44 protein-coding genes and 2 pseudogenes (1 of these 46 only partly in view) are annotated in these 57,671 nt (G+C 67.1%); 29 read left to right on the top strand and 17 right to left on the bottom strand.

The genetic code is table 11. The annotated features are described in order from the left end of the window. Positions 1–10: 10 nt before the first annotated feature. A complete protein-coding gene (locus tag ACWPN8_RS26490; protein ID WP_492242922.1) occupies positions 11–1,024 on the bottom strand; it encodes a beta-ribofuranosylaminobenzene 5'-phosphate synthase family protein in 1,014 nt (337 codons plus the stop codon). A gap of 367 nt (positions 1,025–1,391) precedes the next feature. On the opposite strand from ACWPN8_RS26490, the gene ACWPN8_RS26495 reads away from it, so the two are divergent. From ACWPN8_RS26495 to ACWPN8_RS26550, 12 genes are all read left to right on the top strand, one after another. After that, positions 1,392–2,588, top strand: coding sequence for a formylmethanofuran dehydrogenase (locus ACWPN8_RS26495; protein WP_492242923.1), 1,197 nt, complete (start codon positions 1,392–1,394; stop codon positions 2,586–2,588). Further along, positions 2,581–4,269, top strand: a complete 1,689-nt coding sequence (locus ACWPN8_RS26500) for a formylmethanofuran dehydrogenase subunit A (RefSeq protein WP_492242924.1) — start codon at positions 2,581–2,583, stop codon at positions 4,267–4,269. Before ACWPN8_RS26495 ends, ACWPN8_RS26500 begins: the two co-directional genes overlap by 8 nt. Then, complete coding sequence (gene fhcD / locus ACWPN8_RS26505; RefSeq protein WP_109096745.1) at positions 4,260–5,165, top strand: formylmethanofuran--tetrahydromethanopterin N-formyltransferase; 906 nt, start codon at positions 4,260–4,262, stop codon at positions 5,163–5,165. Before ACWPN8_RS26500 ends, fhcD begins: the two co-directional genes overlap by 10 nt. Further along, the gene (locus ACWPN8_RS26510; protein ID WP_492242925.1) at positions 5,162–5,971 is read left to right on the top strand and encodes a formylmethanofuran dehydrogenase subunit C; all 810 of its coding nucleotides are present in this window, start codon (positions 5,162–5,164) and stop codon (positions 5,969–5,971) included. The genes fhcD and ACWPN8_RS26510 overlap by 4 nt, the downstream gene beginning before the upstream one ends. A 440-nt stretch (positions 5,972–6,411) precedes the next feature. Next, positions 6,412–7,368 carry a GlxA family transcriptional regulator gene (locus tag ACWPN8_RS26515; protein WP_247872867.1) on the top strand — a complete coding sequence of 319 codons (957 nt, stop codon included), beginning with the start codon at positions 6,412–6,414 and terminating at the stop codon, positions 7,366–7,368. A 191-nt stretch (positions 7,369–7,559) separates the two neighbouring features. Beyond that, positions 7,560–8,057: a dihydroneopterin aldolase gene (locus tag ACWPN8_RS26520; protein WP_492242926.1), complete on the top strand. Its 498-nt coding sequence runs from the start codon at positions 7,560–7,562 to the stop codon at positions 8,055–8,057. A 4-nt stretch (positions 8,058–8,061) separates the two neighbouring features. Then, complete coding sequence (locus ACWPN8_RS26525) at positions 8,062–8,763, top strand: amino acid kinase family protein (RefSeq protein WP_492242927.1); 702 nt, start codon at positions 8,062–8,064, stop codon at positions 8,761–8,763. Further along, positions 8,760–9,329, top strand: coding sequence for a flavoprotein (locus ACWPN8_RS26530; RefSeq protein ID WP_492242928.1), 570 nt, complete (start codon positions 8,760–8,762; stop codon positions 9,327–9,329). The genes ACWPN8_RS26525 and ACWPN8_RS26530 overlap by 4 nt, the downstream gene beginning before the upstream one ends. Then, entirely contained in the window at positions 9,305–10,729 is a 1,425-nt protein-coding gene (locus ACWPN8_RS26535; RefSeq protein ID WP_492242929.1) for a DUF6513 domain-containing protein, read from the top strand. The genes ACWPN8_RS26530 and ACWPN8_RS26535 overlap by 25 nt, the downstream gene beginning before the upstream one ends. Continuing rightward, positions 10,726–11,352, top strand: coding sequence for a DUF447 domain-containing protein (locus tag ACWPN8_RS26540; RefSeq protein ID WP_492242930.1), 627 nt, complete (start codon positions 10,726–10,728; stop codon positions 11,350–11,352). Before ACWPN8_RS26535 ends, ACWPN8_RS26540 begins: the two co-directional genes overlap by 4 nt. Continuing rightward, positions 11,349–12,050 carry a (5-formylfuran-3-yl)methyl phosphate synthase gene (locus ACWPN8_RS26545; protein WP_492242931.1) on the top strand — a complete coding sequence of 234 codons (702 nt, stop codon included), beginning with the start codon at positions 11,349–11,351 and terminating at the stop codon, positions 12,048–12,050. The genes ACWPN8_RS26540 and ACWPN8_RS26545 overlap by 4 nt, the downstream gene beginning before the upstream one ends. A 152-nt stretch (positions 12,051–12,202) precedes the next feature. Further along, on the top strand, positions 12,203–13,486 hold the full coding sequence (locus ACWPN8_RS26550) for a CynX/NimT family MFS transporter (RefSeq protein WP_492242932.1): 1,284 nt from the start codon (positions 12,203–12,205) through the stop codon (positions 13,484–13,486). A gap of 13 nt (positions 13,487–13,499) precedes the next feature. On the opposite strand, the gene hydA is transcribed toward ACWPN8_RS26550, so the two are convergent. The 7 genes and pseudogenes from hydA to ACWPN8_RS26585 form a co-directional block, all read right to left on the bottom strand. Beyond that, positions 13,500–14,936: a dihydropyrimidinase gene (gene hydA, locus ACWPN8_RS26555; protein WP_492242933.1), complete on the bottom strand. Its 1,437-nt coding sequence runs from the start codon at positions 14,934–14,936 to the stop codon at positions 13,500–13,502. 33 nt (positions 14,937–14,969) lie between these two features. Further along, entirely contained in the window at positions 14,970–15,923 is a 954-nt protein-coding gene (locus ACWPN8_RS26560; protein WP_492243190.1) for an aminotransferase class V-fold PLP-dependent enzyme, read from the bottom strand. 82 nt (positions 15,924–16,005) lie between these two features. Then, positions 16,006–16,167: pseudogene (locus ACWPN8_RS26565) on the bottom strand (cysteine desulfurase-like protein); the annotation flags it as partial. A gap of 98 nt (positions 16,168–16,265) precedes the next feature. After that, positions 16,266–16,793, bottom strand: coding sequence for an ureidoglycolate lyase (locus ACWPN8_RS26570; protein WP_492242934.1), 528 nt, complete (start codon positions 16,791–16,793; stop codon positions 16,266–16,268). Further along, the gene (locus ACWPN8_RS26575) at positions 16,790–17,569 is read right to left on the bottom strand and encodes an amino acid ABC transporter ATP-binding protein (RefSeq protein ID WP_109452509.1); all 780 of its coding nucleotides are present in this window, start codon (positions 17,567–17,569) and stop codon (positions 16,790–16,792) included. Before ACWPN8_RS26575 ends, ACWPN8_RS26570 begins: the two co-directional genes overlap by 4 nt. Before the next feature lie 16 nt (positions 17,570–17,585). Next, positions 17,586–18,257, bottom strand: coding sequence for an amino acid ABC transporter permease (locus ACWPN8_RS26580; protein WP_109096756.1), 672 nt, complete (start codon positions 18,255–18,257; stop codon positions 17,586–17,588). Between the two features lie 104 nt (positions 18,258–18,361). Next, positions 18,362–19,303 carry a transporter substrate-binding domain-containing protein gene (locus ACWPN8_RS26585; RefSeq protein WP_492242935.1) on the bottom strand — a complete coding sequence of 314 codons (942 nt, stop codon included), beginning with the start codon at positions 19,301–19,303 and terminating at the stop codon, positions 18,362–18,364. Between ACWPN8_RS26585 and ACWPN8_RS26590 the strand changes: the two genes are divergently transcribed. Continuing rightward, on the top strand, positions 19,271–20,074 hold the full coding sequence (locus ACWPN8_RS26590) for a FadR/GntR family transcriptional regulator (protein ID WP_492242936.1): 804 nt from the start codon (positions 19,271–19,273) through the stop codon (positions 20,072–20,074). The two genes, ACWPN8_RS26585 and ACWPN8_RS26590, sit on opposite strands and share 33 nt — an antisense overlap. 9 nt (positions 20,075–20,083) lie before the next feature. Here ACWPN8_RS26590 and ACWPN8_RS26595 read toward each other — a convergent pair whose 3' ends face one another. The 5 genes from ACWPN8_RS26595 to ACWPN8_RS26615 form a co-directional block, all read right to left on the bottom strand. Next, positions 20,084–21,364: a TRAP transporter large permease subunit gene (locus ACWPN8_RS26595; RefSeq protein ID WP_109096759.1), complete on the bottom strand. Its 1,281-nt coding sequence runs from the start codon at positions 21,362–21,364 to the stop codon at positions 20,084–20,086. Positions 21,365–21,399: 35 nt separating this feature from the next. After that, the gene (locus tag ACWPN8_RS26600) at positions 21,400–21,945 is read right to left on the bottom strand and encodes a TRAP transporter small permease (protein WP_492242937.1); all 546 of its coding nucleotides are present in this window, start codon (positions 21,943–21,945) and stop codon (positions 21,400–21,402) included. Positions 21,946–21,988: 43 nt separating this feature from the next. After that, positions 21,989–22,927 (bottom strand): dihydrodipicolinate synthase family protein, encoded by a 939-nt coding sequence (locus ACWPN8_RS26605; RefSeq protein ID WP_492242938.1) that lies wholly within the window; start codon positions 22,925–22,927, stop codon positions 21,989–21,991. Positions 22,928–22,998: 71 nt separating this feature from the next. Further along, positions 22,999–23,910, bottom strand: coding sequence for a ribokinase (locus ACWPN8_RS26610; protein WP_492242939.1), 912 nt, complete (start codon positions 23,908–23,910; stop codon positions 22,999–23,001). Positions 23,911–23,938: 28 nt separating this feature from the next. Beyond that, the gene (locus tag ACWPN8_RS26615; RefSeq protein ID WP_492242940.1) at positions 23,939–24,961 is read right to left on the bottom strand and encodes a TRAP transporter substrate-binding protein; all 1,023 of its coding nucleotides are present in this window, start codon (positions 24,959–24,961) and stop codon (positions 23,939–23,941) included. 221 nt (positions 24,962–25,182) lie between these two features. On the opposite strand from ACWPN8_RS26615, the gene ACWPN8_RS26620 reads away from it, so the two are divergent. Beyond that, on the top strand, positions 25,183–26,226 hold the full coding sequence (locus ACWPN8_RS26620; protein WP_492242941.1) for a LacI family DNA-binding transcriptional regulator: 1,044 nt from the start codon (positions 25,183–25,185) through the stop codon (positions 26,224–26,226). Here the strand turns inward: ACWPN8_RS26620 and ACWPN8_RS26625 are convergent. Then, the gene (locus ACWPN8_RS26625; RefSeq protein WP_109096764.1) at positions 26,223–27,170 is read right to left on the bottom strand and encodes a LysR substrate-binding domain-containing protein; all 948 of its coding nucleotides are present in this window, start codon (positions 27,168–27,170) and stop codon (positions 26,223–26,225) included. The two genes, ACWPN8_RS26620 and ACWPN8_RS26625, sit on opposite strands and share 4 nt — an antisense overlap. 221 nt (positions 27,171–27,391) lie before the next feature. On the opposite strand from ACWPN8_RS26625, the gene ACWPN8_RS26630 reads away from it, so the two are divergent. The 11 genes from ACWPN8_RS26630 (at position 27,392) to ACWPN8_RS26680 (ending at position 42,507) form a co-directional block, all read left to right on the top strand. Continuing rightward, on the top strand, positions 27,392–28,141 hold the full coding sequence (locus ACWPN8_RS26630; protein ID WP_492242942.1) for an SDR family NAD(P)-dependent oxidoreductase: 750 nt from the start codon (positions 27,392–27,394) through the stop codon (positions 28,139–28,141). A 25-nt stretch (positions 28,142–28,166) separates the two neighbouring features. Continuing rightward, positions 28,167–29,024 (top strand): transketolase, encoded by an 858-nt coding sequence (locus tag ACWPN8_RS26635; RefSeq protein ID WP_492242943.1) that lies wholly within the window; start codon positions 28,167–28,169, stop codon positions 29,022–29,024. Further along, positions 29,021–30,037: a transketolase family protein gene (locus ACWPN8_RS26640; protein ID WP_492242944.1), complete on the top strand. Its 1,017-nt coding sequence runs from the start codon at positions 29,021–29,023 to the stop codon at positions 30,035–30,037. The genes ACWPN8_RS26635 and ACWPN8_RS26640 overlap by 4 nt, the downstream gene beginning before the upstream one ends. Positions 30,038–30,161: 124 nt before the next feature. Further along, entirely contained in the window at positions 30,162–31,202 is a 1,041-nt protein-coding gene (locus tag ACWPN8_RS26645; RefSeq protein ID WP_492242945.1) for a TRAP transporter substrate-binding protein, read from the top strand. A gap of 163 nt (positions 31,203–31,365) precedes the next feature. After that, positions 31,366–33,273, top strand: a complete 1,908-nt coding sequence (locus tag ACWPN8_RS26650) for a TRAP transporter large permease (RefSeq protein ID WP_492242946.1) — start codon at positions 31,366–31,368, stop codon at positions 33,271–33,273. Between the two features lie 59 nt (positions 33,274–33,332). Continuing rightward, positions 33,333–34,250 (top strand): NAD(P)-dependent oxidoreductase, encoded by a 918-nt coding sequence (locus ACWPN8_RS26655; protein ID WP_492242947.1) that lies wholly within the window; start codon positions 33,333–33,335, stop codon positions 34,248–34,250. Between the two features lie 50 nt (positions 34,251–34,300). Further along, positions 34,301–35,050, top strand: a complete 750-nt coding sequence (locus ACWPN8_RS26660) for a response regulator (RefSeq protein WP_109096770.1) — start codon at positions 34,301–34,303, stop codon at positions 35,048–35,050. Between the two features lie 154 nt (positions 35,051–35,204). Continuing rightward, the gene (locus ACWPN8_RS26665) at positions 35,205–36,254 is read left to right on the top strand and encodes an ABC transporter substrate-binding protein (protein ID WP_247872870.1); all 1,050 of its coding nucleotides are present in this window, start codon (positions 35,205–35,207) and stop codon (positions 36,252–36,254) included. A 136-nt stretch (positions 36,255–36,390) separates the two neighbouring features. Next, a complete protein-coding gene (locus ACWPN8_RS26670; protein ID WP_492242948.1) occupies positions 36,391–38,580 on the top strand; it encodes an ABC transporter permease in 2,190 nt (729 codons plus the stop codon). Beyond that, entirely contained in the window at positions 38,577–39,665 is a 1,089-nt protein-coding gene (locus tag ACWPN8_RS26675; protein ID WP_492242949.1) for an ABC transporter ATP-binding protein, read from the top strand. The genes ACWPN8_RS26670 and ACWPN8_RS26675 overlap by 4 nt, the downstream gene beginning before the upstream one ends. Positions 39,666–39,771: 106 nt before the next feature. After that, on the top strand, positions 39,772–42,507 hold the full coding sequence (locus ACWPN8_RS26680; protein WP_492242950.1) for a PAS-domain containing protein: 2,736 nt from the start codon (positions 39,772–39,774) through the stop codon (positions 42,505–42,507). An 81-nt stretch (positions 42,508–42,588) separates the two neighbouring features. On the opposite strand, the gene ACWPN8_RS26685 is transcribed toward ACWPN8_RS26680, so the two are convergent. Then, positions 42,589–43,626 (bottom strand): ABC transporter substrate-binding protein, encoded by a 1,038-nt coding sequence (locus ACWPN8_RS26685; protein ID WP_247872871.1) that lies wholly within the window; start codon positions 43,624–43,626, stop codon positions 42,589–42,591. A 279-nt stretch (positions 43,627–43,905) separates the two neighbouring features. Between ACWPN8_RS26685 and ACWPN8_RS26690 the strand changes: the two genes are divergently transcribed. Beyond that, positions 43,906–44,535, top strand: coding sequence for an LbetaH domain-containing protein (locus ACWPN8_RS26690; RefSeq protein WP_492242951.1), 630 nt, complete (start codon positions 43,906–43,908; stop codon positions 44,533–44,535). Between the two features lie 46 nt (positions 44,536–44,581). Here ACWPN8_RS26690 and ACWPN8_RS26695 read toward each other — a convergent pair whose 3' ends face one another. Continuing rightward, positions 44,582–45,568, bottom strand: coding sequence for a hypothetical protein (locus ACWPN8_RS26695; RefSeq protein WP_492242952.1), 987 nt, complete (start codon positions 45,566–45,568; stop codon positions 44,582–44,584). Between the two features lie 43 nt (positions 45,569–45,611). Then, on the bottom strand, positions 45,612–46,535 hold the full coding sequence (locus ACWPN8_RS26700; protein ID WP_492242953.1) for a glycosyltransferase family 10 fucosyltransferase: 924 nt from the start codon (positions 46,533–46,535) through the stop codon (positions 45,612–45,614). A gap of 346 nt (positions 46,536–46,881) precedes the next feature. Between ACWPN8_RS26700 and ACWPN8_RS26705 the strand changes: the two are divergent. From ACWPN8_RS26705 to ACWPN8_RS26715, 3 genes and pseudogenes are all read left to right on the top strand, one after another. Next, positions 46,882–49,140: pseudogene (locus ACWPN8_RS26705) on the top strand (glycosyltransferase); the annotation flags it as partial. 253 nt (positions 49,141–49,393) lie between these two features. Beyond that, positions 49,394–50,377, top strand: coding sequence for a glycosyltransferase family A protein (locus ACWPN8_RS26710; RefSeq protein ID WP_109096778.1), 984 nt, complete (start codon positions 49,394–49,396; stop codon positions 50,375–50,377). Between the two features lie 469 nt (positions 50,378–50,846). Next, positions 50,847–57,671, top strand: partial view of a beta strand repeat-containing protein gene (locus tag ACWPN8_RS26715; protein ID WP_492242954.1) — the 5' portion only. 1,905 nt of this gene lie beyond the right edge of the window; only the first 6,825 of its 8,730 coding nucleotides appear in the window; it begins with the start codon at positions 50,847–50,849; the stop codon falls past the right edge of the window.

The raw sequence follows: 57,671 nt of genomic DNA on the forward strand, positions 1-57,671 counted from the left end.
CCTCACGGGTTCAAGCTGTCTTTTTTGCGACTGTTTTATATCCGGCAGCGACTACTTTCTGACCGGAGAAGGTCTCCACCACCGCCCCGTGATTCCGCCCCCGGCAGACGACGAAACGCAGGTTGGGCCGCGTCCGCCAGCGCGCCTGCGCGCCCTCCGCCGCCCGCTCCGCCGATGCCGCATCGCCGAAGACGGCAAAGCCGGTCGGCCCCCAGGAACTCTGCCCGACTCCCGCGGCGCCGGCCACTGGGAGCCACCGCAGAACCTCAGCCACATCCAGGCTGCTGAAGCGCCCGCCCTGGGCCGGGGCGAAATGGTCGCCGACCACGCTCTGGAGTTCGGTCACGGCGGCGCCGAACCGCATGGCATCCCCTTCCGCCAGCGCCGGCAGCCCGACCATCAACGCCAGCCGGCACAGATAGGCCGCCTTGTCCGCCGGAAAGGGGGGCAGATCGCGGAAGGCGACCGTCTCAGCCGTGCCGGACAGGCCGCGGTTGGCATCGTCGAACACCAGCAGCATGCGCCACGCCTCCGGCAGAGCCATGCGGCTGATGACGGGAGGCGGCTCGTCGAGCGCACCCTTGCCGCCGTCCAGAATGACGCCGCCCTGTTCGAACGCACCGACGCCGATGCCCGACCGCGCCCCCCGGTCCAGCAGGCTGGCGACCCGGCGCGGCGGCAGCGGCCGGCCGGTCATCGCCGACAGGGCCGCCCCGACGGCCAGCGCCAGCTGGGTGCCCGACCCCAGCCCGGAATGGGACGGGATGGTCCGACCCAACCGCAGGGAAAAGCGGTTTTCCACGCCCAGCGCCCCGCACAGCCGGTCGAGATACCCCGCCGCCCGGCAGTCCGGACCGACAGGAACATCGCTTCCGGATTTCCCGCGCATCAACATCAGGTCCGTTCCCAGCCCGTCGAGCGTCAGGCCCAGGCTGCCGAAGCGCCGGCCCAAGCCGCCCTCCATGTCGAGAAACCCAAGATGCAGCCGGGCGGGCACCTCCACCCGCACCGTGTCGACTGTCATGCGCTGTTCGCCGCAAATCATGGCCTACCTGTCGCAAAAGCCAAGGCGACCAGCCGCCTTTCGCACATAATAAAATTGGCGGCGGCAAAATCAATGAGAACAACAACAGAAAACAGATTATATTCTGAAAATCTTTAAATATCGGATCCGATTTATTCATTTCCGTAAAGAATATGAACTGAAATTTCATGCCTAATATTATTTAATATAACCTTCTACACTCGACATCATGCGCGGAGTTTGGGATATGGACTATGGACTCGGCGGGAATGACCTCCCACCGCCCATGAGCGATGTCGTTTGCCCATTCTGCGCAATGGCCTGCGATGACCTTGCAATCGCACGCGATGGCACAGGACAGCTCAGGGTGACCGACAACGGCTGCGCACGGGCGCGCACCCTGTTCGCCCTTCCGACATTGCCGGCCCACTGCTTTATCAAAGGCCGCGCCGTTCCACTCGACGAAGCGCTGGACGCCGCGGCGGCCTTGCTGCGCGATGCGGCCTCGCCGGCCGTCGGGGGGCTCGCCGCCGACACCGAGGGAGTCTCCGCGGCCCTGGCGCTGGCGGAGCGGCTGGGTGCGGTGGTGGACCACGCCGCGTCCGACAGCCTGTTCCACGGCCTGCGCGCGCTCCAGGTGACCGGCGCCATGACCGCCACCTTCGGCGAAATTCGCAACCGTGCCGACCTGTTCGTCCTGTTCGGAACCGAGTTCGAGCGCCATGTCCCCCGCCTGTTCGACCGCATCGTCCGTCCGCCGACAGCCCTGTTCCGCGATGCCGGCGCGGCGCGCGGCTTCCTGATCGGTCCCAACGACGGACCGGTACCGGACGGGTTCGAGCGGCTTAGCGCCGACCTGACGCACGCCTCTGCCATCGCCGCCGCCCTGTCTCAGCTGGTGGCCGGCGAAACACCCCGCGGCGGCCGGGTGGGCTCCATCGCTATGGAGGATCTCGCCCGCGTCGCCGTGGCGCTGCGGGAGGCGCGCTTCGGCGTCGTCGGCTGGGTCGCCGCCACGCTGGACCCGGCGGCAGGCGATGTCGCCATCGAGGCCTTCAACCGATTGGTGGTGACCGCCAACGCCTCCACCCGCTGCGCCGGCTTGCCCCTGGGCGGCAAGGGCAACGCGCTGGGCGCCAACTACGTGTGCGCTTGGCAATATGGCGTGCCGCTGCGCTCCCGCCTGGGGGCCGGCCCGCCGGAACACGATCCGCTGCGCTATCGGCTGAAAAGCCTGCTGGCCGGGGGCGAGGTCGATGCGCTGGTCTGGCTTTCGGCCCTGAACGGCGCGGAACTGCCGGACACCCGCACGCCGATGATCGTGCTGGCCCGCCCCGGACAGCCGTTGCCCCGCGACCCGGAGGTGCTGATCCCGGTCGCCATCCCCGGCCTCGACCATTCCGGCAGCATCCACCGCGGCGACGGCGTCGCCGCCCTGCCGCTGCGCCGCTTGCGAACGACCGCCATGACGCTTCCATCGGCCGCGTCGGTGCTGAGCGCCCTGCTCGACCGCCTCCCCTCCTCCCATCTCCCCATTCGGTTTCGGGAGACAGCGCATGTCTGACGCCTACACCCTGCTGCGCGGCGGTCGCGTCTGCGATCCGACCGAGAGCACCGACGGTGGCAGGTTGCGTGACCTGTACCTGAAGGACGGCCGCATCGCTGCGACGCCTCCGCAGGAAGCCCGCATCGGCGAGGTGATCGATCTGGAAGGTCGCATCGTCATGGCCGGGGCTATCGACATCCACAGCCACATCGGCGGCGGCAAGGTGAACCTCGCCCGCCTGCTTCTCCCGGAGGAGCATCGCGAGCATGCCAGCGGCCCCGACGGGCTGCGCCGCTCCGGCAGCGGCCTGTTCACCCCATCCAGCTTCGTCACCGGCTACCGCTATGCCGAGATGGGCTACACCGCAGCCTTCGAGCCTGCGATGCTGCCCTCCAACGCGCGCCACACCCATCTGGAACTGGCCGACATTCCGATCATCGACAAGGGCTGCTACGCCGTCCTCGGCAACGACGATTTCCTGCTGGAGCGGCTGGCCGCCGGGGCGACGCAGTCGGAGGTCAACGACTATGTCGCCTGGATTCTCCACGCCACCCAGGCGGTCGGCGTCAAGGTGGTGAATCCCGGCGGCATCAGCGCCTTCAAGTTCAACCAGCGCCGCCTGGATCTGGACGAGGCGCATCCCCATTACGGCATCACGCCACGCCGCATCCTGACCACGCTGGCCACATCGCTGTCCGACCTCGGAGTGCCTCATCCGCTGCACATCCACTGCAACAATCTGGGCATCCCCGGCAATGAAGCGGTGACGCGCGAGACCATCGCCGCACTGGACGGGTTGCCCGCCCACCTGACCCACCTGCAATTCCACAGTTACGGGACGGAAGGCGACCGCCGCTTCTCCTCGGCCGCCGCCGAGATTGCTGAGGCGGTGAACCGCAGCCCGAACATCTCTGTCGATGTCGGCCAGATCATCTTCGGTCAGACCATCACTGCCTCGGCCGACATCATGTCGCAGTTCCGCAACAGCGGCCTCGCCAGCCCGCGCAAATGGGTGTGCACCGATATCGAATGCGACGGTGGCTGCGGGCTGGTGCCGTTCCGCTACCGCGACAAGGCATTCGTCAACGCCTTGCAATGGGCGATCGGGCTGGAGCTGTTCCTGCTGATCGAGGACCCCTGGCGGGTCTATCTGACCACCGACCATCCGAACGGCGGCCCCTTCACCAGCTATCCGCATTTGATCCGGTTGCTGATGGACCGCAGCTTCCGCAACGAGCAGTTGGCGCGGATCAATCCCGATGTCGCCGCGCACAGCCGGCTCGGTTCCATCGAGCGCGAATACACGCTCGACGAGATCGCCATCATGACCCGCTCCGGCCCAGCCCGCGTGCTGGGGCTGCGCGACCGCGGCCACCTGCGCCCCGGCGCCGTCGCCGACGTGGTGGTCTATGACGATTTGCCCGACCGCGAGGCTATGTTCGCGGCCCCCGCCTGGGTGTTCAAGAACGGTCGGCCGGTGGCACGGAACGGGGAGCTGACTGCGACCGGCTGGGGCGACACCATCGTTGTCCGGCCGGACTTCGACCCCGCCATCGAACGGCGGCTGAAACCATGGTTCGAAGATCACCAGACCGTGCGGCTCGGCAACTTCCGCATCGCGGACGGCGAGATCCTCGACCATGGCCGCGGCGGCCTGTCCATCGTTCCGATCCTGACGGCGTCCGACCCATGCTTCTGAACGGCATCCACATCGAAAACAGCTATGCCGAGGCCTTCGACATGAAGGCGACCCGGCTGATCGTGACCGCCGACACACCGGCCTGGGCGCGCCATGCCGGCATGGCTGCCACCGGTTTCGCCACCTCGGTCATCGCCTGCGGCTGCGAGGCCGGGATCGAGCGGGAACTGGCGCCGGAGGAAACCCCCGACGGGCGCCCCGGCGTCGCCCTGCTGTTCTTCGCCACCGGGCGCAGCGTGCTGGGAAAGCAGGTGGAGACCCGCGTCGGCCAATGCATCCTGACCTGCCCCGGCACCGCCTGCTTCGCCGGCGTGCCGCGCGGGGTGAAGGAGGATTTGATCCCGCTGGGCCGGAAGCTACGCTATTTCGGCGACGGCCAGCAGATGTCGAAACTGCTCGGCGGCCGGCGCTACTGGCGCATCCCGGTGATGGACGGCGAGTTCCTGTGCGAGGAATCGAGCTGGAGCGTGCCCGCAGTCGGCGGCGGCAACCTGCTGATCCTCGCCGATGCACGGATGGCCGCGCTGGAGGCAGCGGAAGCGGCGGCGGATGCCATGCGCGCCGTGCCCAATGTGGTGCTGCCCTTCCCCGGCGGGGTCGTCCGCTCCGGCTCCAAGATCGGGGCGAAGTACAAGGGGATGCCGGCCTCCACCAACGATGCCTATTGCCCGACGCTGCGCGGCCTGCCGCGCTCACTCCTGCCGGCCGAGGTCGAATCGGTGCTGGAGATCGTCATCGACGGGCTGACCGCCGCCGACGTCGCCGCCGCCACCACGGCCGGGCTGAAATGCCTGATCGAACGCGGCCGCGGCTCAGGCGTCTGGGGCGTCACCGCCGGCAATTACGGCGGCAAGCTGGGCCGCCATCATTTCCATCTTCACGAGCTGCTGCCATGAGCGTGCTGAGCTTCCGTCTGAAAGGCCCGCTGACCGGCCGCATCGACGCCTCCCCCCTGCTGCCGCACCGGCTGGCGGAGCTGAGTTTGGCGGAGATCGCCGCGCTGCCGTTGCGTCTCGGCCGGGGCCATGTCGCGGTGGGCGATGTGTTCGACCTGTCGGGCAGCCCCGGTGACACCGTCGAACTGGAGGGCGACGGGCGGCTCGATTTCGTCGGGGCGGGGCTGGCCGGCGGCACCATCCGGGTCGCCGGACCGGTCGGCCACCGCGCCGGCACCGGCATGAGCGGCGGCTCCCTGCTGGTTGAGGCGTCGGCAGGGCTGGCAGCGGGTGCCTCCATGCGCGGCGGCGAGTTGATCGTCCGGGGCGACGCCGGCAGCGAGCTGGGCGGCGCCCTCCCCGGCGAGCGGGCGGGAATGACCGGCGGGCGGATCCTGGTCCATGGCGCGTGCGGCGACCGCGCCGGCGCGCGCATGCGTCGCGGGCTGATCGCCGTCGGCGGCGATGCCGGCGCCTACGCCGCCCTGCACATGACTGCCGGCAGCCTGGTGATCGGCGGCAGGCCGGGTACCTTCACCGGCCATGGCATGCGAAACGGCACCATCCTGTTCCGCGGCGAGATCGATCCGCTGCCGGGGTTTGCCGATTGCGGCCTCAACCGGCTGCCTTTCCTGTCGCTTCTGGACAATCACCTGTCAGGGCTTAACGAAGCGCCGCCCACCTGCCGGGGCCTGACCGGACAGGTACGTCGCTGGCTCGGCGACCGTGGATTCGGTGGGCGCGGCGAGATTCTGGCCTGCCTGTGAAGGCTCGCTCGTCGACGGTCGGCAAGCGGCGGCAGTCCACGCCAAGAGGGGCTACCTCATAGAGAGTGAGTGGTTGCTCCGCCGGACGGTGCTATTGTTCTTATCACCGGATTATTTGCATGAAAAACAATCCCAACTCGGTCAACGTCGCGCTCCTTCAAGGATTATGTCCGCTTTGTTCAATGTCGCAGGGCCCCGACCTGCGTAGGCTGCTTGTCATAAAAACTTGATGGTGCGCAAAGGGATCGATCCCCGCCCATCCGAACGCGGCCGCCACTGCAAACAAGGCCGCGGGTAAACAGCGTGTTCGCCGACCATTCGCGACCCACGATACGAACAGGAAAGCGGAAGAGGGGCACGGGACAATGAAGTGCAGCGAGCAGCAATCCGGCGTTTCCCAGGCCGACACGGTCGGTTTTCTCCTGGTTCCCGATTTTTCCATGATCGCGTTCACCGCGGCGGTTGAGCCTCTCCGCCTCGCCAATCACATCAGCGGAAAGGAGTTGTATCGCTGGGTGCTGCTCTCGCCGACCGGCGGCGTTCAGCGGGCCAGCAACGGCATCGGCATCTGCGTCGACCATGCCATCGCAGACGCCATCGCCGACTGCCCGCCGTTGTCCACGGTGATGGTGTGCAGCGGCATCGGCGGCCACTGGTACGAGGATCGGGCGATGTTCTCATGGATGCGGCGTTCGGCCGCCCAGGGAATCGCCTTCGGCGCCCTCTGTACCGCCAGCCACATCCTGGCCCGCGCCGGCCTGCTGAACGGCTACCGCTGCACCATCCATTGGGAGAACATGGCCGGCTTCGCCGAAACCTTCCCGGAGATCGAAGCGACGGGCGAGCTGTTCACCATCGACCGCAACCGCTTCACCTGCGCGGGCGGCACCGCCGCCACCGACATGATGCTGCACCTGATCGCCGCCCGCCATGGCGAGAAGCTGGCAATGGACATCGCCGAGCAGCTTCTGCACACCAAGATCCGCGCGGGCAGTATCCGCCAGCAGGAAGAACTGCAAGCCAATCCGGTGCTTGACCACGAGGATCTCCACGCCGCGGTGGCGGTGATGCAGGCCAACATCGAGGAACCGCTCGATCTGCTGACGCTTGCCGCGGAACTCGGCCAATCCCGCCGTAATCTGGAACGGCTGTTCCGCAAATACATGAACTGCTCGCCGGCCAAATACTATCTCGGCCTCCGGATGAAGCGGGCGCGGCAGCTGCTGTGCCAGACCCGCATGTCGGTGATGGAGGTGTCGATTAGCTGCGGCTTCATCTCCGCCACCCATTTCAGCAAATGCTACCGCGACCATTTCGGCATCGCACCGCGCAGCGACCGGCAGAGCCAGCGGCACAGCCCGCTCGCCGCCGCGCATGAGTTCGCCGGACTGAGCTGACACCGCAGCGGGGGCGGACGGTCAAGCGGGACCGGATCGGGGGGAACGGGCATGGGGCGGCGGAAATCGCCAGATTGCTGTCGCTTTCGAGCAGATGCAGCCCTCCGGATGTCGGTAAGGTACAAATGCGGCCCGCCCGACACCAGATCCACGCTCGGCCCCGCCGGACAACAGCCAGGAGGACGGCACCGATGCTAGACGCGATTCTTTCCGCCCAATGCGCGCGTGGCCTGACCGCCGCCGGCTCCGGCCCGTCCACCATCCCCGCCGGCCTCTACGAGCTGTTCCTGGAAAACGTGGTCCTGCCTTGCCGGATCGGCGTCTTCGATTATGAGCGCGACGCGCCACAGCGGGTGCGCATCGACCTTCTGCTGCAGGTGCGCCAGGACGGCGCCCAGTTCTCCGACGACATCGGCGACGTGCTCTCCTACGACGATCTGCTGTCCGGGCTGAAGCGGATCCTGATGGACGAGCACACCAACCTTGTAGAGATGCTGGCGGAAAAGATCGCCCGCATGTGCCTTGCCCACGGACAGGTGCAGTCGGCCCGTGTGTCGGTGGCGAAACTGGACATCTATGACGGCGTCGCGGTGCCGGGCATCCGGCTGGAGCGGACGCGTGACCAGATGCCGGGCCAACCCCTGCCGGCGTCGCGCCGCCCGCTGGCGATGGCGGACCGGCGGATCTGACCCGATGACGGCCAACGCATCGCCAGAGGACGGATCCCCACCCCCCGCGGCGCGGCCCTGGGTGATCAAGATCGGCGGCAGCCTGTCCGACTGGCACCGGCTGGGAACCTGGCTGGACCTGATCGCCCGGCCCGGCCATCTCCATCCCGTGGTCATCGTGCCGGGTGGCGGTCCCTTCGCCGACGCCGTGCGCGATGCCCAGGACAATTGGCGCTTCGACGACCGTCTCGCCCACCGCATGGCCCTGCTGGCGATGGAGCAGTTCGGGCTGATGCTGCACGGCATATGCCCGACCCTGCACACTGCGGCGACGCGCGAGCGTTTGCGCTCGCTGATCCGGGCGCGGATGCCGGCGGTGTGGCTGCCGTCCGCCATGGCGCTCGACCAGCCCGAGATTGCCGAAAGCTGGGAGGTCACCTCCGACAGCCTCGCGGCATGGCTGGCGGTGGAACTGGACGCGGCGGCGCTGGTGCTGGTCAAGTCGGGGCCCTGCCCCTGTGCGGCGACCGATGCGGCGTCGCTCGCCCGCGACGGGCTGGTCGATGCCGCTTTCCCGCTCTGGCGCGCCCGCTTCGCCGGCGAGAGCTGGTGCATCCATCGCGACAACCACCTCCTGATGGAGGAGGCGCTGGCGGGTCGCGCCGCTCCCGGCTGCGCCCTGCTGCGCTGCCCGGAGGTCGAACCCCTGCCAAGCGTGCGGGTATGAACAGCATCGCTCCTCCGCCGGCGCCGCCGCGGCTGGCCTGGGCGCTGACCGGGTCGGGCCATTACATCAAGGAGACGCTGGACCTGATGGCGCGGCTGGCGCCGCTCGACGTCTTCCTCAGCAAGGCGGCCGAGGAGGTCATGCGGATGTACCGCCGCCGCGACGGCAACTTTCCTCCCGGCACCCGCCTGTTCCGCGACCGGGCTGCCAGCGCCCCGCAGATCGGACGGTTCTATTTCGGCGAATACCACACGCTGGTGGTGGGGCCGGCGACCTCCAACACAGTCGCCAAATGCGTGCAGGGGATTTCCGACACGCTGCCGACCAACGCCTTCGCCCAGGCCGGCAAATGCCGGGTGCCCTGCATCGTCTTCGCCTGCGACACCGCGCCGGAAATGATGACCGAGGCGCCGCACGGCATGGTGCCGGTCTATCCCCGGCGCATCGACCTGGAGAATGTCGAACGGCTGCGCGGATTCGAGGCGACCACCGTCGTCGAAACCGTTCCCGACCTCGAATCCGCGCTGAAGGCGCGCCTTGAATGTCTGACCACCTCGTCTTCGTGACCGGAAAGCTGGCGGAGCCGCGCCTGCGGGCGATGCTCGACGGGATGGCGCCCGCCCCCTTCCGCTTCGACGTGGTGCAGATCGGCGTCAGCGTCGCCGCCCTGATGACCGAGGAGCTGATCAGGCGCCGCCTGCCGCCCCCGCCCCCCGGCGCGCGCGTGCTCCTGCCCGGCCGGACGCGCTGCGATCTGGCGGCATTGTCCGCTCATTTCGGCGTCGCCTTCGAACGCGGGCCGGAGGAGCTGCGCGACATTCCCGCCTATCTCGGCGGGAGGGCGGCGCAGGCCGACCTGAGCGCCCATGCGGTGACGATCTTCGCCGAGATCGTCGACGCTCCCCGCCGTTCCGTCGACACTCTGCTGGAGACCGCCGCAAGGCTGCGCCGCGACGGCGCCGACGTCATCGATCTGGGCTGCCAGCCGGGTGAACGGTTCGAGGGGCTGGAGACCGCCGTTTCCGCCCTGGTCGCCGCCGGCCACAGCGTCAGCGTCGACAGCGCCGACCCCGACGAGCTGCTGCGCGGGGCGGCGGCCGGCGCCTCGTACCTGCTCAGCCTCAGCGAGGACACGCTGTGGGTGCTGGACCGGACGGACGCCACCCCGATCCTGGTCCCGGCCAAGCCGCGCGACCTGGAGTCGCTGTGCCGCGCCGTCGACCGCCTGCGGGCCGCCGGCCGGCGTTTCCTGGCCGACCCGGTGCTCGACCCCATCCATTACGGCTTCACGGAGTCGGTGGTGCGCTATCACGAGCTGCGCCGGCGCTACCCCGACATCGGGATGCTGATGGGCATCGGCAACCTGACCGAACTGACCGACGCCGACACCACCGGCACGACGGCGCTGCTGATGGGCATGGTGTCGGAACTGTCGATAAACGCCGTCCTCACCCTTCAGGTCAGCCCGCATGCCCGCACCGCGGTGCGCGAGGCCGACCGGGCGCGGCGGATCATGCATGCTGCATCGGAAAGCGGCAGCCTGCCGAAGGGCATCGACGACGGGCTGATGGCCCTGCGCGACCGCCGCCCCTTCGCCGTCACGCCGGCGGAGATCGCGGAGACCGCCCGCAACATTCGCGACCCCTCCTTCCGGGTCGAGGTGGCGGAGGACGGGGTCCATGTCTACAACCGCGACGGCCACCATGTGGCGACCGACCCTTACCAGCTCTATCCCCTGCTCGGGCTGGCGGACGACGGCGGACATGCCTTCTACATGGGGGTGGAGTTGCAGAAGGCCTTCCTCGCCTGGCAGCTCGGCAAGCGCTACGTCCAGGATGAGGATCTCGCCTGGGGCTGCACGGTGGAGGCAATGCCGGAGGCGGAGGCGGGCAGCGACCCCCACGGCTTCAAGGCGGCGGGCACCACCTTGCAGGAGCGGCGGCGGGCCTGTGGAAAGGCATCATGATACTCGAGACCATCGTCACCACGCTGGGCGCCGACGGGACCCCGCACATCGCCCCCTTCGGGGTAACGCGGACCGCTGACGATCTGGTGATCGCGCCCTTCCGCCCGTCCGTCACGCTCAACGCGCTGGAAGCCACCGGCCGGGCCGTGATCAATTTCACCGACGATGCGCGTCTGTTCGCAGGCTGCCTGACCGGACGGCGGAACTGGCCGCTGGTGCCGGCAACCGCCATCGCCGGCGTGCGTCTGGCCGACAGCCTCGCCCACTGGGAGGTGGAGGTGGTCCGGGTCGAGCCCGACCCTGTGCGCCCGCGCTTCCATTGCCGGACCGTCCTTCGGGAGGCGCATCGCCCCTTCGAGGGCCACAACCGTGCCGCCGCCGCCGTGATCGAGGCGGCGATCCTGTGCAGCCGGTTGCACATGCTTCCCTGGGAGAAGGTGGAGCGGGAGATGGCCTACCTTGCCATCGCCGTCGAGAAGACCGCCGGAGCCCGCGAGCGGGAGGCCTGGGGCTGGCTGTCCGACCGCGTGGCGGCCTTCAGGTCCGAAAGTCTCGCCGCGGCGGAGCCGCCCGCCGCCGGCCCCGCTGCGGACCATATGGCCAAACCACAGGTGCTCTCATGATCCGCATGCTCGCCAGCGTGACCAATCCCGTGGAAGCCGGTATCGCCGTGACGGCCGGCGCCGACCTGATCGATCTGAAGAACCCGGACGACGGCGCGCTGGGTGCGCTGCCAGTCGGCATCATCGAGGCCTGCCTGCGAACGGTCGATGGACGCAGGCCGGTCAGCGCCACCATCGGCGATTTGGCCATGGACCCGGCAACCATAACGGCGGCGGTTTCCCGGACGGCGGCCACCGGTGTCGACATCGTGAAGATGGGCATCGGCGCCGGGGGCGATCCGCTTGCCTGCATCGCCGCGGCAGCACGGGCGCGCGGCGCCGCCGCGCTGGTCGGCGTCATCCTGGCCGACCTGACCGCCCCCACCCCCGATCTGGTCCGTGCCATGGCCGATGCCGGCTTCATCGGGGTGATGCTGGACACCGGCCTGAAGGATGGCCGCACCCTGCGCGATCATCTGTCGGCCGACGCGCTGGCCGCCTTCATCGGACAGGCGCGCGGGGCCGGAGTACTGGCCGGGCTGGCGGGGTCGCTCAGGCTTGCCGACATCGGCCCTCTGGCAGCGCTCCGCCCGTCGATCCTGGGATTCCGCGGCGCGCTTTGCCAGGGCGGCGCGCGGCGCGACGCCATCGACCCGGACAGGATCGCCGAGGTCGTCGGAAGCGTGCGCAATGCGGTTGCACCGAGCGAGTGCCTCTGACCCCAAAACGTCTGCTCCGGATTTGCCGTTTTCTTGCCGCCCGTGACGGGTCCCAACGGTCGCTGGGGTGGGTTGCAGCGTGGGCGGGTTGACCCTGCGGGCAACCAATGGTCGATTGCTTGGCCCCGCCAACAAAGCCGTTCAGGTTGTTCATGACCATCGAAAGCGCCGCCGGCCGATCCGCCGATACTCCCAGCGGCGGCCCGGCGGCCACCCGGCCCGAATCCCATTCGACGGAGAATGCCCGGACTCAACAAGCCCAGGCGGAGACTCCGGCGCTGCATCATCCGCTGCTGATCGCCGTCACCCTCGTGCTGGTGGCGCTGAACCTGCGGCCGGCGCTGTCGAGCCTTGCACCGGTGATGGGCGATGTGGTGCGCGATGCCGGCCTGAGTTCCGGGCAGGCCGGGCTGCTGACGACGTCGCCCGTGCTGTGCCTCGGCCTGTTCGGGGTGATCGCCCCGCGTCTGGCCCAGCGCTTCGGCACGGAGCGGACGATTTTCTTCACCCTGCTGATCCTGGGCTTTGGCGTCGCGCTGCGCGGGGTCGGCAATTTCGCGGCACTGTTCGCCGGGGCGACGCTGGCGGGTGCGGGGATCGGCATCATCGGCGTGCTTCTGCCGGCCGTGGTGAAGCGCGACTTCCCCAGCAAGATCAGCCTGATGATGGGGGTCTACACCATGGCGCTCTGCGCCGGGGCGGCGATTGCCGCAGGGGCGACGGTGCCGCTGGAGCGGGCGCTCGGGCAATGGACCGGCGCCCTGGCCTTCTGGGCAGTCCCGGCGGTGGTGGCGGCGGTGGCTTGGCTGCCGCTGACCCGTGGACGCCAGAGCGCGGCCGGCCCTGCCCGCGCATCGGTGCGCGGCCTGTGGAGCAACCGCCTGGCCTGGCAGATCACCCTGTTCATGGGGCTGCAATCGGCTTTGGCCTACATCGTGCTCGGCTGGATGGCGCCGATGCTGCGCGACCGCGGGTTCGACCCGACGACGGCGGGGCTGATCGTTTCCGGCTCGGTCATGGTCCAGGTGGTGGCGGCGCTGGTCGCCCCCATGCTGGCGACCCGCACCCCGAGCCAGAGCCTCGCCGCCGTCTCCATGCTCGGTTGCAGCCTCGTCGGCATGGTCGGCTGCCTCTACGCTCCGCTCTGGACCATCGCGCTGTGGGCGGCGATCCTCGGCATCGGCCAGGGTGGGGCCTTCGCCGTGGCACTGACCCTGATCGTGCTGCGCTCGCCCGACAGCCGCATCGCATCGCACCTGTCGGGCATGTCGCAGAGCGTCGGCTATACCCTGGCGTCCAGCGGCCCCTTCCTGGTCGGGCTGCTGCATGGCTGGAGCGGCGACTGGCACGCCTCCGCCCTGCTCTTCGTCGCGATCGCGCTGGCGGCGGGGGTCTTCGGTTACCTCGCCGGCCGGCCCCGCCAACTGCGCCTCTGATTACGCGCTCCGCTCAGTCATACTGCGTCGGGCGGCGGCCGCGCGGTGCCGCGAAGGGCGAGATCGACCGGTGCAGGAACCGGCCATCGCCAGACTTGCCGGTCTGGACGCCCTTGTCGATGATGACGGTGCCGCGCAGCAGGACGGTTTCGGGCCAGCCCGTCACCTCCATGCCTTCATAAGGCGTGTAGTCGGCCCCGTGATGCATCAGCTCCTGGGTGATCGTCACCTTGCGGTCGGGATCCCACAGGACGAGGTCAGCATCCGCCCCGATGGCGATGCTGCCCTTGCGGGGGGCAAGGCCGTACATCCGGGCATGGTTGGTGGATGTCAGGGCGACGAACTCCTGCAAGGAAATCCGTCCCTTCCCCACCCCTTCGGAGAACAGGATCGGCAGCCGCACCTCGACGCCGGGGATGCCGTTGGGAACCCATTTGAAGGCCGTCCGCTCGCCCTGCTTCTTCTTGCCGGCGGGGCTGTCGAAGCGGAACGGGCAATGGTCGGAGGAGAAGACCGAGAACAGCCCCGATTGCAGGCCGGTCCAGCAGGCGTCCTGGCTTTCCTTGTCGCGCGGCGGCGGGCTGCAAACGTATTTGGCGCCCTCCATGTTCAGCCCCTTCAGGTCTTCGGCCGTCAGGGTCAGATATTGGGTGCAGGTTTCGGCATAGACCTTCAGGCCGCGGCTCTGCGCCCAGCGGATCTGTTCGATGGCGTCGGCGGACGAGACGTGGACGATCATGATCGGCACGTCGACGATCTCGGCGAAGGAGATGGCACGGTGGGTCGCCTCGCGCTCCACCGGGATCGGACGGGATTCGGCGTGGTAGTAGGGATCGGTGCGGCCGGCCCGCTCCAGCCGCTCGGTCAGGAACTTGATGGCGTCGTAGCCTTCGGCATGGACCATCACCAGCGCCTTCTCGCGCCGGGCGACGTCGAACACCTCCAGCAGCTCGCGGTCGTTCAACTTCAAATCGTCATAGGTCATGAAGACCTTGAACGAGGTGTAGCCGTCCTGCACCAGTGCCGGCAGTTCCTGGCCCAACACCTGCTCGGTGGGGTCGGAGATGATGAGGTGGAAGGAATAGTCGGTCAGGCACTGGCCTTCCGCTCGCGCATGGTAGTTCTGGACAGCAGCGCGCAGCGACTTGCCCTTGGGCTGGAGCGCGAAGGGAATGACCGTCGTGTTGCCGCCGAAGGCCGCGGAGAGCGTGCCGCTGCGGAAATCGTCGGCCATGATCGTGCCGTCGTCGCCGTCCTGCGCGATGTGGACGTGACTGTCGATGCCGCCCGGCATCACCAGCCTGCCGGAGGCGTCGAGGACCTGTCCGGACGTGTCGAGCCGTTCGGCCAGCGCCACGATGCGGCCGTCCTTGATGCCAATGTCGCAGCGGCTGACATCGGCGGCCGTGACCACCGTGCCGTTGCGCACCACCAGATCGAACTCAGCCATGTGCCTGATCCTGTTCCAGATGTGATCGGTCGGTCATCCTTCGGTCGGCCCTAGGCTCACCGCCGCTGCGGCATGGCATTGCCGAGGGCGTCGATGAGGCGGTCGACCTCGTCCAGCGTGTTGTAATGGACCAGCGACACACGGATCACGCCGTTGACCGCGGTCAGCCCCAATGTTCTCGATCAGGCGCTTGGCATAGAAATCGCCGAAGCGGATGCCGATCATCGCCGCATCGACCGCGCCCACCACCTCGTCCGACCGGTATCCGTCCACCACGAAGCTGATGGTCGGCACCCGCAGGGAGCGGTCGGCGGCGGCATGGCCGATGACCCTCACATCGTTGCGTCCGCGCAGATAGGCGAGCAGCCGTTCGGCAAGCGCCTCCTCATGGGCGGCGATGGCGTCGAAGGCTGCCACGATTTTGGCCCGGCGCGGCCCGGCGGCACCGCAGCGCTCGCCGAGCTCGGCAAGGTAATCGACGATGCCGGTGCAGCCGACGGCGAGTTCGTAATTCACGTTGCCGGGCTGGAGCTTGTAGGGGATCACCGAGCGGTCGATGAAATAATGGTTCAGGCTGGGCAGCGCGGCCAAAAGCTCGTGCTTGCCGTAGAGAACGGCGAAATGGGGTCCATAGACCTTGTAGAAGCTGAAGACGTAGTAATCGACGTCCCAGCCGGCGACATCCACCGCGCGGTGCGGGGCGTAGGCGACAGCGTCGACCAGCAGCTTCGCGCCGTGCCGGTGCACCAGCCGGGCGATGTCGGCTACCGGGTTGATGGTGCCGAGGATGTTCGAGGCATGGGTGACGCAGACGAGCCGCGTGCGCCCGTTCAGCAGCGGTTCGAGATCGTCCAGCGCCAGTTCCAGGCTGTCGGGGCGGACGGCCCAGGTCCGGATCACGGCGCCCTTCTCCTCCAGCTTGCGCCAGGGGCCGATGTTGGCCTCGTGATCGGAGTTGGTGACGACGATCTCGTCGCCGGGCCGGATTCTGTTCGGCCATCGCCGCCGACAGGGTGTAGAGCAGGGCCGTGGTGCTTCCGCCCATGACCACCTCGTCCGGCCGCTTGGCGCCGATCAGCTCGGCGATGTCGGCATGGGCGTCGGCGACCCGCGCGCCGGACTGCCGCGACACGGCGTAGCTGGCGCCCAGCTGCACGTTGCTGGTCAGCAGATAATCCCGGATGCGGTCGGCGACACGCGCCAGCGTCTGGGAACCCCCGGCATTGTCCATGAAGATCCAGTCACCGGCGAGCGCCGGGAACTGGGCGCGGACAAAGGACAGATCGAGCGGGGAGGTCGTCACGTTCGACACGGGTTCAATTCCTTCGGTCAGATCGCGGCGGCGTGGTCGGCGACCAGCAGCGGCACGGACAGGGAGACGACGCGGCAGTCGGCGTCGGGATCGGGGGCGCGCCACATCATCATGGCGAAGTCGGCGGTCTCGTCGAGAGCCACAAGCGGACAGTGCCAGACGCCACCGGCATAGGTAATCGCCTGATCGGGACCGGCGACGAAGGCACGGGCGGTCTCCGGATCCGGGTCGCCCCCGTCGTCGGCGAGGGCGGCCACCACCAGGAAGCGCCCGCCGGTCATCGGAACGAATGTCTGGCTGCTGAGCGGGTGCTGTTCCATCGCCGTCACGGCGAAGGGCAGCCGTGACGGGGTGATGCGGTAGAGCGCCAGCACCGGCGGCAGCGGCTCACCGGCAAAGCCCAGCCCATGCTCGGCGTCATAGCGGATGCCGCGCCCGTCATTGACCAGGGACGACCGGCCCATTCCGGCGGAAAGCACCGTGCCGAACGGGGCGAAGGTGTCGCCGGTCAGCGGCACCGCCGGGATGATCCTCGCGGCGCTCAATGGTTCAGGACCGCTTGCAGGAAGGCACGGGCGCGCTCTTCCTTGGGTGCGGAGAAGAAGGCTTCCGGCTTCGCCTCCTCGACGATCTGGCCGCGCTCCATGAAGATGACGCGGTCGGCCACGCGGCGGGCGAAGCCCATCTCATGGGTGACGACCACCATCGTGACGCCGGTGCGGGCCAGCGACTGCATGACGTCCAGCACCTCGCCGACCATCTCCGGATCGAGTGCCGAGGTCGGCTCGTCGAACAACAGGATTTTGGGTTCCATCGCCAGCGCGCGGGCGATGGCGACGCGCTGCTGCTGGCCGCCCGACAGCTGGCCGGGGAACTTGCCGGCCTGTTCGGCGATGCCGACGCGGGTCAGCAGCTCCATGGCCCGTTCCTCGGCGGCCTTCGGCGCCAGCTTGCGCACCCGGATCGGCGCCAGCGCGACATTGCGCAGCACGGTCATGTGGGGGAACAGGTTGAAGCTCTGGAACACCATCCCGACCTCGCTGCGGACGGCAGCCAGATTGGGACCGGGCCGGACGGCGACGTCGTCCACCGTCACCGTTCCGGAATCGTAGGTCTCCAGCAGGTTGATGCAGCGGATCAGGGTCGATTTCCCCGACCCCGACGGGCCGAGCAGAACGACCACCTCGCCTTCCGCGACATCGAGGTTGATGCCGGAAAGGGCGCAGAAGCTGCCATACATCTTGCGCAGGTCGCGGATGGCGATGATCGGCCGGGCGGCCGGGCGCGCGGATGCCGCCCTGCCCGCTTTCCCCGCCTGCATATCGTTGATCTGCATGTCAACGGCGCTCCTTGGCGAAGTGTTTTTCCAGCGTGCCCACGGCGCGCACCATCGGCAGGAGCAGCAGCACATAGAGCGCGGCGGCGCCGATCAGCGGCGTCGGGTTCGCCGCCAGCGCCTGGGCCTGCGTCGCCTGCTTCAGAAGGTCCGGCATCGCGACGACGGAGGCGAGTGCGGTGTCCTTCATCACGTTGATGCAGTTGCTGGTCATCGGCGGAATGACGATGCGGACGGCCTGCGGCAGGACGATGTCCCCCATCATGCTCCAATAGGACAGGCCGAGCGCTTGGCTGGCCTCGAACTGGCCGCGGGGGATCGCCTGGATGCCGGCCCGCAGGATTTCAGCGCTGTAGGCGGCGCTGACCAGCGACAGGGCGGTGGTGGCCGATGCGAAGGGGGAAAGCCGGATGCCGACGAACGGCAGGGCGTAATAGACGATGACCAGAAGCACCAGGATGGGAATGGCGCGGAACAGGTCGATGTAGAGCACCCACAGCCCGCTCAGTGCAGGCGGGCCGTAAAGACGCAGAAGAGCGAGGACCAAACCGCCGACCAGGCCGAGCACGATGCTGAGAATCCCCAGCGACAGCGTGGTTCCCAACCCCATCAGCAGGAGCGGCAGCGAATCCCACAGCACCCTTCCATTGAAGAAGGTGTCGATCAAATCCATGAGAGAATGTCCAGGCATGGGCCGGGCACGCGCAACTCAGGCGCCGTGTGCCCGGCCATGGCATCCGATGACGGAGTTTCCAATGGCGGTAAGTCAGTCCGCGCTCAGGACTTCTTCGGGATGTCGAGAACCTTGGCGGTGCTGCCATCGGCATCCGGCTTCACGCCGAACCACTTCTCATGCAGGACGGCCAGGGTGCCGTCCTTCTTCATCGCGGTGATCTGGTCGTTGACGGCGGGCAGCAGCGGGCTGTCCTTGGCGAACATCACGGAATAGCGCTCGCCGGTCGGGATGCGCTGGACCACTTTGAACTGCGGCTTGTCCTTGGTGTAGTAGAGCAAGGCCGGAATGTCGCTGATGTAGCCGTCCAGGCGCCCGGCCCCGAGGTCGAGCATCGCCGGCTGCAGCCCTTCATAGCGGCGGACATCGCCGAAGCTGTATTTGGCCTGGTTCTGGTTCACCCACATGTCGCCGGTGGAACCGGTATCGACGCCCAGCGACTTGCCCTTCAGATCGTCGACGCTCTTGATCGGGGTGTTCGCCCGCACGGTCAGCGACTGGTCGCTGTCATAGTAGGGCTGGGCGAAGGACACCGAGTCCAGCCGCTTGTCGGTGATGGTGATCGACGAGATCGCCATGGCGATCCGGCCCGACTGGACGGCGGAGAACAGGCCGTTGAAGGGGATGTTGACGATCTCCACGGTCTTACCCAAGCGCTTGGCCGCCTCGTTGACCACATCGATCTCGAAGCCGACGAACTTGCCGGTCGCGTCCTGGAACTCCCACGGGACGTTGCCGATGTTGGCGCCGACGGCGAGGTCGGCGGCGCGGGCCGGTGCGAAGCCGCCCCAGACGGTGGCGGAGGCCGCGGCGAAGAGAGCGAGTTTGAGGATTCTGTCTGCGCATGGCTGTACCTGCGTCTCCCTGCATGGGTGGGTGAATGCCTGACGCGAATCCCTGAAAGCCGGTTTTGTCGTTTTCTTTGGTCTGAGAGGCCATACCGGTCTGACCAGTTGGATTGCACGCCCTTTCTGGGCTATTGTCAAGGCGTCGCGTGGGGCACCCCGGCAAGAGCAACGACAGACAGGGATCGGCAGGATGCGTGGACGGCTGTTGGTGCCACAGGCGGCGGTCGAGAAATCCGCCGGATCATCAACGAACAGGGGCTGCGTCCGGGCGACCAGCTGCCGCCCCAGCGCGAGCTTGCCGAGAGGCTGAGCATCAGCCGGGCATCGCTGCGCGAGGCGCTGTCGGCGCTGGAAACGCTCGGCATGATCCGGATCGAGGTGGGGCGCGGCGTCTTTCTCACCGACGGCAAGCCGCCGGACCCGGTCGCCGCCTGGCGGTTCGCCGACCTCTACTCACCGCGTGAAGTCTACGAGGCGCGTCTGGCGTTGGAGCCCCACGCCGCCCAGCTTGCCGCCATCGCCCTGCCCGCGGCCACGCTTGAAACGCTGGCCAGCACGCTGGTGCGGATGCGCAGCGCCTTCGAGGCGCATGATTTCGCCCAGGCCGGGGTGGAGGACAGCAAGTTCCACCACCTGATCGTCGAAGGCTGCGGCAACCGCATGGTCCTGGACCTGTTCCGGACGGTCGATGCGGTGGTCACCGAGATCCAGACGCTTCCCTTCGCCCAGGAGGACCGCATCTGGGAAACCCTGGAGGAGCACGAGCGGATTTTAAAGGCCTTGCAGACACGCGACAGCGCCCGCGCAGCACAGGCGATGTCCGACCACATCACCGGTGCCGCGGGGCGCCTGGGCATCCTGCTGGGTGCCGGGAGAGCTGCCGAACCCGTGGCCGGCAGCTCCCTGTAGGGGATCGGCTCAGCCCGCGAACCAGCGGGCCGGCACCATCACCAGCGACGGGAACAGCACCAGCAGGGTCAGCACTAGAAGCTGCGCCAGCAGGAAGGGCCAGACGCCGCGCATCAGGCTGCCCATGTTCAGCTTCGCCACGCCGGCCACCACGTTCAGCACGGTGCCGACCGGCGGGGTGATCAGGCCGATGGCGTTGTTGATGATGAACAGCACGCCGAAATAGACGGGGTCGATCCCGGCCTGCTTGATCACCGGCATCAGGACCGGAGTCAGGATCAGGATGGTCGGCGTCATGTCCATCGCCGTCCCGACGATCACCACCAGCACCATGATAGCGGCCATCAGCAAGGTCGGGCTGCCCATGAAGGGCTCCAGCATCTCGCCGACCTGGGCCGGCAGATTGGCGATGGTGATCATCCAGGCCGACACCATGGCGGCGGCGACCAGGAACATCACCACCGCGGTGGTGGTGGCCGCCGAGGCGAACAGGTCGAACAACTGCGACGGCTTCAGTTCGCGATAGACCACCACGGCGACGAACAGCGCATAAACCGCCGCGACCACAGCCGCCTCGGTGGGCGTGAAGATGCCGAACTTCAGGCCGAAGATGATGATGCCCGGCAGCATCAGCGCCCAGAAGCCATCCTTCACCGCCGCCGCGACCTCCCCCTTCGTCGCCCGCGGCGGCGGGGCCAGATCCTCGTGGCGGACCACCAGCCACCAGGCGGCGACCAGACCCAGACCCAGCATCAGGCCCGGGAAGATGCCGGCCAGGAACAGCTTGGTGATCGACACGTTGGCCGCGACGCCGAACAGGATGAAGCCGATGCTGGGCGGGATGATCGGCGCGATGATGCCGCCGGCTGCGATCAGCCCGCAGGAGCGCGCCTTGTCATGGCCGGCCCGCACCATCATCGGCACCAGCAGGGCCGACAGGGCGGCGGCATCGGCCACCGCCGACCCGGACAGGCTGGCGAGGATGCAGGAGGCGAGAATCGCGACGTAGCCGAGCCCGCCGCGGATATGGCCGACCAGCGCCATCGCCACGGCGACAATGCGCCGCGACAGGCCGCCGGCATTCATCACCTCGCCCGCCAGCATGAAGAAGGGCACGGCGACCAGCGGGAAGCTGTCGGCGCCGTTGATGACGTTCTGGGCGACGATCTGGGCGTCGAACAGGTCGAGATGGAACATCAGCGCCACGCCGCACAGCAGCAGCGCGAAGGCGATCGGCGTGCCGATGGCCATGGCCCCCAGCAGCGAGCCGAGGAAGACGGTGACGGTCATGGCAGGAACTCCTTGCCGCTCGGGCTATCTGGGGATCAGGCGGGCCGGCCGGTGGGCGCATGCGTGGCGTCGGCCGTTTCCTCGGACTCCGTCACCGTGATCAGCTCGCCGTCCTTGAGGCGGCCGGTCAGAGCGCGAAGGAGGTTGAAGACCAGGATCACCAGCGCCAGGACGCCGAACACCACGCCGGAACCGTAGAAGAACCCCATCGACAGGCCGGTGGCTGGCGCCGTCACCTGCAGGTTGATCAGCGTCTGGTCCCAACTGCCGCCGAGCAGCAGCCCGGTGGCGTAGATCATCAGCAGATGGCTGAGGCAGAAGCAGAGCAGCCTCCCCGTCCTGGGCAGCAGGGCGACCATGGTGTCCATGCCGAGATGGCCGTGCTTGTGCAGCGCCACCACCGCCCCCATGAAGGTCATCCAGACGAAGAGAAGCCGCGACAGCTCCTCCGACACCGTGATGCCGCTGTTGAAGCCGTAGCGCAGCACCACGTTGCCGAAGACCAGCACCAGCATGCCGGCCAGACAGGCCACGATCGCGACCTTCAGAACGAAGACATACCCGTCGATGAAGCGGCCCATCCGTTCCTCCCCTAAAGCTCTTTTCGTTCAGGACCCCGTCAGGTCATTCGGCCGGCAGCGCCGCGATCTTGGCGCGGAAGGCGTCGGTGCCGGCGACCACCTTGTCGAGCACCGCGTCGAGCGCCCAGAAGCGTTCGCGCACGTCATACTGGATCACGCGGCAGCGGATCGACCCGAAGGTGCCGAGGCGCTGGTGGTACATCTTGGCGAAGGCCGGATAGCCCAGGCTTTCCGACACCGCGGCCACCACCAGGAAGGTCGCCAGCTCGTCCGCCAGTTCGGGATGGCGGTCGCCATGCAGCCGCATCCAACGGTAGAGGTCGGGGTGGATGTTGGTGAAGACGCCGGTGAAGCCCGGCGATCCCGCCCGCATGGCGTCACGGGCGATGGCGGCGTTGGCGTTGATGATGGCGAGGCCGGAGCCCTCGGCGATCTTCAGCCGGCGCTCGACCGTCGGCAGATCGCAGCTGACGTCCTTCAGCAGGACGAAGCGGCCGCTGTCGATGCACAGCCGCAGCTCCTCGTCACTCAGCAGCCGGCGGTAGGGCGCCGGGCATTCGTACAGCCCCAGCGGCATGTCGCTCGGCAGACGCTCCAGCAGATGGGACAGGTGGCGGCGGAATGCCTCGGTTCCCTCGTTCTTCGGGTCGAGGTGGTTGGTCACCAGCACCAGCGCGTCGCCGCCGGTGGCGGCCATCGCCGTCAGTTCCTCGACCTGGGTGTCGAGGTCGTCGCTGATGTGGCCCGACACCACCACCGGCACCCGGCCGGCGACGGCGGCGACGACGAATTTCGCCAGTTCCACCCGCTCGGCCAGCGACAGGAATTGCATCTCGCTGGACTGGCAGACGGCGAACAGGGCGTCGGCGCCGTTGGCCAGATACCACTCGATCAGGCGGGCCAGCCCCGGATAATCGATCTCGCCGGCATCGGTGAAGGGGGTCAGCATCACCGGAATGATGCCGTCAATGCGCTGCGCCATGGGAAGACTTCCAATCGGGAGGGAATGCGAAAGCAAGGAAATGGAGCGCGGAACCGAAGCTCGGGGGCCGGTCAGGCGACCGCCAGCCCGCCGAGAGCCGCGTCGGTTTCCGGCGCCGCCGGCAGGCTGGCCTGACCGCCGGCCCGCGTGCAGGACAGCGAAGCGGCGCAGGCGGCACGGCGGATCGCCGCGGCGAGCGGCCGGCCGCGGTCCAGTTCGGCCGCCAGCACCCCGACGAAGCAATCGCCGGCTCCGGTGGTGTCGCGCACGGCGACGGTGGGAGCCGGCTGACGGCCGCTGCCGTCCACCGCGCTGCCGTCGACAGACGACCATTCGACACCGTCGCCGCCCAGCGTGCGGATCACCGTGCCGCCCAACAAGGAGCGGAGCGACGCCGCGTCGCCGGCACATCCGAGATCGCCGGCCAGCCATTCCGCCTCATCCTCGTTCACCACAAGGATGTCGACGGACTTCAGCACCGGCAGCGGCAGCGGGGCGGCCGGTGCGAGGTTCAGGATCACCCGTGCGCCCAGCCGGCGGGCGCGCAGGATCAGCGCCGCGGTCTCGCCGGGATCGGACTCCATCTGCACGATCAAAGTCGTGCCGGACGACAGAAGCGCGTCCTCGACCTGATCGGCGCGCGCCTGCAGGTTGGCCCCGCCGGCAACGACGATCTGGTTGCGGCCCGCCGCATCGGTGCAGACGGCGGCGGTGCCGGTCGCCCGGTCTGTCACCGCAACGCGGGACAGATCGACACCGGCGCCGCGCAGCCCGCCCAGCGCGGTTTCCTTCAGTCCGTCGCCGCCGACGGCCCCGACCATCGTCACCCTGGCGCCATCGCGGGCGGCGGCGACGGCCTGGTTGGCCCCCTTGCCGCCGGGATGCAAGTCCAGCGACCGCGCCAGCAGGGTCTGCCCGGCAAGGGGCAGATCCTCCATGGCGAAGATCATGTCGAGGTTGATGGATCCGAAGACGACGATCATGGCTCTGCTCCGCTGCCTTACCGCACCGTCACTGGGCGGCGCGCGCCTTGGCGATCTCGGCCTGGGCCTGCGCCATCAGGGCGGGATCAACCTTCTGCGAGAACTTCTCGACCACCGGGCGGATCTTGGCGCGGAACTTCTCGACCTCCGCCGGAGCCAGTTCGGTGACGGTCATGCCCTTCGCCTTCAGCTCGTCCACGGCCTTGCTCGCCTGCTCGCGCGAGACGCGGCGCTCGTAGTCGCGGGCCTCCAGCGTGGCGTCTTGGATCAGCTTGCGCTCGTCCTCGTTCAGCTTGGCCCAGAACTTGGCGCCGACCAGCACGGCCTGCGGGTTGTACATGTGGTTGCTGAGCGTCAGGTACTTCTGCACCTCGTTCAGCTTGGCGGTCAGGATGCTGGGGGCCGGGTTCTCCTGGCCGTCCACCGTCTTGCTCTCAAGCGCGGTGTAGACTTCCGGGAAGGGCAGCGGCACGGCGTTGGCGCCCAGCGTGTTGAACAGGTCGATGTAGATCGGCGACTGCACGACGCGGATCTTCAGGCCGGCGATGTCCTCCACCGTGGCGATCGGACGGCGGCTGTTGGTCAGCTGACGGAATCCCAGTTCCCAATAGCCGAGACCGACCAGCCCCTTGGCCGACAGCTTGTCCAACAGCGTCTTGCCCACCGGGCCGTCCATCACGGCATCGGCCACCTTCGGCGAGTCGAACTGGAACGGCAGGTCGACCATGACGAAATTGTCGTCCAGGCTGGACAGCAGCCCGGCATTCAGCACCGTCATCTCGACGATGCCGCCCTGCAGCGCGGAGATCATCTGCACGTCGCCGCCCAGCACGCCGTTGGTGAAGAGCTGGACCTTGATCTTGCCGCCGCTCTTTTCCTTCACGATCTCGGCGAACTTCGCCATGCCCAGGGCCAGCGGCGAGCCGTCGGCACCGGCGCTCGCCAGCTTCATGGTGTGCGCGCCGATCTCGGCCGCGTTGCCCATGCCGCTGAACAGCAGCATGCCTGCCGTGACGGCGCTCGCCAGAACCGACTGAAGACCGTAGCGCATACCATTCCTCCTGATGTGGCCCGTTCGTCGGCGGGCCTTCGCGGGTTGCCATGGGAAAACGGGCCGGAAAACGTGAGAGCGTCACAGGGCCGGCACCATTGATGTAAGCGCTTACATAGATCGCATCACGGACTGATGCAACAACAAACTTGACGTAACAATGAGGATGTGTAACCGCTTTCAATGAAACGGTTCCGCACAACCTTATGGAGATGCCGGCGATGTCAGAGCGCGATCCGAAGACCGGACCTGCGCCCCGCGCTCCCCGTGCCGTGGATGTTGCCGCGGCGGCGGACGTGTCGATCGCCACCGTATCGCGCGTCTTCAACAATCCGGAAAAGGTCGCCCCGGCGATCCGCGAACGCGTGCTGGCGACCGCCAAGGCGATGGGCTGGATGCCGCATGCCGCCGGCAGCGCGCTGGCCCGCCGCCGCACCTCCATCGTCGGGGCGGTGATCCCCACCCTCGACAACGAGGTGTTCGCCGCCCAGGTCGGGGCGATGCAGAAGGCCTTCGCCGAGCGCGGCATCACTCTGCTGTTGAGCTGCTTCAACTACGACCAGGATCAGGCGGTTCACGACGTGCAGGCGATGCTGGCCCGTGGGGTGGAGGCGCTTGCCATCGTCGGCGAGGCCCACCGGCCCGATCTGTTCGCCGGCATCCAGGCCCGGCACATTCCCTATGTCGTCACCTACAGCCACCGGCCTGACAGTCCACATCCCTGCATCGGCTTCGACAACCGGCAGGCATTCCACAGCATCGCCAGCCACCTGCTCGACCTCGGCCACGAAACCATCGGGGTGATCATCCAGCCGACGGCCGGCAACGACCGCGTCGCCGCACGCCTGGACGGGGTGCGCGCGGCTTTGGCCGAACGCGGCCTCGGCATCCGCCCGCAGCATCTGTGCGAAGGGGAATGGAGCATCGATTTCGGCCGGCAGAGCGTGCGCGCCATGCTGGCGACCGATCCGCCGCCGACCGCGGTGATCTGCGGCAACGACTACCTCGCCCTCGGCGCCCTGCTGGAGGCGCGGGCGATGGGGCTGACGGTGCCGCAAGGCCTTAGCATCACCGGCTTCGACGACATCGCCATCAGCCGCCAGCTCGATCCGCCGCTGACCACCATGCACGTCGACAATCACGAGATCGGCCGGCGCGCCGCCGACTATCTGCTCGCCTGCCTGGAGGGGAGCCGGCCGGCCGCGCTGCCGCCGCTGGTGCCGACCCTGATCCGCCGGGGAACGACGGCGGCTCCGCACACTTAACGCGGCGCCGCTCCTCCTTGCAGGGACGCGAGGTGGCGCTCCTCCCACTGGCGGCAGGCTTCCAACTCGTCGAACAGCCAGTCGCGGAAGAGCCGGACCTTCGGCAGGTCGAAGGACGACTTCAAGGTTACGAAGCCATGCCCCTGCGCCTTGAGCGGCCGGGGCGGGAACGGGATCACCAGCCTGCCCGACTCCAGTTCCCGCCGGGCGAGCAGCAGGCTGTCCAGGCAAACCCCCATCCCGTTCACCGCGGCGTTGATCGCCATGAAGGACCGGTCGAAGCGCAGACCGCGCTCCATGTCCAGCTGCACGCCGCGATGCCGGCGGGCCCAGTCGCGCCAGCCGACAATGTTGATTTCCGAATGGATCAGGATATGGCGGCTCAGATCCTGCGGCCGGCGGATCGGGTTCAGGCCATTGGCCAGTTCCGGAGCGCACATCGGCACGATGGTGTCCTCCGGGAACTGGGCCATCACGCAGCCGGACGGCGGCGGACCGGGTTTGTAGCGGATGTCGATGTCCACCGCCCCCGTCGTCAGGTCGATGGGTGAGACCGAGGCCTGCAACCGGATGTCGATGGCCGGGTGAAGCTCCTTCACGCGGTTCAGCCGCGGCATCAGCCATTGCGTGGCAAAGCTCGGCATCGAGCGCACGGTCAGGATGGTGGTGCCGACGCCTGCGGTGGTGGCGTTGCGCGTGGCGGTGTCGATGCGGGCGAAGGCGGCGATGATTTCCGCGGCATAGGCCCGCCCCGCATCGGTCAGCGTCACCGACCGATGCACCCGGTGGAACAGCGGAAAGCCCAGCTGTTCCTCCAGAATCTTCACCTGATGGCTGATCGCCGACGGCGTCAGGCCGAGATCCTGCGCTGCGGTTGCAAAGGATTGCAGCCTCGCGGCAGCCTCGAACGCTTGCAACGCCTTGATTGAGACCCGCTTCCGCATCGCAGCATTTCAGTGAATTCAATTCATGTGACTGCGATCTTATTCGTTTGTCAGGCTCATCTCAAGAACATAGTATTTCCTCAACGGTCTGCCCAACAAACCATCGGCGGACCACGCTAAACATCCCGATAGCCCGACCAAACTCCCTACAAATCCGATGCTCCGTCGCGGCCCCCGCATGGCCGCCACGGCGGAGCCTGCTTCGAGAAGAGGAAGCGACCATGCTGCTGTCCAACAAGGTCTGCGTGATCACCGGGGCGGCGTCGCGCCGCGGCATCGGCCGGGCGACCGCCAAGCTCTTCGCGCTGCACGGCGGACGCGCGATCATCCTGGACCTCGACGGTGCCCAGGCCGCCGAAGCCTCCGCCGAACTGGGCGAGGCGCACCGCGGCTTCGCCTGCGACGTGACCGACCGCGACGCCTGCTTTGCCGTCGCCAACCGCGTGGTGGAGGAGTTCGGCCGCATCGACGTGCTGGTCAACAATGCCGGCATCACCCAGCCGCTGAAGTTCATGGACATCGGCCCGAAGAATTACGAGGCGGTGACCGACGTCAGCCTGCGCGGCACGCTGTACATGAGCCAGGCGGTCGTCCCCCACATGCGGGAGCGCAAGTCCGGCTCCATCGTCTGCATCTCGTCGGTTTCGGCGCAGCGCGGCGGCGGAATCTTCGGCGGTCCGCATTACAGCGCGGCAAAGGCCGGCGTGCTGGGTCTGGCAAAGGCGATGGCGCGCGAACTGGGGCCGGACAATGTCCGCGTCAACTCGGTCACGCCCGGCCTGATCCAGACCGACATCACCGGCGACAAGCTGACCCCGGAGCTGCGGACGGAAATCCTCAAGGGCATTCCGCTGAACCGCTTGGGCGACGCCGACGATGTGGCCCGCTCCTGCCTGTTCCTGGCGTCCGAGCTGTCCTCCTACGTCACCGGGGCTACGCTCGACGTCAACGGCGGCATGCTGATCCACTGATCCCGAAATGCTGGAGACACCTCCCGTGGACACCGCACTCGACACCACTCCGCTGGGGCACAATGTGCCGCTGGCCGAACGCGCCTACCGCATCCGCCGCAACGCCCTGCTGATGGGCGAGGTGCAGGGCCAGGGCTATATCGGGCAGGCGCTGGACATCGCCGACGTGCTGGCGGTCTCCTACTTCCACGCCATGACCTACCGGCCCGAGGATCCGCACTGGGAGGGGCGCGACCGCTTCCTGCTGTCCAACGGCCATTATGCCATTGCGCTCTACGCCGCCCTGATCGAGGCCGGCATCGTCCCGGCCGAAGAGCTGGAGACCTACGGCAGCGACGACAGCCGCCTGCCGATGTCGGGTATGGCCGCCTACACGCCGGGCATGGAGATGTCGGGCGGTTCGCTCGGCCTCGGCCTCGGCATCGCGGTCGGCATCGGGCTGGGGCTGAAGCGCAAGAACTCCGATGCCCGTGTCTACACCCTGTTCTCCGACGGCGAACTGGACGAGGGCTCCGTCTGGGAAGCCATCATGTCGGCCGCCCATTACAAGCTCGACAATGTGATCGCCATCGTCGACGTCAACAACCAGCAGGCCGACGGCCCGTCGACCCAGGTGATGGCGTTCGAGCCGCTGGTGGACAAGCTGGAGGCCTTCGGCTGGTTCGTCCAGCGGGTCGACGGCAACGACATGGACGCGGTGGTCGCCGCCTTCGACGCCGCCAAGACCCACCCGGAGCCCAAGCCGCGGATGATCGTCTGCGACACCAAGATGGGCAAGGGCGTGCCCTTCCTCGAAGCCCGCGAAAAGAACCACTTCATCCGCGTCGACGCGCACGAATGGCAGCTGGCGCTGGACGCGCTCGACGCCGGGAGGACCGCATGAGCACCGCAACCGCCACTGGCACCGACACTGCCTCCAAGCCGCGCCTGAAGACCTCCGCCATGATCGCCTCCATCGCGGCGGAGGGGCAGCGGACGAAGCCGGCCCCCTTCGGCCATGCGCTGGTCGAGCTGGCGAAGCAGCGGCCGGAGATCGTCGGCATGACCGCCGACCTCGCCAAATACACCGACCTGCACATCTTCGCCCAGGCCTTCCCGGACCGCTTCTATCAGATGGGGATGGCCGAACAGCTGCTGATGGGGGCGGCGTCGGGCATGGCGCACGAGGGCATGATGCCCTTCGTCACCACCTACGCCGTCTTCGCCTCGCGCCGCGCCTACGACTTCGTTCACCAGACGATTGCGGAGGAGAACCGCAACGTCAAGATCGCCTGCGCCCTGCCTGGCCTGACCTCCGGCTATGGCCCCAGCCATCAGGCGGCCGAGGATCTGGCGCTGTTCCGCGCCATGCCGAACATGGTGGTGATCGACCCCTGCGATGCGCACGAGATCGAGCAGGTGGTGCCCGCGATGGCCGCGCACAACGGCCCTGTCTATATGCGCCTGCTGCGCGGCAACGTCCCGCTGGTGCTGGACGAGTACGACTACAAATTCGAACTCGGCAAGGCCAAGCTGCTGCGCGACGGCGCGGACGTGCTGGTCATCTCGTCCGGCATCATGACGATGCGGGCGCTGGAGGTGGCGCAGCGGCTGGAGGCCGACAAGGTCGGCATCGGGGTGCTGCACGTCCCCACCATCAAGCCGCTCGACACCGAAACCATCCTGCGCGAGGCGGCACGCACCGGCCGCATGGTGGTGGTGGCGGAGAATCACACGGTCATCGGCGGGCTGGGCGAGGCGGTGGCCGGCACCCTGCTGCGCGCCGGCGTCGCCCCGGTCTTCCGCCAGATCGGCCTGCCCGACGAGTTCCTGAAGGCCGGCGCCCTGCCGACCCTGCACGACCTCTACGGCATCTCCACCGATGCGATGGCGGCCAGCATCAAGGGCTGGCTGTAAGGGCCTCCGGGACGCGGGGAGTTTGCTTCCCCGCCCCTGCAACCGGCCCCTGCCGCCACCCGCTTGCCGCCCAAAAAGGCCAAACCCCAAAGAAGCCGAACCATAGAATTCCGGAGAGGAAACCATGCTCAAGATGCCGACCTTCCGCGCCACCTCCTTCCGTCCCAGCCGCCGCGCCGTTCTGGCAGCCGCCGGCGCCATGCCGCTGGTCACCATCCTGAAATACCCGGCGGACGCCGCCGAATTCCAGTTCAAGTACGCCACCGGCCAGGACCCGACCCATCCCGTCAACATCCGCGCCCAGGAAGCGATCGACCGCATCCGCGAGGCAACCTCCGGCCGGCTGGACATCAAGCTGTTCCCGGCCAACCAGCTGGGCAGCGACACCGACCTGCTGGGTCAGGTGCGCAACGGCGGGGTCGAGATCTTCAATCTCAGCTCGCTGATCCTCGCCACCTTCGTCCCGGTGTCCGGCATCACCAGCATGGGCTTCGCCTTCAACGACTACAGCGCCGTCTGGCAGGCAATGGACGGCGACCTCGGCAAGCACATCCGCGCCGAGATCGCCAAAACCCCGATCATGACGCTCGGCAAGATCTGGGACAACGGCTTCCGCCACGTCACCTCTTCCACCCGCGTCATCAAGACCGCCGACGATATCAAGGGCTTCAAGATGCGGGTGCCGCCGGCGCCGGCTCTGACCTCGCTGTTCAAGGCCATCGGCGCCGCTCCCGCCCCGATCAATTTCAACGAGCTGTATTCGGCACTCCAGACCGTGGTGGTGGAGGGGCAGGAAAACCCGCTGGCGATCATCGCCACCGCCCGCCTGTACGAGGTGCAGAAGACCTGCAGCCTGACCGGCCATGTCTGGGACGGCTACTGGGTGCTGGGCAACAAGCGCGCCTTCGCCAAGCTGCCGGCCGATGTCCAGGGGATCGTCGGCCGCGAACTGGACCGCTCCGCCGACGACCAGCGCGCCGACATCGCCGCCCTGAACGACAGCCTCCAGAAGGATCTGGCCGCCAAGGGGCTGACCTTCCACACCGTCGATCGCGAGCCGTTCCGCAAGGCGCTGTCCTCGACCAGCTTCTATCAGGAGTGGAAGGACAAGTACGGCGCCACCGCCTGGGAACTGCTGGAGAAGGTGTCCGGCAAGCTCGGCTGAGACCGTCCGGGCTGAGACTGGCGTCCATTGAGACTGCCGTCGATTGCGACCCGGCCGATCCGCACCCCCGCCCTCGACCCGGTCCCAATGGCACCGGCCCCAGGGGCGGCGGGTCCAGGTCGGCCGTCCCGTCCACCGATCGTCCTTCCGAAGGGCTGGCCTCATGAACACTCCCATCAATGCGGCGGCCACGGCCGCTCACGATTCCGGCGCTCACGGTTCCGGGCAGCGGTCCGGCATCCAGGCCCGCTGGCTGGGTCAGCTCGACCGGGGCATCGGCTTCCTCGTCGAACTTCCGGCGGCGCTGCTGGTGCTCGCCGAGGTCGGCGTGCTGCTGGTCGGCGTCATCTGGCGCTATCTCCTCCACAGCCCGATCATCTGGTCGGACGAGTTGGCCTCCATCCTGTTCCTCTGGCTCGCCATGTTCGGCTCGGTCGTCGCGTTGCGCCGGGGCGAGCATATGCGGATGACGGCGCTGGTCGGCATGCTGGGACCGCGTGCCCAGGCCTTCCTCGACGTGCTCGCCATGACGGCGGCGCTGGCCTTCCTGCTGCTGATGGCCGAACCCGCCTATGAATTCGCCTCGGAAGAGGTATGGGTCACCACCCCGGCGCTCGACATCGCCAATTCCTGGCGCGCATCGGCGCTGCCGGTCGGCATCGTCCTGATGATCTCGGTCGCCCTGCTGCGGCTGGCCCGTGTCGGCCGCGCCGCCGACGTGCTGTGGGCGGCGCTGGCGGTGGCCGCGACCATCGGTGCGGCGGTGCTGGCCGGTCCGGTCTTCGCCGGGCTCGGCAACCTCAACCTGCTGCTCTTCTTCGTCGTCGGCGTCGGCGTGATGGTGTTCCTCGGTCTGCCCATCGCCTTCTCTTTCGGGCTCGCCACCTTCGGCTACCTGTCGCTCGCCACCTCGACCCCGGCCATCGTCATGGTCGGCCGCATGGACGAGGGGATGAGCCACCTGATCCTGCTGTCGGTTCCGCTGTTCGTCTTCCTCGGCCAGTTGATCGAGATGACGGGGATGGCCCGCGCCATGGTTGGCTTCCTCGCCAGCCTGCTCGGCCATGTGCGCGGCGGCCTGTCCTATGTGCTGATCGGTGCCATGTATCTCGTGTCCGGAATCTCAGGCTCCAAGGCGGCGGACATGGCGGCGGTGGCGCCGGTGCTGTTCCCCGAGATGAAGGCGCGCGGCGCCAAGCCCGGCGATCTGGTCGCCCTGCTGTCCGCCACCGGCGCCCAGACCGAGACCATTCCGCCGTCGCTGGTCCTGATCACCATCGGCTCCGTCACCGGCGTGTCCATCGCCGCCCTGTTCACCGGCGGACTGCTGCCCGGCATCGTTCTCGGCGTGGCGCTCGCCGCCCTGGTCTGGTGGCGCTACCGCGACGAGGATTTGTCCCATGTCCGCCGCGCCAGCCGGGGCGAGATCGGCAAGGCGTTCCTGATCGCCCTGCCCGCCATCGCCCTGCCCTTCATCATCCGCGCCGCGGTGATCGAAGGCGTGGCGACGGCGACCGAGGTGTCGACCATCGGCATCGTCTATGCCGTGATCGCCGGGCTGCTGGTCTACCGCCAGTTCGACTGGCGCCGCATCTATCCGATGCTGGTCGATACCGCGGCCCTGTCCGGCGCCATCCTGCTGATCATCGGTGCCGCCACCGGCATGGCTTGGGCGCTGACCCAGTCCGGCTTCTCCAACACCCTGGCGACGGCGATGCGCGAGCTGCCCGGCGGCGTGCCGGTGTTCATCGCGGTGTCCATCGTCGCCTTCATCATCCTGGGCAGCGTGCTGGAAGGCATCCCCGCCATCGTGCTGTTCGGACCGCTGCTGTTCCCCATCGCCCGCCAGATCGGTGTGCACGAGGTCCACTATGCGATGATCGTCATCCTGGCGATGGGCATCGGCCTGTTCGCCCCGCCCTTCGGCGTCGGCTACTACGCCGCCTGCGCCATCAGCCGCATCAGCCCGGACGAAGGCATGAAGCCCATCCTGGGATATCTGGCGGCGCTGGCGGTCGGGCTGATCGTCGTCGCGGCGTTCCCCTGGGTGTCGATCGGCTTCCTCGGCTGACCCGCTCCGGCACCGGCCTCTCCCTCCTTCACAGTCTCCGTATCCAAGGAAACCGGACAATGACGACCGTCGGATTCATCGGCCTCGGATCCATGGGAATGCCCATGGCGAACAATTTGCTGGCCAAGGGCTTCGCCGTGCAGGGCTTCGATGTCCGCGCCGACAGTGTCGCCGCCCTGGCGTCGCGCGGCGCCCGGCCGGCGGCCAGCGCCGCGGCGGCAGCGGCCGGTGCCGATGCGCTGGTGCTGATGGTGGTGAATGCCGCCCAGGCCGAGCAGGCGCTGTTCGCCGACGGCGCGCTGGAGGCCTTGCCGGACGGATCGGCGGTGGTCCTGATGGCGACCTGCCCGCCGGGAGCGGTCGCTGCCCTGGCGGCGCGGGTGGAGGCGGCGGGACGCCGCTTCGTCGACGCGCCGGTGTCCGGCGGCGTGGTGGGCGCGGTCGCCGGCACCCTGTCGATCATGGCGGCGGCACCGGCCGCGGTGGTGGAGCGGCTGCGCCCGGTGCTGGCGGCGATGGGGGACAAGGTCTTCCATGTCGGCGAGCGGCCGGGCCAGGGCGCCACGGTGAAGACCGTCAACCAGCTGCTGTGCGGCGTCCACATCGCCGTGGTCGCCGAAGCCTTCGCGCTCGCCGCCAAGGTCGGCGTCGATCTCGACATCCTGCTGGAGATCATGGGCGGCTCCGCGGCGTCCAGCTGGATGCTGAAGGACCGCGGCCCGCGCATGCTTCAGGCCGATCCCGGCATTACCAGCGCCGTCGACATCTTCGTCAAGGATCTCGGCATCGTGCTGGAGGCCGGCCGCGACACCAAGGCGGCCTTGCCGCTGGCTGCCGTCGCCCACCAGATGTTCCTCGCCACCTCCGGCCGCGGAGAGGGGGCGATGGACGACAGCCAGGTGATCCGCAGCTATCACGCGCTCAATGGAACAGGCCAGGCTGCGGGACCGGTTGGAAATCCCGGCCAGACCGGTTGATCCCGGCGGAAAGGAATGCGATCCTGCGCCCTCATCAGCGGGCGGGCAGGATGTCATCGAACACGTCACCGAATGGCGGCAGGCGTCTGACGATCGGGATCGTCGACGACGATCCTGATGTCCTCCAGATGGTCGCCGACCTGCTCGCCGGGGAAGGGTACGAGACGGTCCGCTGCCCCGACGCGGCGACGCTGATGACGGTGCTCGGCGCCGGACGGCTCGACCTGATCGTGCTCGACCTGCGGCTGCCCGACCGCGACGGCATCTCCATCGCCGCCCAGGTGCGGGGCACGATGGATATCCCGATCATCATGCTGACCGGCCGCGGCGACGACATCGACCGCATCATGGGGCTGGAGGTCGGCGCCGACGACTACATCGTGAAGCCGTTCAACAACCGCGAGTTCATCGCGCGCGTTAAGGCTGTCCTGCGCCGCACAGCCCGCGAGAGCGTTCCCGTCCCCGCCCCCTGCAAGCGCGGCTACCGCTTCGCCGGCTTCACCCTGGATGAGGACGGGCGGCGGCTGTTCGACCCGGCCGGCAAGCCGGTGCCGCTAACGGTGGCAGAGTTCGATCTGCTGGTGGCGCTGGTCCGCGCCCATGGCCGGGTGCTCAGCCGCAACCAGATCCTCGACCTGACCCACCATGACCGGGACGACGTCTTCGACCGGACCATCGACGTGCTGATCCTGCGCCTGCGCCGCAAGATCGAACGCAACCCGCAGCAGCCCTGGCTGATCCGCACCGAGCGCGGGCTGGGATATGTCTTCGACTGCGACATCGAGGCGTTCGGCCACTGACCGCCGGTTCCACCGAAACCGGCCTCTGTTAACAAAGTTACAGCCACTCCCTTGAAGCGTGACATTCGCCGTTCACCCTGGCCGCTTACGCTGGCGAAGCGAACAAATGTGCGATCGTCAAAAATCAACCCGAACTCCAAGGGAGGAGTGTTCCGTGACATCCGCTGGCAACTGGATCAAGTCGGTCGGCCTCGGCATCCTGGCGGCCGGCTCCGTGATCGCCCTGACGGCGACCCCGGCCAAGGCGCAAGGCCCCCTCACCGTTCTCTGCGGCGTGCAGGAGGAATGGTGCAAGGCGATTGCGGTCGCCTTCGAGAAGAAGACCGGCACCGCCGTCGCCATGAGCCGCAAGAGCGCCGGCGAGGCGCTGGCGCAGATCCGCGCCGAGTCCGCCAACCCGAAGACCGATGTCTGGTGGGGCGGCCCCGGCGACCCGCATCTGCAGGCGGCCGAGGAAGGGCTGACGCTGGCCTACGAGAGCCCGCAGTTCGCGGACCTCCAACCCTGGGCACAGAGCCAGTACAAGCAGTCGCAGGGGCGCAGCGTCGGCATCTATGCCGGTGCGCTCGGCTTCGTCTACAACACCGAGCTTCTGGCCAAGCGCAAGATCAGCGCGCCGAAATGCTGGGCCGACCTGCTGCGTCCGGAATTCAAGGAAGAGATCCAGATCGCGAACCCCAACGCGTCGGGCACCGCCTACACCGCGCTGGCCACCCTGGTCCAGGTTCTGGGAGAGGACGGGGCGTTCGATTACCTGAAGAAGCTGAACGACAACGTCAACCAGTACACCAAGTCGGGCAGCGCCCCGGCGGCGGCCGTCGCGCGCAGCGAAACTCTGGTCGGCATCATCTTCATGCATGACGGCATCAACCAGAAGGTGAACGGTTTCCCGGTCGATGTCGCCGCCCCCTGCGAGGGCACCGGCTACGAGATCGGCTCGGTCAGCATCATCAAGGGCACGAAGAACCTCGACACCGCCAAGGCCTTCTACGAGTTCGCCCTGTCGCCGGAAGGTCAGGCCACCGGCGCCGAGACCAAGCAATTCCAGATGCCGTCCAACCGCAAGGCGGCGATCCCGCCCGAAGCGCCGAAGCTGGAGGCGATCCGCATGATCGACTACAATTTCCAGAAATTCGGCACCGCCGAAGAGCGCAAGCGCCTGCTGTCGCGCTGGGACGCCGAAATCAAGGCCGTCGCCAAGTAACGGTTGCCGAATGGCGGTTACAGCCTAACCGCCTCCGCGCCTTTCCTCCGATCGGGACATCCGTCGTCCCCCTCCCCCGTCACGGGGGAGGGAAGGGGCGGTCATACCCGGACCGCAAAAATTCGCAGGTGACGTGATGCGTCCTCGTTCAGCAGTCTGGCTGGCGCTGGGGTGGGTGGGCTTCGCCCTGCTGCCCTGGTTCGCCGGCAGCGGCACCCAACCCGCACTTGCACCACCGTCTCCAGGCCCGGCCGGCTCCGCCCTGATCGACGGACTGACCAACGGGCGCTGGTGGCTCCTGCCCGCCGCCCTGCCGCTGATCCTGGCGCTCGTCGCCACCGCCTTGCCCCGCCTTCACGCCCGGCAACCGGCGATCCTGCTGGCGAGCGGAGCCTTCGGGCTGGCCTGGGTCGCCGCACAGGGCTTCGCCATCGGGCTCAACGGCTGGGCTTGGGGTTGGCTCGGCGCCCTGTTCGGCCCGCTGCCGCTGGGTCAGGGCGGCTTCGGCGCTGGCGCGGCACTGACCGCGCTGTCCTTCCTGTTCCTGATGACCAACGGCTTCGCCGGTCTGGGCTTCATGAAGGGCGACCGCTTCACGGCGGGGGCCATCGGTCTGGTGCTGGCCGCCATCGCCGCCTTCGTTTTCCTGCCGGTCGGCTATGTCCTGAGCGGGGCTGGCGACACCGGCAGCGGCGCCTTCTCGGCCGCGGCGCTGTGGTCACGCCTCGCCGCTCCCGACATCTGGCGCCTGTCCTGCCTGACCGAAGCGAAAGCCTGCGGGGTGGTGTGGAACAGCGTCTTCCTGGCGGTGATGACCGGCATCGCGACGACCCTGCTCGGGCTGGCCTTCGCCCTGGTGGCGGTGCGCACCGGCTTCCGCGCCAAGAAGCTGCTGCGCGTTCTGACCGTGCTGCCGATCATCACGCCGCCCTTCGTCATAAGCCTTGCCGTGATCCTGCTGTTCGGGCGCAACGGCACCGTCACCCTGGCGCTGGCCGACTGGTTCGGCATCCCGGTCTCGCGCTGGATCTATGGGCTTCCCGGCGTCCTGCTGACCCAGACGCTGGCATTCACGCCGATCTCCTTCCTGGTGATGATCGGCGTCGTCCAGGGCATCGGCCCTTCGCTGGAGGAAGCCGCGCAGACCCTGCGGGCCAGCCGCTGGGTCACCTTCCGCACCGTCACCTGGCCGCTGATGCGTCCGGGCGTCGCCAACGCCTTCCTGATCAGCTTCATCGAGAGCCTGGCCGACTTCGGCAACCCGCTGATCCTCGGCGGCAATTTCGAGGTGCTGTCAACCAAGATCTATTTCGCGGTCGTCGGCGCCCAGAACGATCCCGGCCGTGCCGCAGCACTCGGCATCATCCTGCTCTGCATGTGCCTCGGCGCCTTCTGGGTGCAGCGGCAATGGCTCGGCAAGAAGTCCTACGCGACGGTCGGCGGCAAGGGCGACAACGGCATCCCGTCGCAGCTTCCGCGCGGCATCAAGATCGCCGCCTATGCCACCGCCCTGCCCTGGGCCGCCTTCACCTTCGTGCTCTACGGCCTGATCCTGTTCGGCGGCTTCACCGAGAACTGGGGCCGCAACAACAGCCTGACCCTGCGCCATTATCTGGCCGCCTTCGACCTCAGCTGGGGGCCGGGCGGGCTGATCTGGTCCGGCCGCGCCTGGGGCTCGCTGTTCACGACCATCGAGGTCGCCGCCCTGTCGGCGCCGCTGACCGCCGCCGTCGGCCTGCTGACCGCCTATCTGCTGGTGCGCCAGCGCTTCAAAGGCCAGGGCGCCTTCGAGTTCCTGACCATGCTGAGCTTCGCCATCCCCGGCACGGTGATCGGCATCAGCTACATCCTCGCCTTCAACCAGCCGCCGATCGAGCTGACCGGCACCGTCACCATCCTGATCGTCTGCTTCGTCTTCCGGAACATGCCGGTCAGCATCCGGGCCGGCGTCGCCGCCATGTCGCAGATCGACCGCAGCCTCGACGAATGCTCCCTGACGCTGGGGGCCGGCAGCGTTCAGACGATCCGCCGGGTGATCCTGCCGCTGCTGCGCCCGGCCATCGTCGCCTCGCTGGTCTACAGCTTCGTCCGGGCCATCACCTCGATCAGCGCGGTGATCTTCCTGGTCAGCCCGAAATACGAGCTGGCCACCGCCTACATCGTCGGCCGCGTCGAGCAGGGCGATTTCGGCCTCGCCATCGCCTACAGCTCGGCCCTGATCGTGCTGATGTCGGTCGTCATCGCCCTCATCCAGCTGCTTGTCGGCGAACGCCGCATCGGCCGCCGCACCGCCACCCCCGTCACGCTTCAGGAGAAGCCGGTATGAGCATCGCCAGCAAGCCCGCGGGCGTCGAATTCCGCAACGTCAGCCGCCGCTACGGCAACACGGCGGCGGTGGACAACGTCAGCTTCACCATCGAATCGGGCACCCTCGTCACCCTGCTGGGGCCGTCCGGCTGCGGCAAGACCACCACGCTCCGCATGATCGCCGGGCTGGAGATGGCGAGCAGCGGGACCATCCTGATCGGCGGCAAGGACGTCACTCGGCTGTCGGCGACCGACCGCAACGTCACCATGGTGTTCCAGTCCTACGCGCTGTTCCCGCACATGAGTGTGGCCGACAACGTCGCCTACGGGCTGGTGGTCAGCGGCGTGCGCAAACGCGACGCCGCAGCCAAGGCGGCCGAGGGGCTGGAACTGGTCGGGCTTGGCGGCTACGGCCAGCGCCTGCCGAGCGAGCTGTCCGGCGGGCAGCAGCAGCGCGTCGCCGTCGCCCGCGCCCTGGTGCTGGAGCCGGAGGTTCTGCTGTTCGACGAGCCGCTGTCCAACCTCGACGCCAAGCTGCGCCGCAAGATGCGCGACGACATCCGCGAGCTTCAGCAGAAGCTCGGCCTGACCTCCGTCTACGTCACCCACGACCAGGAGGAGGCGCTGGCCGTCTCCGACCGGATCATCGTGATGAACAAGTCGGTGATCGCCCAGACCGGCACGCCGGACGAGCTGTACCGCCGGCCGAAGAACCGCTTCGTCGCCGACTTCATCGGCGGCGCCAACCTGATCGACGGCGAACTGGTGGGCCGCAGCGGCGGCATGGCTACGGTGGCGCTCGGGGCTCTGACGCTGTCGGTTCCCGATCCCGGACTGCCGGCCGGCGAGGTGCTGCTGGCTGTCCGGCCCAACGCGATCCGCCTGCGGACCGTATCGGCCGGCGGGAGCGGTGGAGAAAATGGCGACGGCATCCCGGTGACGGTCCGCAAGGCCACATATCTCGGCTCGCACATGGAGTATGGGCTGGTCAGCGAGTTCGGCGACCTGTTCGTGGTCGATCCGAACGTCGCCAGCCCAGTGCCGGCGGGAGCGAGCGCGCTCGCGACCTTCACCGGCGACGGCATCGCTGCCGTCGCGCGCTGACGCCTTCCACCCCGTCTCCTACCGCCCCGTCTTGCGCCGGCCGCCGCTTTTACCGCTGGCGTCGGTGGGGCGGCCGGCGCTAGCCTCCAACCCGATGGTCAGACGCATGCTGTCCCCCGTTAGTGTTCGCGGTCGGCTGCTCGCCGCCTTCGGAGCCATGGTGGTCCTGACGACAGCGGTCGGCGGGGTCGGCTGGTTCGGGCTGGGGGAAACGGAACGCGCCCTGCTCTCTCTCCAGCGCGAGGGGTTGGGCAACATCGCGCTGGCAATGCGGATGGCGGAGCTGAGCACCGGCCTCGCCGCCCGCGCCCCCTTCATCGCCGCCATCGAAGCGACGCCCAGCCTGGACGAGGAGCGCAGCCAGCTCGAACTCAAGCTCGCCGACTTGACCGGGCTGGTCAACCGGCTGCCGGGGCTGGAACGCGCCTCGCTGCATGTCCCGTCCGACGTGCCGTCGCTGGTCCGGCTCGCCGGCCGGCTCGACGGCACGCTGCGCAACCTGATGGACGTCACCGGCGAGTCCATCGCGGTGCGGGCGGAGGCGTCGGCGATCCGGCTCGGGCTGGAACGCCAGCGCATCCTCGGCGAGACGTTGGCCGGGGCTGCAGCCAGGACCTTCGAGCATCCCGGCTTTCCCGGCCTCGAGGGAACCGGTACGCCGCCCTTGCCCTTCTCGGTCCTGCGGCTGGCCGACCGCACGCGCGACGCCGTCTCCGCCGCCCTGACGACCACCAGCCCGCCCGACCTCGTCCGCTGGTACGCCGGCTTCGACGCCGACCGGCAGAGCCTGCGGGCAATCGACACCACCGCCCCGGCGCTGGCGATCATGGCCCCTTCGCTCGACCAGCTTCTGACCGTGCTGGACAGCCAAGCGGCCGTCTTCGACATCCGCACGCGCCAGCTCGGCATCGAGCAGCGCAGCCGCTTCCTGGTCGCCGCCGCCAACACCCTGTCGGTCCAGTTGAACCGCGAGGTCGAGAGCGTCACCAGCACGATGCAGACGGCCGCGCGCAGCCGGGGCGACGCGACCTTCTCCGCCCTGTCCTCGGGCAAGGCCAGCATCCTCGCACTGGGCGCCCTGTGCGCGCTCGCCGCCATCGCCGCGGCGGTCTATGTCATGCGCGACGTTGCCGGCAACCTGCGCGCGGTGACGCGGGCGATGTCGGCGCTGGCAGGCGGCGACAGGCTGGTCAGCGTTCCCGCCACCGGCCGGCCGGACGAGATCGGCGACCTTGCACGCGCCTTCAGCGTCTTCAAGGAGAATGTCGCGGAGCGCGACGCGCTGGCCCGCAAGCTCGGCGAAAACTCGCGGATGCTGGAAGCCGTTTTCGTCAACATGAACGACGGGCTGTCGGTGTTCGACGAGAAGGGCCGGCTGGTCACCTGGAATCCGCGCTTCCTCGACCTCAACGGCTTCACCCCGGCCGAGGTCGCCGGCCGCGAGCTGGCGGAACTGCAACGCAGCCTGCTGCGGCGCGGGGTCGGTATCCGCATGCTCGACGGCAGCAGCGTCGATCTCGACGCGCTGACCCGGCTGCGCACGGAACAGGCGGTCCGCTGCGAGCATCACTTCCCCGACGGACGGGTGGTGGAGCTGCACAGCAGCCCGATGCCGTCCGGCGGCTTCATCACCACCTATTCCGACCTGACCGAGCGCAAGGACATCGAGAAGCAACTGCGCCACGCCCTGAAGATGGAGGCGGTCGGCCAGTTGACCGGCGGCATCGCCCACGACTTCAACAACCTGCTCGCCGCGATCATGGGCAATCTGCAGATGATCCACGACGAGTCGCCGGAGCAGGATCCGGTGCGCGGCAAGGCGCTGCGGGCGCTCGACGCCGCAGAGCGCGGCGCCACGACGATCCAGCGGCTGCTGGCCTTCTCGCGGCAGCAGGCGTTGCAGCCGCAGGCCGTCGACCTGAACGAACTGGTGGAGGGCATGCTCGACCTCCTGGCTTATGGTCTGGGCGGCGGCATCGTCCTGAAGACGGCGCTGACGCCGGGGCTGCCGCCCGCCCTGGTCGATCCCGGCCAGTTGGAGAACGCGCTGCTCAATCTCGTCGTCAATGCCCGCGACGCCCTGCCCGACGGCGGCACCATCGTCATCGCCACGGAAGCCGCCACGCAGGATTCCGGACAGGATGGAAGCGACGCCATCGTCTTGTCTGTCCGCGACGACGGCAGCGGCATGCCGCCCGCCGTGCTGTCGCGCGTCTTCGAGCCCTTCTTCACCACCAAGCGCTTCGGCCGGGGCAGCGGGCTCGGCCTGTCGATGGTCTACGGCTTCGTCCGTCAGTCGGGCGGCAAGGTCGACATCCAGAGCGAGGCCGGCGTCGGCACGCTGGTGGCGATGGCCTTCCCGCGCGCCCGAATGCTGCCGGAAACACTGGTCCTGCCGCGCGACCTCGGCCCGGTCGAAGGCGGCCCCGAGCGCATCCTGGTGGTGGAGGACGATCCCGCCGTCCGCACGACCACCGTCGACATGCTGACGGCGCTGGGCTACCGGGCGGTACCGGCGGCCTCGGCGGAAGAGGCGCTGGTCCTGTTGGAAGGGGCGGCTTTCGATCTCCTGTTCACCGACGTCATCCTGACGGGCGGCATGAACGGCCCCGCCCTGGTCGCCATCGCCAAGGTCCGGCAACCGACGCTCCAGATCCTCTTCTGCTCCGGCTATGCGCGGGACTTCCTGGTGGAAAGCGCCAGCCTGCCGCTCGACATCCACTTCATCCAAAAACCCTACCAGAAGCCCCTGCTCGCTGCCCAGATCCGGAACGTCCTGGCTGGCGCCCCGCCCGCGGCCCGCGGCCGGGTGGAGACTTCGGCCCTGCCGGGACAGGCCTGACGCCGAACGAAATCCCGATTACGGAAAAGCCCGCCTCCCCCGGCATGGGGGAAACGGGCTCATCGAAGCCGGGCCGCCTGCTCAGTTGGCGGCGGACTTGATCTCGGAATCCCAGCGGCCCAGCAGCCGCTTGCGCTCCTCGGCCATGCCGTATTTCTGGAAATTATAGTCGATCAGCCGGACATCCTCGAATTTCGGCGCGTCGGGCGGCAGCACAGACTGCTTGTTGGACGGCGTCATCTGGAAGTTGGTGGCACCGTAGTCCTGTGCTTCCGGCGTTAGGGCGAAGTCGTAAAACTTCTTGGCAGCCTCAAGATTTTTGGCGCCCTTGAGGATGCTCATCGAGCCGATCTCATAGCCGGTCCCCTCGCAAGGAGTGGAAATTTCCACCGGGAATTTGTTCACTTTCTGGATCACGCTGTCGTTGACCCAGGAGATGCCGACCAGCGTCTCGCCCCGCGCCACCGCCGCTGCGGGTGCGGCACCGGACTTGGTGTATTGGTTGATGCTCTCGTTCAGCTTCTTCAGATAGTCGAAGCCGGCATCCTCCCCGAAGATCTGCACCAGGGTCGCCACCGCGGTATAGGCTCCCCCTGACGAATTGGGGTTGGGCATCTGGATCTCGCCCTTGAATTCCGGACGCAGCAGGTCGGCCCAGCATTTCGGCGGCTGGATGCCCCGCTTGGCAAGCATCTCGGTGTTGTAGACGAAACCGAGCGCACCGGCATAGATGCCGACGCTGCGTCCCTGCGACTGCTTGTACTGGCTCTCCGCCCAGGATTGCAGGTCCTTCATCTGCCCGCTCTCGTAAGCAACGCTCAGGCCTTCCTCGGCCGCCTGGAGATGCGGGTCGCCCGAGCTGCCCCACCAGATGTCGATTTTCGGATTGGCCGCCTCGGCACGGATCTGGGCCAGAGCCTCGCCGGCGCTCTTGCGGGTCATGGCGACGCTGATGCCGGTCTTCTTCTCGAAGGCGACGACCATGGCCTTGCACCATTCCTCCTGCACACCGCACATGACGGTGACGCTTCCCTGCGCATAAGCCGGGATCGCGGCAAGCGCAACCAGTGCGCCGATGCCGACACCGACAGACTTCATCTTGGCAACCGCACCAACCATGAGAAGAATCCTCCGAGTGAACTTGTGTTCTTGTTTTCTCTGACGATACCGCGCCGCCCAAAAGCTTTGGCACATCAGGGAAAGGCTGGTATCAATGGCGAGGAGGGGCAAAGGCAACTTCCCGTCTTCCTTCTGCTTCTCCATATTTGCGCATGCCGCATTGTTTGCCGGCACCATTGTTTCCAATTGTTCATACAAGGGCCGGATGAATGGCGGATGTCACCGTTATGGGAAATCGGCGAAACACTGTTAACCGAAGGCTCCCGGAGGCCGGCGACCTTGAGTGACCCCCTCGTCGCCGCCACCAACCGGGCCCGCGGATGCGCTGGCTTCCTGTCGGTCGAGGCGGTGGCAGCGCTCGCCGGCGACGGCGTTCTGGCGCTCGATCCGTTTTCGACCCTGGTCTCGCCGGGCGTCACCCTGGCGGCCGGCGTCACGCTCTGGCCCGGCACGATCATCCAGGCGACGGAGGGAGGCGAGGTGACGGTCGGCAGCGGCACCCGGCTCTTTCCCGGCACGCGCATCGTCGCTGTCGGCGCGCGTGTGACAATCGGTGCCGACACCGAAATCGGCGAAGAGGGTGGCTTCACCATCAAGGCCGATCACACCGACGGCCTGATCGAGATCGGCAGCCGCGTCCGACTGCTCGGCGCCGGTTCGCTCGCACTCGACAACCACATCGGCGATGGAGCCCAGGTCCTCGGCGCGATCCGGATGCAGAATTGCAGGCTCCAGGCCGGCGGCAGTCACCGCGACCCGGATCCGGACCGGCGGGGTGGCGTCCTCAAGGGCAGCGGCGTCGCCCGCGGCCTCACCGTACCGACCGGAATGGTCATCCAGGCTTTCGGCCTATTCAACGAAGCCCCTCTGCGCCCTCAGTCCTTCTTCCATCCGAAACATCGGACATGACGCCACATGAATCGACCCCGGTTTTCCTGACGGCGAGTTGCCGGATTCAGGGGCGGTCCGGCGAAACCGGACCGCTCAATGCGGCACGCATGATTTCGATATATCGCTGTGGATGAAGTTGACGCCACACCCACTCCCCGGCCGTTGCGTCGCCGTATTGGTCGAGCCATCGCTCCAGATTTCCCTGCTCGCGCACCTCGTCCCAGCGGTCCACAACGACCACCGGCAATGAGTCGAACAGAGGATTTATCGAGGACGACAGCGTGATGACGATTGCCCCCAGGTAAAGAGCCTCCCAGGTTCTGTGGCAATCGATCCCGTTTCCTTTCGCGCTCAGCACGAACGGAAATCTCGTGTAATGCCTCCACAGGTCGATTTGGGGCACCCGCGTCTTCAGGCCAAGAACATTCGGGCAGTGCGACAGGCTGCGGTACGCATCCAGCCGCTCCGGCGTGTTCGGGTTGAAATCGCACAACACCTTGAGAGGTTGCGTCCTAGCCGGTGCGCGGGCGGCTCGCAGAGCGACGATGTCACGGAAAAGACCAGCCGCGGATGCCGAGGGGCCGGGGGTATGGAGATCGAGCCCGATTGGAACCGGTCGTATCCGGGGGGACTGCGTTCCGTCGTGGTTCTGGGTATACCAGGCCTTCAACCAGGGACAGGACAGGAGGCTTTTGACCGTTTCCGGCTTGAGATCGAAAGGAACCGTCGCGTCGCCATCCGTCGTCACAAGGACGAATGGCGAGTCGATCGTGGAAAGGACCGAATTTGCGAAGTGATCCAGATCGCAAGGCAGACCGTCGCGTGCCTTTGTGCCCAGCCGGATCCAGACGATCCCTTGTGCATTCCCGTAATGACGGCTGAAGAAATCCTCATTCTGGACGGATTCCGTATCTGCCCTCCAATACCAGTCGGGGCCGCTGACGTCGCAGAACCGGCTGATCCCCTTCGACCAGAACACGGGCAGCTTCTCGGGCTCTCCGGCGCCCGGAGACACGTCTCCAAGGATCGATTGCAGGTCCGGGGACAACATCAATGATGACCTCTGCAAAGCGGAAGAGCGGAACGGACTGCCATCATGCGGGCCCATCCCGTCGGAGGCGCTGTGCGACCAATTGTCCCAATCGGCAGAACGCTTCCGTTTCACCGTCCTCAAGCAACCTCAGGAAGGAAGGCCGCAACGGCTTTCTCCTCCATTCGAAATAGCGGGAATATTCGGCCTCGTCTCTCGCCAGATCGGTGAGATAAGCCGCGAGCGCCTTCGGGCCTGAGAATTTCCTTACATCGATATAGCAATGATCTCCTGGAGAGAATTCATCGATGTTGGGAGCTCCCATATAAATCGGAACAGACCCACAGAGGAGAGGCTGAAAAAACTTTTCGGTCACATAATCATTTTCTATAGTATTTTCAAAAGATATGCTGAATTTGTATCTGGATACCACATCCATTTTTGTAGAAAATCCTCTGTCTTCGACAGATAGATGTTTGTTTCTGAGGAAATTACCAAATGAATCCACAGACATATACTTCATAAATTCCGCAGCATAGGCATTGCGGCCACTCAGGTCACTCGGCGCGGACTGGAACATCACAGCCTCGGCGGTTCCGGTCTTGAAGGGGATCGGCTTCGACACTGCCGCCTCCCACTCTTCCCGCTTGGGCAGGTAGGAGCACCAGACGTCGGCCGAGCGCTCGAAGGTCATCTGGACATCGAAAAAGCGCATGATCGCAGGATCGTTCCGAACAGGCGTATGCCCACGGCTTTCCATCGACCATGCCACCCAGATCTGACCGCGGCGCTTGGGGACCGTCCCAATCTCGTTCCATTGCGGCAGATGGAAGACGACAGCATCCGCGTCGCCCAGGAGCTCCCGGTTGTTGGTGAAACGATACTCCGAAGAGCAGGGGAAGCTGGCCCAGTCCGGATAGGAACCGAAAAAGCTATTATAGAACAATATTATAGCTTTTCGCCCCGCTGCTGCGCCATCCAGCGACATGTCATTCCGCTCCGTTCAAGCCGAGGGAGAGCCATCACAAAACGCTTTCCCTACAGACTCAATATAATATATGGCTATGACATCCTAGAAATACCTATAAGGCACCGCCATAAACCGCAAAAAGCGGAATTGAATTTTGAGAAAGAACATCCAGAGTGGAGTTGCTGGAAACCTTTGACTTCTGGATTATTAGGATTGAAATACAAATTGTCACTTAAAATATCTGCGCAATCCTTGACGCCCGTTAGGCAAGTTTAATATTTTTGGAATCCGTCTTGAGCCCTTTCATCAGACTCCATCGATGTGATTTTTCCTTCTGCTCCGCCTTGACGATATCTGGAAGGACATGAGCGACTTGGACCTCGTCATCCCGTCTGTGATCCACCAGACATGGAAGAGCCAGGAGATTCCGAGCGAGTTCCTGGCCCTTCAACGAAGCTGGATCGACCACAATCCAGGCTTCGCCTATCGGTTCTGGACCGACGATGACATCGAGCGTTTCGTTGAGGCCGAGCATCCGGCGCTGCTCCCGGTCTTCCGCGGCTATGCCGATCCGATCGCGCGGGTCGATCTGGCACGCTATCTGATTCTGCGCCGGTTCGGCGGGGTGTATGCCGATCTCGATTTTGAATGCCTTCGCCCGATCGGCGGGCTGCTGGACGGTCGGAGCTTCGTCGTCGGGCTGGAGCCGGAGGAACATGACGGCTTGACGAAGGCAGTCGAACGCGGGCTCTCCCGCATCCTCTGTCCGTCCTTTCTCGCATCCGTTCCCGGTCACCCGTTCTGGGATCATCTGATTGACCGGCTGGTCGAAGCGCGCCACTGCGCGGATGTGCTCGACGCGACCGGCCCGTTCCTGCTGACACGCGCCCATGCGTCCTACGAAGCCGCCCATCCGGGCGGGACGGAGGCTGCGGCCGCTGTGACGGTGCTGCCGCCGAGCCAGCTCTATCCGGTCACCAAGGACGATTGCTGGAGCGGCAGGCTGTTCGATCTCGTCTTCTGGGAGCAGGCGACGCGAAACGCCTACGCCATCCACTATTGGGAAGGCACCTGGTTCCGCGGCGATGCCGAACGCAAGCCGAAATTGCCGGATCGGGTCACGGCGGTGGTGTCGAACGGTTCTGCCGCCCCGCCGGCCGGCTCCGCGGCGACCGCGGAAGATGCGGGCGGTCCGCCGCTCATCTCATGCCTCATGGTCACCAAGGGCGGGGATGGCGGACGGACGGGCATGCTGGCCCTGGCGATCGACAGCTTCGCGCGGCAGAGCTGGCAGAACAAGGAACTCGTCATCGTCTGCGACGCAGCCACCCGCGATGGAGATGGGCCGGACGCTCCGCTGGACGCGCTGGACGCCATGATCCGGGCCGCCGGCAGGACGGATATCCGCCTTGTCCGGGTCGACGGGCCGGGCCGGGCGCTCGGGGAGCTGCGCAACATCGCGGTCGACAGCGCAAAGGGCCGCTACGTCTGTCAATGGGACGACGACGATCTCTACGACCCGATGCGGCTTGAGGTCCAGCACATGGCCCTCGCCCGGACCGGTGCCCATGCCTGCCTGCTCGGGCGTTGGATGATCTGGTGGCCGGGCCGGCAGAAGCTCGCGGTTTCCTGCGAAAGATACTGGGAAGGATCGCTGCTGTGCGAGAAGGCGGTGATGCCCCGCTATCCGCATCTGCGGCGCGGCGAGGACACCCCGCTCGTCGACCAGCTCCGGCAGACCGTGCGCGTCGTCCGCCTGGACATGCCCCGGCTCTACACCTACGTCGTGCATGGCGCCAACACCTTCGCCACCGACCATTTCGACGAGCATTGGCAAGTCGCCACCAGCCGTTTCACCGGCGACCGCTACGAGTCGGTCCTGCGGGAGATGGCCAAACGGCTGCCGATCGACGCAGTCCGGCGACAAGCCGCGGAGATATCCGGGCCGGGCCCTGCCTCCCAGCCCCCTCCCCCATCGGATCGGACGGGACACGCTCCCGCGGCCCCCATAGGGTCCACAGGGGCGTTCCGGACCGCCAAGGTCCTGGTGTTGACACCGGTCAAGGATGCGCGCAGCCATCTGCCGCGCTATATGCAGCTGCTCGACCAGCTCGACCATGACCCCGGCTGCCTGTCTCTCGGTTTCCTGGAAAGCGACAGCGTGGATGGGACCCATGCGTGGCTGGCCGAACGTTTGCCGGCCCTGCGCGACCGCTACCGCCGCGTGACACTGCTGCGCCAGGATTACGGGTTCCATCCGGAGGGACCGCGCTGGCTGCCGGCGGTGCAGCGTACCCGCCGCGAGATCCTCGCGCGTTCGCGAAACCGCCTCCTGCAGGCCGCCCTTGCCGACGAGGACTGGGTGTTGTGGCTGGATGCGGACCTGATTCACTATCCGCCCGATTTCCTGGGGCGTCTGCTGGCGGCGGGGCGGGACATCGCGACGCCGCATTGCGTCCTGCCGAACGGCACCACCTTCGACCTCAACAGCTTTGCCCTGGAACCGGACGGCGAACGGCCGGAGCATCTGATCGACGGCCTGTTCCAGCCGCCGAGAGGCATCGGGCGCCGCTACCTCGACTCCTTCCCGGACAAGGACGCCGTGGCGCTGGACGGTGTCGGCGGCACGGCGCTGCTGGTGCGGGCCGACCTTCATCGGGAGGGGCTTTGCTTCCCGCCCTACAGCCATCGGGGCTACATCGAGAACGGAAGGGCTGGCAGCGATGGCGAAAGACATGGGGATCACCTGCTGGGGGCTCCCGGCGGTGAAGATCGTCCATGCCGACCATTGACGCGGCGGTTTTCCAGTTCCGCTCGTCGGGCCACGGCAGTGGCGGCAGCCGGCGCTTCGGCCCCGACAACTGCTCATTCAAGGGATGACTCCAGTGTTAGAACCCGAACCGGCCCAATCGGGCCCATCGCCGGCCGCGGGCGGCCCGGCACTGCCCGCCTTCGCGGCGAGCATCGTCATCTGCACCTATCGGCGTCCCGAGCTGCTGGATGCCTGTCTGGCCAGCCTGCTGGATCAGCAGCTCCCGGACGGTTTCCACGAAATTCTGGTGGTCGACAATTCAACCGGCTGCGAAGCCCGCCCGGTCGTGGAACGCTGGCAACCCTTCTTCACCTTGCGGCGCACCCCGCTGCGCTATTTGCTGGAAGAGCGCAGCGGGGTCGCCTTTGCCCGCAACCGGGGGGTGGCGGAGGCGGTGTCGCCGCTGATCGTCTTCATCGACGATGACGAAACGGCCTGCGACGGCTGGCTTGGGCAGATGGTCGAACCCTTTATCCGCTTCGGCGACGCGGTGGATATCGTCGCTGGAGAGGTCGAGCCGGATTTCGGCGACCAGCCTCGTCCCGACTGGCTGAGCGACGACCTGCTGCAATTCTTCTCATGCCGTTGGGGTTGGGACACCCAGCCACGCTTTCTCCAGCTGCCGGAATGGTTCGGTGAAGGGAACTGCGCCTTCCGCAAGGCTCTGATGGCCGGCCGGCAATTCCCGACCGACATGGGGCGCAAGGGCGGCGGACTGATGTCCAACGAAGGCATCATCTTCCAGGACATGCGGCGGGAGGGAGCCAGCGCCTATTACGTGCCAAGCGCCTTCGTGCTGCACCATATCCATCCCGACCGGCTGAACCGGAGCTGGCTCATGCGGCGCATGTTCTTCCAGGGCGTGTCCAACCGCAAGACGGTGGACCGCATGGGCGTGGACGTTCCGCAGGCCGACTTCATGCTGAATCTGGCCAAGCTGGCCACGCTGGATGTCGAGGCGCTGGAAGGCGAGAGCATCCGCGCCGTCGCGGGTCTGTATCACCAGATCGGCTACGCGATGGGAAGCGTGCTGCATGGAGACGGCTGAGGACGGATTGCTCCGCCGACACCGTCCCAATTCCCCGGCCTGCCCGATCCCCGCCCCGAAGCCGCGAAAGAAATGGCAACGGGCCAAGACCTAAAACATCTCAAGCCGGCCGCTTTTTCATACGTTGTCACAGCATTGCACGAATTTCAGTCTCGTGAAATATCGTTGTTTAAACCTGATACAATTGGTTCGTTGATAACGACACTGATCTTTTGATATGGCGGAGCGGGAAGGTTCGGCGTGCCTAAAAGGCAGGTCCTTTTCGTGAATTGAATGTTACCAGAAAGTTAACTGGTTTTCGCTTCGCGCGAATTGCAAGGAGATCGACGTGGCCGGCACACTTGACCTGAATAATCCAAATGATATGTATGGATCGACGCAGACCGTTGGTCAGTATTCTACGATCATTGGTAGTGGTAGCGTCGACGTAATTACTTTCGGTTCCAACGGGAATACTGTATCGATCTCCTTGCTGGAAACTCTGATCGGTAGCGCCGGGACCGATTTCGCTACGGTGAATTCCCAGGGCATCACCCTGATGATCGGCGCGCTCGAGACGCTGACAGGCGGTGCCGGCCAAGACGTCATCAGCGTGATGCCGACCGGCATCACCACGCAGGTCGGCGCGATCGAAACGCTGACCGGCAGCAACAGCAGCGATGTGATCAGCCTGGGTTCGGCCGGTAACACGATGCTGGTGATCGATCTCGAGACGCTGACCGGCGGCGCCGGCACCGACGTCATCACGGTGGACTTCAACGGCACCACGATGGCGGTCTCGGGGCTCGAGACCCTCGTTGGCAGCGGCGCCAACCAGGATCTGATCACGCTGGCGGGCACGCTCGGCAGCACCCTGCAGATTTCGCTGCTCGACACGCTGCTCGGCAGCATCGGTACCGATGTCGTCAAACTGGGCGCGGGCGGCAACACCCTGCGGGTGATGGACGTCGAGACGCTGACGGGCGGAGCCGGCCGCGACGTCGCCACCTTGATCGGCACGCTCGGCAGCACGCTGCAGGTCTCGCTTCTGGAGACCCTGGTCGGCGGCGTGGGCAATGACCTGGTCAGCCTGGGCACCGCCGGCAACACCATGCTGGTCAGCAACGTCGAGACGCTGACTGGTGGCGCCGGCACAGACGTGATCACGCTGACCGATGTCGACAACACGACGACGGTCAGCGGGATCGAAACGCTGTTCGGCGGCACCGATAGCGATGTCATCATCCTGGCCGGGACGAGCGGCAACACGCTGGCGGTCGCGAGAATCGAGACGCTGACCGGTAGCGCTGCCAACGACGTGATCACGCTGTCCGCTACCGGCAACACGACGACGGTCAGCGGGATCGAAACGATATTCGGCGGTACCGGCAGCGATGTCATCATCCTGGCCGGGGCGGGCGGCAACACGCTGGCGGTCACGGGGCTCGAAACGCTGACTGGCAACAGCGGCACCGATGCGGTCACCCTGGGCAACGTCGGCAACACCATGCTGGTGAGCAGCATCGAGACGCTGACCGGCGGCACCGGTCGCGACGTGGTCACGCTGGGGGGCACGCTCGGCGCGACGCTGCAGGTTTCGCTGCTGGAGACCCTGGTCGGCGGCGCCGGCAACGACGTGGTCAACCTGGGCGCGGCCGGTTCGACAATGCTGGTCAACGGCATCGAGACGCTGACCGGCGGCGGCGGCAGCGACGTGGTCACGCTGGGGGGCACGCTCGGCGCGACACTGCAGGTTTCGCTGCTGGAGACTCTGGTCGGCGGCGACGGCAACGACGTGGTCAACCTGGGCGCGGCCGGTTCGACCATGCTGGTCAGCGGCATCGAGACGCTGACCGGCGGCGCCGGCAGCGATGCCATCACCATCGGCACGGCCGGTGCAACCCTTCTGGTGAGCGGCATCGAGACGCTGATCGGCGGCGTCGGCACCGAAATCGTCACCTTGGACGCAGGCGGCAACACGCTGCTGGTTTCCGCCATCGATACGCTGATCGGCGGCGCGGGCAACGACGTGGTGACGTTGGCCAACACGGCCGGCAACACGGTTTCGCTTGCCGGCATCGAGACGCTGACCGGCAGCATCGGCACCGACGTGCTGACGCTGGGAACCGGCGGCGGCACGGTGACGGTCTCGCTGTTTGAAACGGTGAGCGGCGGCATCGGCATCGACGTGGTCGGCCTTGGCGATCTGGGCAACACCGTGTTCGTGTGCGCCGTGGAGACGCTGACCGGCGGTGCCGGCAACGACGTCGTCACCCTCTGCTCGAACGGCACGACCCTGCTGGTGAACGGCATCGAGACGCTGACCGGCGGCGCGGGCATCGACATCGTCACGCTGGGCGGGACGCTCGGCGCGACGCTGCAGGTCTCGCTGCTGGAAACGCTGGTCGGCGGCGCCGGCAATGATGTCGTCACGCTGGACGGGACCGGTTCGTCCATCCAGGTCTCGCTGCTGGAGACGGTGATCGGCAGCGTCGGGACCGACATCATCACGCTGGGCGGAACTCTCGGCACGACGCTGCAGGTTTCGCTGTTGGAAACCCTGGTCGGCAGCGCGGGCAACGACGCGATCAACTTCGGCAGCGCCGGCAACACCTTGGTGGTTGCGGGTCTGGAAACGTTGACCGGCGGGGCCGGCACCGATGTCGTCACCATCGGCTCGGCCGGTTCGACCCTGGTTGTCGGCGGCATCGAGACGCTGATCGGCGGCTCCGGCATCGAAGTCGTCACACTGGCCGCTACCGGCAACACGCTGGTGGCTTCGGCGATCGACAGCCTGATCGGCGGGGCCGGCATCGACGTGGTGACGCTGGCCAATACGGGCGGCAATACGGTGACGCTGGCCGGCATCGAGACGCTGATCGGCGACGTCGGCAACGACGTGCTGGCGGTCGGCACCGGTGGCGCCACCGTGACGGTTTCGCTGTTCGAGACGCTGACAGGCGGCGTGGGCATCGATGCGATCAGCCTGGGCAGCACCGGCAACACCTTGGTGGTCGCGGGTCTGGAAACGCTGACCGGCGGGGTCGGCACCGATGTCGTCACCATCGGCTCTACCGGTTCGACCTTCCAGGTCAGTGGAATCGAGACGCTGATCGGTGGCATCGGCACCGACATCGTCTCCATCGGCACGGCCGGTTCGACCATGCTGGTCAGCGGCATCGAGACGCTGGTCGGCGGTATCGGCACCGATGTCGTCACCATCGGCTCCGCCGGCAGCACGCTGGCGATGACCGGCATCGAGACGCTGATCGGCGGTGTCGGCACCGACATGGTCTATCTGGCGACCACCGGCAGCACCGTCACGCTGACGAGCATCGATATTGTGATCGGCAGCACCGCCAACGACGTGGTGACGCTGGCCAATACGGGCGGCAACACCGTTCAGATGCTCGGGATCGAGACTCTGACCGGCAGCATCGGCGTCGATGTTCTGACGCTGGGCAGCGGCGGTGGGACGGTCACGGTCTCGCTGTTCGAAACGGTGAGCGGCGGCGCCGGCCTTGACATCGTCAACATCGGCACGGCCGGCAGCACGCTGGCGGTGTGCGCCGTGGAGTCGCTGACCGGCGGCCTTGGCACCGATGTCATCACCCTCTGCCCGAACGGCAACACCATTCTGATCGCGGCTGTCGAAACGCTGATCGGCAGCACGGCCACCGACGCCGTCACTCTGGGCACCGCCGGCAACACCATCCTGGTGTCGGCGCTGGAGACGCTGACCGGCAGTGTCGGCACCGATGTCGTCACCCTCGGTTCGGCTGGCAGCACGATGCTGGCGACCGGGCTTGAGACCCTGACCGGCGGCGCCGGCACCGATCTGGTGTTCATCGGCCTGACCGGCAGCACCCTGCTGGTGTCCGGCATCGAGACGCTGGTCGCCGGATCGAACATCGACACCGCGAACACCCTGGTCGACATCGTCACTCTGGGTACCGCCGGCAACACCATCCTCCTGCGCGGGCTGGAGACGCTGATCGGCGGGGCCGGCACCGATGTCGTCACCATCGGCGACACCGGCACCACCATGCTGATGTCGAATGTCGAGACGCTGTCCGGCGGCACCGGCATCGACGTCATCAGCCTGGGCACGGCCGGCAACACCCTGGTGCTGGTCGGCCTGCTCGAGACCCTGACCGGCGGCGTCGGCACCGACGTCGTCACCCTGGGCTCGGCCGGGACGACCCTGCTTGTCAACGGTCTTGAGACGATCACCGGCGGCACGGGTTCGGAACTGATCTATCTCGGCTCGGGCGGCAACACGCTGCTGGCATCCGGGATCGACATCCTGATCGGTGGTGTCGGCACCGATGTCGTCACGCTGGGCACGGCCGGCAACACGGTGCTGCTGCGCGGCATCGAGACGCTGACCGGCGGTGTCGGCACCGACGTCCTGACGCTGGGCAACACAGGCAACACTGTCACGGTTTCGCTGTTCGAAACGGTGGGCGGCGGCACCGGCGTGGACGTCATCAACATCGGCACGGCCGGCAGCACGCTGGCGGTGTGCGCCGTGGAGTCGCTGACCGGCGGTGTCGGCACCGATGTCATCACCCTTTGCCCGAACGGCAACACCATTCTGGTCGCGGCCGTCGAAACGCTTATCGGCAGCACGGCCACCGACTTCGTCACTCTGGGAACCGCCGGCAACACCATCCTGGTGTCGGCGCTGGAGACGCTGACCGGCAGCGTCGGCACCGACGTCGTCACCCTCGGTTCGGCCGGCAGCACGATGCTGGCGACCGGGCTTGAGACCCTGACCGGCGGCGCCGGCACCGATCTGGTGTTCATCGGCCTGACCGGCAGCACCCTGCTGGTGTCCGGCATCGAGACGCTGGTCGCCGGGTCGAACATCGACACCGCGAACACCCTGGTCGACATCGTGACGCTGTCGTCCACCGGCAACACCATCCTGCTGCGCGGGCTGGAGACGCTGATCGGCGGGGCCGGCACCGATGTCGTCACCATCGGCGACACCGGCACCACCATGCTGATGTCGAATGTCGAGACGCTGTCCGGCGGCACCGGCATCGACGTCATCAGCCTGGGCACGGCCGGCAACACCCTGGTGCTGGTCGGCCTGCTCGAGACCCTGACCGGCGGCGTCGGCACCGACGTCGTCACCCTGGGCTCGGCCGGAACGACCCTGCTTGCCAATGCGCTGGAAACCATCGTCGGCGGCACGGGTTCGGAACTGATCTATCTCGGCTCCGCCGGCAACACGCTTCTGGCGTCCGGGATCGACATCCTGATCGGCGGCGTCGGCACCGATGTCGTCACACTGGGCACGGCCGGCAACACGGTGCTGCTGCGCGGCATCGAGACGCTGACCGGCGGCGTGGGCACCGACATCCTGACGCTGGGCAACACGGGCAACACCGCCACGGTTTCGCTGTTCGAGACGATCATCGGCGGCACCGCCACCGATGCCATCACCTTGGGCACGGCCGGCAACACCCTGCTGGTTTCGGGTCTGGAGACCCTGACCGGTGGCGTGGGCACCGATGTCATCACCCTCGCCTCGGTCCTCGGCAACACCACGCTGGTGTCCGGCATCGAGACGCTGACCGGTCAGGTCGGCACCGACGCCATCGCCCTGGGCACCGCCGGCAACACCATCCTGGTGTCGCTGCTGGAGACGCTGACCGGCGGCGTCGGCACCGATGTCGTCACCCTCGGTTCGGCCGGCAGCACGATGCTGGCGACCGGTCTGGAGACCCTGACCGGCGGGGCCGGCACCGATCTGGTGTTCATCGGCCTGACCGGCAGCACCCTGCTGGTGTCCGGCATCGAGACGCTGGTCGCCGGGTCGAACATCGACACCGCGAACACCCTGGTCGACATCGTGACGCTGTCGTCCATCGGCAACACCATCACCCTGCGCGGGCTGGAGACGCTGATCGGCGGGGCCGGCACCGACGTCGTCACCATCGGCGACACCGGCACCACCATGCTGATGTCGAATGTCGAGACGCTGTCCGGCGGCACCGGCATCGACGTCATCAGCCTGGGCACGGCCGGCAACACCCTGGTTCTGGTCGGCCTGCTGGAGACCCTGACCGGCGGTGTCGGCACCGACGTCGTCACCCTGGGCTCGGCCGGGACGACCCTGCTTGTCAACGGTCTTGAGACGATCACCGGCGGCACGGGTTCGGAACTTGTGTTCCTGGGCTCGGGCGGTTCGACGGTCTCGGTGTCGGGCATCGACATCCTGATCGGCGGCGTCGGCACCGACGTTGTCACGCTGGGCACGGCCGGCAACACGGTCCTGCTGCGCGGCATCGAGACGCTGACCGGCGGCGTGGGCACCGACGTCCTGACGCTGGGCAACACGGCCAACACCGCGACAGTTTCGCTGTTCGAGACGATCATCGGCGGCACCGCCTCCGATGCCATCACGATCGGCACCACGGGCGGCACCCTGCTGGTTTCGGGTCTTGAGACCCTGACCGGTAGCTCGCTCTCCGACGTCGTCACCCTCGGCTCGGCCGGCAACACCCTCGCGGTGACGCTGATCGAGACGCTGAACGGCGGCTCGGGCGCCGACGTCGTGTCGCTGGGCACGGCGGGCAACACCCTGCTGGTCTCGGCTCTGGAAACCATCACCGGTTCCACCGCCACCGACCTGATCACCATCGGCACGGCCGGCAGCACGCTGCTCGCCAACCTGCTGGAGACGGTCACCGGCGGTCTTGGCACCGACGTGATCTTCCTGGGCTCGTCCGGCAACACGATGCTGGCTTCGGGCATCGAGATCCTGGTCGGCGGCACCAACACCGACGTCGTCACGCTGGGCACCACGGGCAACACCCTGCTCCTGCGTGGCCTGGAGACCCTGACCGGCTCCGTCGGCACCGACGTCGTCACCATCGGCGACACCGGCACCACCATGCTGGTTTCGGGCATCGAGACCCTGGCCGGCGGCGCAGGCCTCGACCTGATCCAGCTGAGCACGGCGGGCAACACCTTGCTGGTTTCGGGTCTGGAGACCCTGACCGGTAGCGTGGGCACCGACATCATCACGCTGGGCACCGTGGGTAACACCCTGGTGGTCAACGCGATCGACACGCTGACCGGCGGCACGGGTTCCGACCTCGTGTTCCTGGGTTCGGGCGGTTCGACGCTGCTGGCGGCTGGCCTGGAAATCCTGGTCGGCGGCACGGGCGTCGACGTGGTCACGCTGGGCACGGCTGGCAACACGGTGCTGCTACGCGGCATCGAGACGCTGACCGGCGGTCTGGGTACCGACGTCATCACGCTCGGCAACACCGCCAACTCGCTGATCGTCGGCGGCATC

The organism is Azospirillum sp. UENF 112521 (genome assembly GCF_058780665.1).

Excerpts from the sequence above, each read along its gene's own strand:
- ACWPN8_RS26490 (WP_492242922.1), bottom strand. The coding sequence starts at position 1,024 with ATGACAGTCGACACGGTGCGGGTGGAGGTGCCCGCCCGGCTGCATCTT.
- ACWPN8_RS26500 (WP_492242924.1), top strand. The coding sequence starts at position 2,581 with ATGTCTGACGCCTACACCCTGCTGCGCGGCGGTCGCGTCTGCGATCCG.
- fhcD (WP_109096745.1), top strand. The coding sequence starts at position 4,260 with ATGCTTCTGAACGGCATCCACATCGAAAACAGCTATGCCGAGGCCTTC.
- ACWPN8_RS26510 (WP_492242925.1), top strand. The coding sequence starts at position 5,162 with ATGAGCGTGCTGAGCTTCCGTCTGAAAGGCCCGCTGACCGGCCGCATC.
- ACWPN8_RS26515 (WP_247872867.1), top strand. The coding sequence starts at position 6,412 with ATGATCGCGTTCACCGCGGCGGTTGAGCCTCTCCGCCTCGCCAATCAC.
- ACWPN8_RS26520 (WP_492242926.1), top strand. The coding sequence starts at position 7,560 with ATGCTAGACGCGATTCTTTCCGCCCAATGCGCGCGTGGCCTGACCGCC.
- ACWPN8_RS26525 (WP_492242927.1), top strand. The coding sequence starts at position 8,062 with ATGACGGCCAACGCATCGCCAGAGGACGGATCCCCACCCCCCGCGGCG.
- ACWPN8_RS26530 (WP_492242928.1), top strand. The coding sequence starts at position 8,760 with ATGAACAGCATCGCTCCTCCGCCGGCGCCGCCGCGGCTGGCCTGGGCG.
- ACWPN8_RS26535 (WP_492242929.1), top strand. The coding sequence starts at position 9,305 with ATGTCTGACCACCTCGTCTTCGTGACCGGAAAGCTGGCGGAGCCGCGC.
- ACWPN8_RS26540 (WP_492242930.1), top strand. The coding sequence starts at position 10,726 with ATGATACTCGAGACCATCGTCACCACGCTGGGCGCCGACGGGACCCCG.
- ACWPN8_RS26545 (WP_492242931.1), top strand. The coding sequence starts at position 11,349 with ATGATCCGCATGCTCGCCAGCGTGACCAATCCCGTGGAAGCCGGTATC.
- ACWPN8_RS26550 (WP_492242932.1), top strand. The coding sequence starts at position 12,203 with ATGACCATCGAAAGCGCCGCCGGCCGATCCGCCGATACTCCCAGCGGC.
- hydA (WP_492242933.1), bottom strand. The coding sequence starts at position 14,936 with ATGGCTGAGTTCGATCTGGTGGTGCGCAACGGCACGGTGGTCACGGCC.
- ACWPN8_RS26575 (WP_109452509.1), bottom strand. The coding sequence starts at position 17,569 with ATGCAGGCGGGGAAAGCGGGCAGGGCGGCATCCGCGCGCCCGGCCGCC.
- ACWPN8_RS26580 (WP_109096756.1), bottom strand. The coding sequence starts at position 18,257 with ATGGATTTGATCGACACCTTCTTCAATGGAAGGGTGCTGTGGGATTCG.
- ACWPN8_RS26595 (WP_109096759.1), bottom strand. The coding sequence starts at position 21,364 with ATGACCGTCACCGTCTTCCTCGGCTCGCTGCTGGGGGCCATGGCCATC.
- ACWPN8_RS26600 (WP_492242937.1), bottom strand. The coding sequence starts at position 21,945 with ATGGGCCGCTTCATCGACGGGTATGTCTTCGTTCTGAAGGTCGCGATC.
- ACWPN8_RS26605 (WP_492242938.1), bottom strand. The coding sequence starts at position 22,927 with ATGGCGCAGCGCATTGACGGCATCATTCCGGTGATGCTGACCCCCTTC.
- ACWPN8_RS26610 (WP_492242939.1), bottom strand. The coding sequence starts at position 23,910 with ATGATCGTCGTCTTCGGATCCATCAACCTCGACATGATCTTCGCCATG.
- ACWPN8_RS26615 (WP_492242940.1), bottom strand. The coding sequence starts at position 24,961 with ATGCGCTACGGTCTTCAGTCGGTTCTGGCGAGCGCCGTCACGGCAGGC.
- ACWPN8_RS26620 (WP_492242941.1), top strand. The coding sequence starts at position 25,183 with ATGTCAGAGCGCGATCCGAAGACCGGACCTGCGCCCCGCGCTCCCCGT.
- ACWPN8_RS26625 (WP_109096764.1), bottom strand. The coding sequence starts at position 27,170 with ATGCGGAAGCGGGTCTCAATCAAGGCGTTGCAAGCGTTCGAGGCTGCC.
- ACWPN8_RS26630 (WP_492242942.1), top strand. The coding sequence starts at position 27,392 with ATGCTGCTGTCCAACAAGGTCTGCGTGATCACCGGGGCGGCGTCGCGC.
- ACWPN8_RS26640 (WP_492242944.1), top strand. The coding sequence starts at position 29,021 with ATGAGCACCGCAACCGCCACTGGCACCGACACTGCCTCCAAGCCGCGC.
- ACWPN8_RS26645 (WP_492242945.1), top strand. The coding sequence starts at position 30,162 with ATGCTCAAGATGCCGACCTTCCGCGCCACCTCCTTCCGTCCCAGCCGC.
- ACWPN8_RS26650 (WP_492242946.1), top strand. The coding sequence starts at position 31,366 with ATGAACACTCCCATCAATGCGGCGGCCACGGCCGCTCACGATTCCGGC.
- ACWPN8_RS26655 (WP_492242947.1), top strand. The coding sequence starts at position 33,333 with ATGACGACCGTCGGATTCATCGGCCTCGGATCCATGGGAATGCCCATG.
- ACWPN8_RS26660 (WP_109096770.1), top strand. The coding sequence starts at position 34,301 with ATGTCATCGAACACGTCACCGAATGGCGGCAGGCGTCTGACGATCGGG.
- ACWPN8_RS26670 (WP_492242948.1), top strand. The coding sequence starts at position 36,391 with ATGCGTCCTCGTTCAGCAGTCTGGCTGGCGCTGGGGTGGGTGGGCTTC.
- ACWPN8_RS26675 (WP_492242949.1), top strand. The coding sequence starts at position 38,577 with ATGAGCATCGCCAGCAAGCCCGCGGGCGTCGAATTCCGCAACGTCAGC.
- ACWPN8_RS26680 (WP_492242950.1), top strand. The coding sequence starts at position 39,772 with ATGCTGTCCCCCGTTAGTGTTCGCGGTCGGCTGCTCGCCGCCTTCGGA.
- ACWPN8_RS26685 (WP_247872871.1), bottom strand. The coding sequence starts at position 43,626 with ATGGTTGGTGCGGTTGCCAAGATGAAGTCTGTCGGTGTCGGCATCGGC.
- ACWPN8_RS26695 (WP_492242952.1), bottom strand. The coding sequence starts at position 45,568 with ATGTTGTCCCCGGACCTGCAATCGATCCTTGGAGACGTGTCTCCGGGC.
- ACWPN8_RS26700 (WP_492242953.1), bottom strand. The coding sequence starts at position 46,535 with ATGTCGCTGGATGGCGCAGCAGCGGGGCGAAAAGCTATAATATTGTTC.
- ACWPN8_RS26710 (WP_109096778.1), top strand. The coding sequence starts at position 49,394 with ATGACTCCAGTGTTAGAACCCGAACCGGCCCAATCGGGCCCATCGCCG.